This is a genomic window from Nodularia harveyana UHCC-0300 (genome assembly GCF_034931085.1).
GTDB classification, from domain to species: Bacteria; Cyanobacteriota; Cyanobacteriia; order Cyanobacteriales; family Nostocaceae; genus Nodularia; species Nodularia harveyana.
Genome location: NZ_JAYGHG010000017.1, coordinates 1 through 57,671 on the forward strand (window position 1 = coordinate 1; position 57,671 = coordinate 57,671).

Here is a 57,671-nt window from a genome sequence, read left to right on the forward strand (position 1 = left end):
GTTTAAAGTCTCCCAATGCCCTATGGCGACTATGCCCAAATTTTAACATAAAGCCGTCCTAGAAGGCGATGCACTGAGCAGTTCGACCCTTCGACAGGCTCAGGGCATCGCAGGCTCACTGTAACACCTGTCGAAGTGACGGGGCTTGTATCCCATTATTTTCGGTCAGAGGTATATTTGATTTTTGGAAATGACTAATAGTTCCTTAATGGTACAAGCCCCCAGATTTATTTGTGGGGTCAATCCAAAATCCAAAATCCAAAATCTAAAATTGTTTGACTAATGACAATTGATTACGACTTAGTAATTATTGGTGGAACTCTCGCCGGACGTTATGCAGCCCTAGTTGCAACTCAACTCAAGGCTACTGTGGCCTTAGTAGAGTCTCATATAAATTATGGATTTATTCAACACCAAGCTTTCAGCGAAATTGCCAACATCGCCCATAACCTCAGTGATATCGCTAGTTGGCGAACTCACATAACAGAAGGTCAGACCTCCGACAAATGTCAAACATCTCTGATATGGCCAGAAGCCAAGTTATACAGTGACAGCATATTCGCCAATATTCAAGAACAAAACTCCCTCGCCAACTTAGCCGCCTTGGGTGTAGATGTAATTTTCGGTAATGGTGAATTTCAATCCTCCCCCCATTTAGGCTTTGCAGTCAATCAACGGCTACTCAGGGGACGTACCTATTTATTAGCTAGTGGTTCTGTGCGAGGCGTTCCAGAAATTGCTGGATTAGAAACTACCAGCTACTTAACTTTAGCTAATATTTGGCATTCCCTCAAAGAACCACACCTACCCCAAAATTGGGTAATTATTGGCGGTATTCCTCAAAGTATTGAAGTCGTTCAAACCCTGGCGCGGTTGGGTTGTAATGTCACATTAGCTGTTAAATCTGCATCTATTCTCCCCTATGCTGACCCAGAAACAGCCCACCTGCTGCAAGCACAGTTAGAAGTTGAAGGTGTGCGTGTTATCACCCAAACACCAGTGACTCAGGTAAAATTAATTGAGGATAAAAAGTGGGTACTGGTAGGAGATAAAGCCATTGAAACCGATGAAATTTTAGTAGCAACCCACCAGAAACCAAACTTGGAGTTTCTGAATTTGGCGGCTGTCGGTGTAAAATGGCGATCGCATCGCTTGGTTGTCAATGATCAATTACAAACCACTAACCACCGCATTTACGCCTGTGGTGATGTCATTGGCGGGGATGATTTTGCTAACGTTGCTAATTATGAAGCCAGAATTGCCGTCAAAAATGCCCTGTTTTTTCCAAGATTAAAGGTCAATTATCGCTGTGTTCCTTGGGCGCTGAATTCCTATCCTAATTTGGCGGAAGTTGGTTTAACAGAAGTCCAAGCAAAGCGCCAATTTAGACCAGAGGAAATTTTAGTTTTACGACAATATTATAAAACAGTCAGAGCAGCCCAACTGCGGGACGAAACTACAGGTATATGTAAATTAATTGTGCTTCGCAATGGCGAAATTTTGGGAGCTTCTATATTGGGAGCAGAAGCATCGGAATTAATTAATTTAATTGCTTTAGCGATATCCCAAAAAATTCCAGTGCAAAAATTAGCAAATTTATCTGCTATCTATCCCAGTTTTTCCGAGATAATCGAAAATACAGCCAGAGAGTGGGGTCAGCAGAGGTTAAATAGCAATCATGCTTTACAAGATTTTCTCGAAGGCTTCTTTCATTTTCGCCGCAACTGGAATTTATAATACAGCAGTTTTCATATATAATGTATACTCTCGAACATCCCGCCCATCAATCATTACCTGTCCTGATGTTGGGTCATAAAAGTGTTAGAGACTGAAACGAAACAACCCAGTTGATTACCTTGCCTGATTCCGGTTATCTAGGAAAAGCAGGCATATTTCTTGTATAGTTAGCACGACACAATAAAACCATTTAGATATTTTAACAAAGGAATAAAGATGTCCGAACCAAACGGCGTGATGATGCAGTTCTTTCACTGGTATATCCCGCCAGACGGCAACCTCTGGAATGAATTAAAAGAAAACGCCCAAGCGCTAGTTGATGCTGGCATTACGTCTGTCTGGTTGCCTCCAGCCTACAAAGGTACAGCCGGCGGCTACGATGTCGGTTATGGGGTCTACGACATCTTTGATCTCGGCGAATTTGACCAGAAAGGCTCTGTGCGAACCAAGTACGGTACCAAAGATGAGTACGTCACTGCTGTTAAGGCTGCAAGAGCGACTGGTATGCGTGTGTATGCAGACGTGGTTTTTAATCATAAATTAGGTGCAGACGAACCCGAAGAGGTGGAAGCAACGCCCTACAGTCCAGATGATCGCCACCATGCGATCGGCGATATGCAAACCATCAAAGTGTGGACTCACTTTACCTTCCCTGGTCGCAAGGGCAAATACTCTGAGATGGAGTGGCACTGGTGGCACTTCGATGCCGTAGACTACAATGTCTACAATGAAGGCGAGAACGCGGTTTATCTGTTTAAAGATAAACAATTTGACGAACAGGTTGACCTGGAAAAGGGTGCGTTTGACTATCTCATGGGCTGCGATCTGGACATGGAGCAGCCAGAAGTACGAGCCGAGTTGAAGCACTGGGGAGAATGGTTTGTCGATACCACCGAAGTAGATGGCTTTCGTTTTGATGCTGTTAAACACGTCAAGGCTAGCTTTTTTCCGGAATGGCTAAACCACTGCCGCAAACACGCGGGTCGCGATCTCTTTGCTGTGGGTGAGTATTGGTCTTACGAAGTGGAAGCGCTGCACCATTTCATCAACGTCACGGGTGGCGATGTGTTACTGTTTGATGCGCCCTTGCACTACAACTTTAGCGCTGCCAGCACGCAGGGTAATGACTACGATATGCGGCGGATTTTTGACAACACTCTCGTACAACAGCAACCCGCTTTAGCCGTCACCCTAGTGGACAATCATGATTCTCAGCCTTTGCAGTCACTAGAGTCGGTTGTCGAAGGCTGGTTCAAACCACTGGCGTATGCGCTGATCCTACTTCGACGCGATGGGTATCCCTGCATTTTCTACGCCGATTATTATGGCGCTCACTACAAAGATAAGGGGCCCGATGGCAATGAGTATGAGATTTGGCTTGACAGTCATCAATGGCTGATTGATAAGTTTTTGCACGCGCGTCAAACCTATGCTTATGGCGATCAGTACGACTATTTTGATCATGCCAACACACTGGGCTGGACGCGCCTGGGCGATGAGAAACATCCTGGCGGTATGGCGGTGGTGCTTAGTAATGGAGGTGATGGTACAAAGTGGATGGAGGTGGGGCAACCAAATCAGACTTATGTTGACTTGACTGAACACATTAGCGAGACTATCACCACAAATGATCAGGGTTGGGCTGATTTTCGCTGCAATACCGGTTCAGTTTCGGTCTGGGTGCCACAGTCGTAGTCTCGTTGGGTATCTGCCGAGATATGCGGAGGACACCCCACGAGACTTACACGGCAAAATTGGGTTGGTGAACCACTAGAGTCGGCTGCTGGTATATGGGGTGGATCTAACGAAGTATTAAACTCAAAGGGTCGGGTGACCGATTGGTTGAGTTTAATTCGACTGCTCATTTCTCCCCCTAACCAACCACCCCATCTGATTACCTAGCTTCCCTGCTTTGGTGAAAGTGAAGCTACCCCACACACAAGCTACTTCATCCTTACTTGTATGATGAGGCAATGCTATAACAAGAATAGTTCTCTTACTTCGGGCGCTCATTATTACGATTCAAATTCTTTTCTGTGAAAGATACACTACCAATTCCTTGGAGAATACCACGACCGATTAAACCTAAACCTCGACCAACTATTTTCGTGAGTAAAAAAACGATACTACTACCTATAATAGCTAATAAAGATTTTAAACGCGGTGCGATCGCATCTCGAAATTCTAGTATTAATGTGACTAATAGGGGAATACCCGAAAGTTTTGCTAATTCTTGTCCACGGGGAGCATAAATCGCAGTTTTAGCAATCCCACGCGGTGCAAATACAAATACCTCATAGCTACTTTCAAACATAGCTTTTGGCTCGTTGATATACTTATTTAAACGGTATTTCCACGACAAATCATTACGAAAGCGTTCTATTTCCCTTGTGGAAATTAATCGGCGGTCATAATAATTCTGTTTAATTTCCTCCACATCTGCTAAAGAGTTGAGTAATGGTTGCACTACAGCATTAGCTACCTGAATTAATAAATTTTCTAAAATCATTAATGCTTGGGACTGAGCCTCAGAAGTACCGGCGGTACAGCAGCTATTATCAATTTGTAAGTCTGTCTGAAATACCAAATACGAAAATAATTGTTCAACTAAGGGAATTTTATTACAAATTTCTGTTTGGACAACTCGATAATTTTGCAGCAAGAGATTAACAACTTCTATGTTTTTCTTATCTACTTCCACTCGATAGAATTTACCAAAAAAATCTGTAATTACTGCTTGCCATAAATCATATAATATGCTGTCTTTTAAAGTTTCCAGTTGCGGGATGGTAATTTGAGGGACACGCAGTTCATCCAGTTTTTGAGCCAGTTTTTGCAGAGTTAGGTAGAGTAATTCCCGTTTTTTATCTTCACGAAATATGTCAATTTCTAAAGCGACATCTGTGACATTTTGTAAAGAGAATTGTAACTTGTTCACACATAATGAAAATAAATCAGATTGTAGCGATCGCGGACTCAGTAAAGGAGACGTTGTTGGTTCTAACTGTAACTCTAGTGGCGCAGTGGCAATACTGAAAGAAGGAATTACAGGCGGTGACTGTGTTACTGCAATGGATTCTTTTTCCTGTCTTTCCTCTGGTGAAACCAATAACCGACTGAGTAACCAACGAGCTGCTAACAATTCTCGTCGTTGTCCAGCAAAAACAGCTTGATCTATTAATCGTAATCCAGGGGTTTGTAATTGCGCTGTCACTTGGGCTAAACTCGCCTCAATATAACCAATTCCTGAGAAATACCAATTTTTTCGCACCCTCGCCAGAGGGATAGGCGGTGATGGGATGGACTGAGGGGAAATTGGATCTAAATTTTGGCTTGAGGGGAAATAGTTAGCACCATCTGCTACAGCTTCCATCGCAGCGACTAACTCAGGAATAGGAGAGCCTTTAGGACAATAGCCATTAACGCCAGCAGCTCGCACGGCTAACAGTAATCCTGGTTCTTGCACAGAACTAAGTAGCAAGACTGCTAGTTGAGGGTATTGGTTTTTTAGTTGTTGACAGAGTTGTAAACCCTGCTGCTGGCTGGAAATAGAGCGACCATTCCCCAATTCTAAAACCACTAAATTGACTTGCTGGGGGTCTTCTTGAGCCAGTTCTGCCAGTATCTGCAAAGCCGTTGTATCTGTCTCAGCTTCGGCTACTACTTGAATATCAGGAAGTGATGACAATGCCACCCGTAGTCCTAGCCGGAATATGGGGTCTTGGTCAATTAAGATTAACTTTAGGGGTCTATTGGTCATGGTATTGACAATACACAATGACTGTTGATATACAGTCTCTCATAGTTTTGATGCTAATCTGAGTCCTGCTCATTGTCACTAATCAGAGAGTAGGTTAGCCACGCTACAGGACTGACAAAAAATATCCCATTTCGACAAGTGTTACAGTGAGCTTGCCGAACTGCTCAGTGACCACTCAAACCCTGATTTCTCTGTGTACTCTGTGCCTCTGTGGTTCGTCCCCTCAAAACAAGCAAGACTTGTACTGAGCTTGTCGTAAAGCCTACGGCATAGCTACGCTTACCGCGTAGCGTGGCGTTAGCCATAGTATGGCTGTTCCACAAAAGAAAGTTAATGATTCATCAGAGTTCCAGACTTATGCTATTTCTGGGGGATTACGGTAGCCATAAAAGTTAACACTGTATTCTGTAATCCGTACTCCTGTTGTTTGTTCAACATGACGGATTAATTCTTCGGGGAGTTCTATATGAATATCAAGAAGTTGATGAGTATCAATACAGTTGACGTGACTATGGGAATCACTGATATTGCCGTATAAACGCCCGTCACAGCGTTCAATACATTCAATGATGCCCTGAGTTGATAGGGCTTCTAAATTTTGATAAACGGATGTATGACCAATATCTTTACCCTCTTGGCTGAGGCGGTCATAAATTTCTCTAGCAGAAAGATGTTCATTAGCTTTCCACAGCAGTTCTAAAATAAACCGACGCTGACGGCTAACGCGCATACCCAATAGCTGACATCGCTCTAGGGCATCTTCTAGAGAGCGAATTGGTGTTGAGGATATAGATTGATTTTGCATAGTTAAGTTGGTTAACTATAAGGGGATTTTCCCGGTTCAATGTTTATGGGTTGTTTTGATCTACCAGCATATTACTGAGTTATTTTGCTCCTACTTGTGTTGCTGCGGAATTGATTTATGATCTTAAACAAACTCATTACAACTTTAACTTAAAATTGTGGCAAATGTCCAACTATAGGTAGGTGTGATGTCTGCAAAATTGGGCGAGTACCGATAAAAATTTCCCATAGAAACCGGAAAGCTGGTACTGTGGATTCTCGATCATACTGTTAAGCATATAGAAAGTGGCGGCGGAATCAATGACAATCAAGATCACACTCGATAGTGAGTACGTTAATAATCTCGATATTTCACCTGCCATCAAGGTGATTTCGCAACTTTTAGAAGAGGATGCAGTTGCATCTCATGAACAGCAGTTAAGCTTTGATATTAACTATTCTTTAGAACCAGGAGACCCCCGCGAATTATCAGAAATTCCTGAGTTGCGGTTGTGGTTTGTCCGTTTAGATGCGAAGTATCCTTGGTTGCCATTTTTACTAGATTGGAAATCGGGCGAATTGGCTCGTTACAGTGCCATGCTTGTACCACACCAGTTTAGTGCCAAAGAAGGTATTCAATATAACCCTGAAGCTTTAGAAATATTTCTCATGCACAAGATATTTATTTTAGGTGATTGGCTCCAGGAACAAGGTATCTCCAGCCCATCGCGGTTAAAGTCTATGGCGCAAATGCTCGGTTATGAATTAGATGATGCTTTGTTTGAGATATTTGCTTAATAACCTCACCGCGAATCTCTCTTCTTGCTCAGGCTATCGTGTACATACAAGTCGGGAAATTGCTTTTTTCTGCCATAAGACCCCACCCCTAGCCCCTCCCCGCAAGCGATGAGGGGAACTGGATTTCCAGTTAAATCCTGTTTTTAGGGCGAGAAACCCTTTATGGATCAGGATGTGTGTACACCGTAGCCTGAGCAAGGAAAGAGAAGACTTTGCCATGTATATACACAATTAAGTTTCTGGGTTGTGATTATCTAAAGTACCGTTACGGGCAAAAATTTCCATAGCTTCACTTCTGGTCATATTATGTTTAGCTGCCAATTCTGCTAGCTTTTCCCAAGCTGTATCTGTCAGTCGCATAGACCTGAGATGTTTTGGTTCACGACCATAATCCATTTTAAATTTACCCGACGCAGTACGCTTGCGCCTGGGGGATTTCTGAACAGTTCCTGAGTACTGATTTGGGGTTTTGGGAGTCTGATTACTTGTGAGTAAGTTAACTAGCTGATTAATTAAGCGATCGCCCTCCATCGGTAATAACTGCTGACTATGTAGCATATTCTGAATAATGTTGAAATGAACTAATGTCCCCATAAAAATCCGCGCCGCTACTTCTGGGTCAGGTAATTGCAGTTCTGGATGGGCGGTAAAATATTGGTTGAGAAGTTCCAACGCAGGTTTGTGGATGTTACGCACAAACTCTTGCGCCAGCAATGGGAAACGTCCAGATTCACCGATAATCACTCTGACTAAATTCAAAACTTCCTGTTCATCACTCATCCGCCCCAAAATGTTGGTTGCTAAACGGTGCAAAACAATTTGAGGTTCTCCTTCTAGAAATTCTGGATCTTGGGGAATAAATACTGCACGATAATTTTCCTGGGCTAGTCGCTCAATCAGAGCAATAAATAATCTTTCTTTATCTTGAAAGTAGCTGTAGACAGTTGTTTTGGATACTCCTGCTGCTGCTGTGACTTTATCCATTGTGGTGGCTGCATAGCCATTAGCTAAAAATTCTTGCATAGCACCAGCGAAAATCGCATCAACTTTCTCTGGTGAGAGTAAACGCTCTATTTGATGATTTTCTGTCGGTTTTTTTTTCATAGCTGGGGAGTGGGGAATAGGGAATAGGGAGCAGGGAGCAGGGGAGCAGGGAGCAGGGGAGCAGGGAGTGGGGAGCAGGGAATCAAGATATACGGGGTTTTGTATGGCTACGCCACGCAAGCTATCAAAATTTAAATAGGAGTCCTATAGCTGGGGAGTAGGGAAAGGTTTGATGATTTGTTTTTTCTTACCCTCCTGGGTGGTTGCTATATATTTAGGTTTCTGGACTCTTGACATTACTAGAATGTACAGTTTAGTTTAGTGGATAGCAAATAAACTAAATAGTTTACTCATACATAAAAGAGGGGGCTTATGCTACCTGATAGCACTGCTAAAGGTTCGGCATTCGTTAAGCCTAGCTCTCGCCAACTGATTATATTGACAGTAGCGACAAGTTTGGCGATCGCTGGGACAACAGGTTATAAATTTTGGCAATCACAAGTATTAGAAACGACTCCCACCGCCGAGGTGAGTACACCTGAAATTAAAACGGTGACTGCCCTGGGGAGATTAGAACCCAAAGGCACAGTGATTAAACTTTCCGCACCGGCATCGAGTCAAGGTAGTCGGGTAGAGAAACTGTTGGTCAAGGAAGGAGATCAGGTAAAAACGGGACAGGCGATCGCCATTTTAGATAACCGCGATCGCTTAGAAGCCGCATTACAAGAAGCCGAAGCCAGCGTCAAAGTAGCACAGATAAACTTGGACAAAATCCAGGAAGGAGCAAAAGTCGGTGAAATAGAAGCACAAAAAGCCGAGATGGGGCGTATTCAAGCCCAGACTCTAGGAGACGAAAGGCAGCAAAGAGAAACAGTCACCCGATTAGAAGTACAGTGGCAAGGGGAGAAAACAGCACAAGAAGCCACAATTAAGAGACTGACAGCCGAATTGAAAAATGCCCAAGTAGAATTTCAACGCTATCAGCAATTGTACTCGGAAGGTGCAATTTCCCAGTCTCTATTTGACTCCAAACGCTTAAGTGTAGATATCATCACCCAACAGTTGAGCGAAGCCAAAGCCATTCTCAAACGCATTGATGGCACTGGTCGCCAGCAAATTACCGAAGCTCGAACAGTCCTAGCTCGTATTCAATCCACGGGCAGCCAGCAAGCCAATGTTGCATCTGCTACCTTAGACCGGATCACCGAAGTTCGTCCAGTAGATGTCGCCGGAGCCAAAGCAGAAGTTAACCGGGCGATCGCCGCCGCGAAACAGGCAAAAGCTAACTTAGATCAGGCTTACGTCAAATCGCCCCAAGATGGTGTGATCTTAGACATTAATACCCGCTCAGGTGAAATGGTATCAAATGACGGCATTATCGACATTGGGCAAACCAACCAGATGTATGCAGTTATCGAAATTTATCAAAGCGACGTAAGCAAAGTAGAACCTCAACAACGGGTGCGAATCTCCAGTAATTCTCTCCCAGGTGAATTAGTAGGAACCGTAGATTGGGTAGGCTGGAAAGTAGAACGGCAGAATATTATCAACAGTGACCCCACGGAAAATATCGACTCCAGAGTAGTAGAAGCCCATGTCAAACTAGATCAAGCATCCAGCCAAAAAGCCGCCAAATTTACCAATTTACAAGTAAAGGCGGTGATTGAACTGTGAAAAACTTAATCAAAGAACTACAACGGCGAACACCCCTGGGATGGCTACAACTCAGCCATAATACAAGTCGTCTATTTGTCGCTTTAGCAGGTATTGCCTTTGCCGATGTTCTCATCTTTATGCAGCTAGGATTTCAGAATGCGCTCTACGACAGTAACACCACCATAAATCGGGCTGTGCTGGCAGACATCATTTTAATCAGTCCTCAAAGCCGCAATATGCAAAATATGTCCACCTTTTCACGGCGGCGATTATTTCAGGCTGCTGATGTTCCAGGTGTAGAATCAGCGACAGCCATGTATATCGGGTTAGTGACTTGGAAGAATCCCCAAACACGGCGGAAAACCTCAGTCCAAGCCATTGGTATTAGTCCTGAGCAGCCTACTTTAGACTTACCAGAAGTAAATGCTCAATTAGACAAGATTAAACTCCCAGATTTCTTTCTTTTTGATCGGGGAGCCAGGGGGGAATACGAAGAAGTATTTAGCCAAATTGACGCAGGTAAAACTGTATCCACAGAAATAGAGAAACGTACCATTAACATCAATGGCACATTTAAATTAGGCGCATCCTTTGGTGCTGATGGCACATTGATTTCCAGCCAGGACAATTTTTTACGAGTATTTCCCAGAAGACAAGCCGGGAGTATCAGCCTGGGTTTGATTGATATTCAACCAGGCTATGATTCGCAGCAGGTAGCAGCAGCATTAAAATTGCATCTCCAAAATAATGAGGATGTCAAGGTGCTAACACGGGAAGAATATATCAAATTTGAGGAAAATTACTGGAAAAGTGAAAGTCCCATTGGGTTTATCTTCAGTTTGGGCGTATCAATGGGATTTATCGTCGGTGTGATTATTGTCTATCAAGTTCTTTCTACTGATGTGAATTCCCACTTGAAAGAGTATGCCACCTTTAAAGCAATGGGTTATCCTAATTCATACCTGTTAGGGGTAATTTTTGAAGAAGCCATTATTTTAGCTTTATTGGGTTTCATTCCCGGATTTGTTGTGCCTTTGGGACTTTATCGCTTGGCTCGTAATGCGACAAATTTACCAGTATACATGACTTTATTTCGGGCATTATTTGTATTATTGCTGACAATTATTATGTGTACTATTTCTGGAATTATAGCCACGAAGAGATTACAATCTGCTGACCCTGCGGATATGTTTTAGGAGTGTGGGGAGTGTGGGGAGTGTGGGGAGTGTGGGGAGTGTGGGGAGTGTGGGGAGTGTGGGGAGTGTGGGAGGTGTGGGAAGTGTGGGGAGTGTGGGGAGTGTGGGGAGTGTGGGGAGTGTGGGGAGTGTGGGGAGTGTGGGGAGAAGACGGTAATTTCCTAATGACCAATGACAAATGACAAATCCTATGGTTATCTCTATTCAAAATCTTGATCATTACTTTGGTAGTGGTCAACTGAGTAAACAGGTTTTATTTAATATCAACCTCACAATTAATGCCGGTGAGATTGTGATTATGACTGGCCCTTCTGGTTCTGGTAAAACTACACTGCTAACTTTAGTGGGAGGGTTGCGTTCTCCCCAGTCTGGTAGTGTGCGGGTGTTAGACAGAGAACTGTGTGGCGCTAGCCCCAAATATCTAACACAGGCGCGGCGAAGCAACGGTTATATCTTTCAGGCGCATAACTTACATGGGAGTTTAACTGCGCTGCAAAATGTGCGGATGGGTTTGGAAGTGCAACCGAATATTTCACCCCAGGAAATGATCCAACGATCGCAGGAAATGTTAGAGTCGGTGGGTTTGGGAGAGCGACTCCATTACTATCCCGATAATTTATCTGGTGGACAAAAACAACGGGTGGCGATCGCACGCGCGTTAGTAAGTCAGCCCAAAATCGTCTTAGCCGATGAACCCACAGCCGCACTGGATAAACAATCGGGGCGCGATGTTGTGGAAATTATGCAGAAATTAGCCAAGGAGCAAGGCTGTACAATTTTACTTGTCACCCACGACAACCGTATTTTAGATATCGCTGACCGAATTATCTATATGGAAGATGGCCATCTCGTGAGAGATGGTGTAAGTTCTGTTAGTAGTGCTTAATACTGAGTGGAAAAAAAGAATTGGCAAATTTATAACTTTTTTTCAGCACTCAGCACCAGTTTAGCCGCCCCAAATTTTCTCCAAAACCATTTGGGGTGAAATATCTGCGATTTGATCTGTAGGTGATTTAATCGCCAAGAATTTATCGCTTTTGGGCAACAACCTCCCAGGATCTCTAGAGCCAAACAGAGCAATAGTATAAGTTTGTACTGCTACACTTAACTGGAGTAATGCATCATCCGTGGATAACATCAAACTAGCTCCACCAATCATGGCGGCTAACTTGCCAATGTTATCAGGAGACGTGACCTTGATACCTGGAACCCTTTGGAAGAGCGATCGCCCTACTTGCTGATTTTCAGATTGTTGAATCAGTACCACAGGTAAATCTGGCTGCTTTTGTTGACATTCCTGAATAATTTCTTGCCAATTATTCACGGGGTAGACTTGATCCACAGCTGTTGGCGATATCTGACTAGAACCAGCATTAATCAAGATATAGCCTGTTTCGTTGACACCCAAGCGTTTTTGTTCATTCTGTGACCACTCAATGTCTGATTTCAGTATATTCACTGCCAACTCTGGGCAAGGAGTGTTAATCCCGAAGGGTTGCAGTAACTTGTGGTATTCCGCCGCTAAATACTGCTTTGATGGGTACGGCACAGAATTAGTCAGAAAACCTGATCCTTGGCCGTTGTAACCAACGCGGGTGGGGATTCCTGTTAACCACAGAACCAGACCCATTAACCAGCTTTCTCTTACAGTAATTACAGCATCGTACTCACGATCTCGAATTGTGCCGACAAAGTTACTCCAATCGGCTAGACTGTTGCGGTCTTGATAATCAAAGGTCAGTAGATCATTCACTGACTGGCTCACCCGGTAAGCAGCCTTGGACCGGGGTTCGACTACGACATCTAACTGAGCTTCAGGGTAAGAACGCTTCAGATCATCTAGAGTCGGGAAAAAAAGAATTTGGTCGCCAATTCCACCAGGGACAAGGGCTACTACTCGCATAATATTTGTTGACGCGTACTTGCTCCTTATTTTAGGTGAATAATGACTATATTCACACTCTCTATGCCTAAAGGCTGGGTATTCCAGGCACTGGCGAAAGTTCTACTCAGCTTTGGTTATACTTTTAGCAAGCTTATGGTTTCTCACCCAGCCGCTAACATTTAAATTTACCTTTATGCACCATGCGTCGATTCGGACTGCGAATATTCATCAGGCGATCGCCTTTTATGAACAATTAGGCTTTACAGTTAGCGAACGCTTCACCACAGGCTACACGCTGGCTTGCTGGATGACAGGCTTACAGGGCAGAATCGAATTAATCCAAATTCCTGAACCCAAACCCGCACCGGATGCTTTTGGCGATGAACATTACGTTGGCTATTATCATCTCTCCTTTGATTTAACTGAAATTACATCAGATTTACCTAGCTGGTTGACAAATTTACAATTACGTGTAGATGCGGCGGCAAATTTACCACCCCTGAAAATACTATTAGCACCAACCCAGCAGCAAATAGGCGATCGCATTTGGGAAGTCGCTTTTATTGCTGATACCGATGGCTTACCCCTAGAATTTATACGCTGTTTGGCTACACTGGATTAGTTATCCCCACTTGATAAACATCGCCATGACTTGGTTATTTAAAAAAGTTACAAAAAATTTATACCTGAATTTATCTGCTGTATTTTCAGCCATCCGGCAGTTAACTTTAATAGTTTTATTACTTTGCCTGGGTTTCGTGAATCATGATCAGGCGATCGCCGCCAACTTTACCGAAAATCCCCTCAAGCAACCAGCCACAGAAATTACAATCAGCTTAGGTAATTCTGCTAACGAACTCAAATTTGAACCCAATCATTTAGAATTTGAACCCGGTAAACGCTATTTACTACACCTCCACAACCCCAGCCAATTAAAGCATTATTTCACCGCCAAAGACTTCGCAGATGCTATCTGGACACAAAAAGTCCAAGCCGGCAAAGTAGAAGTCAAAGGTGCAATTCATGAACTAGAACTCAAACCCGGTGGTGAAGCCGAATGGGTCTTCTTACCCATAAAACCAGGAAGCTATAACTTACACTGTTCCATACCAGGACACACAGAAGCCGGCATGACCGGTGAAATCACCATCCACTAACCACAAAATAGCGCGTTAGCCACAGGTAAAAATAAGCTAACTTAAAGATAGATGTAGTTTTTCAATTAACAAAAATACTGCCCCCTTAGCAGTCCAGCGCCAGTAATTATTAATCACCCATGAACATTTTTAGTAACCTACTCCCTCAAAAAACTTCAGCCAAACCAGCAAAAAGAGAACGCCGAGGTATAGAAATAAAATCATCCCGTGAAATCGAAATCATGCGGGAATCGGGAAAAATAGTCGCCACCGTACTCAAAGAAATTTCTGGAATGGTACAGCCAGGAATGACCACAGCCGATTTAGACGCTTATGCAGAAAAACGCATCCGCGAAATGGATGCCACACCAAGCTTTAAGGGATATCACGGTTTCACCGGTTCCATTTGTTCCAGTATTAACAATGAAGTAGTACATGGTATCCCCAACGCGAAAAAAGTAATTCGCACTGGGGACGTATTAAAAGTAGATACAGGCGCTTATTATCAAGGTTTTCATGGTGATTCCTGCATCACAATCGCCGTAGGTGATGTTACCCCAGACGCAGCCAAACTGATTCGCGTCGCCGAAGAAGCACTTTTTAAAGGTATTGAACAAGTTAAAGCAGGTACTTATTTGCTAGACTTAGCGGGAGCCATAGAAGACCATGTAAACGCCAACGGTTTTAGTGTCGTTGAAGAATTTACCGGACATGGTGTTGGTCGAAATTTACACGAAGAACCCTCAGTATTCAACTTCCGCACCCGGCAAATGCCTAACGTCAAACTCCGTGCAGGAATGACCTTAGCCATAGAACCAATTTTGAATGCAGGTTCTAAACACACCAGAATCTTATCAGACAGATGGACAGCCGTAACCGTAGATAATTCACTATCCGCACAGTTTGAGCATACAGTCTTAGTAACAGAAACTGGTTACGAAATATTAACAGACCGCACAAAAGTATAACCATCAAACTAAAATCTCCCTCTTTAGGTTTCAATATTCAGAGGGAGGAATTCACATTATTCAGAGGGGTTTTATGACTCAAGCCATAACCAAGCCCAAAGTAGTAACCTATGCCGAATTTATAGAGTGGAAACCTGAAGGAATATTCTATGAATTACATGATGGGGTAATTTGTGAAATGCCACAACCACTAGGAGAACATGAAGAAATTACCGGATTTATAGCGCGAAAACTAACTATAGAATTTGATAGATTAAATCTTCCCTATACTATCCCTAAACAAGCATTAGTTAAACCACCTGAAAGCGAATCAGCTTATTTACCAGATGTTTTAATATTGAACCGTGCTAACTTAGGAAACGAACCATTATGGAAAAAACAATCAACTGTTACCCAAGGTGCATCAGTACCATTGGTCATTGAAGTAGTGAGTAGTAATTGGCGGGATGATTACTATAAAAAGTTAGCTGATTATGAAGAAATGGGTATACCTGAATATTGGTTAGTGGATTATCTCGCTTTGGGGGGAAGAAAATTTATTGGTAATCCGAAACAACCTACTATTTCTGTATATCAACTTATAGAAGGTGAATATCAAGTAACTCAGTTTCGGGGAAGTGACATCATTCAATCACCAGCATTCCCAGAGTTAAACTTAACCGCAAACCAAATTTTTCAACTGGGAAATAATTCCTAAACATAGCACAAGGATAACTAAAAGTTATTTTAAATTCTCTCACAGAACACAAGAATATAAATTCTTACATATTGTGGGGTGGGTATACTTTGATAAGTTTTACAGTGAGCTTCCCGAACTGCTCAGTACAAGTCTTACCCATCCTCAAAACGATTTAATCTTTAATTAATATAAGAACACCTGCATAATTACTTTGATAAATCGGAAGTAGTTCCTGAGCTTCTGGGTAAATAGATGTACTTTGAGGAATATTTTCTAATAAATAGATAGCTTCTTCCCATTTAGCTTTGGCTTGAAGTAAAGCTAAGGCTGACTGTTGGGAATTTTGGAGGAAAAAAGTAGCTTCTGTTGCCAATTTTTGAGCAGTTTGTAAGTCTTTTGTGGCTTGCTCTTCCGCCAAAACTTTTTCACTAATAGCAAGGCGGTTACGGCGATAGCGAAATAATCTCTCATTGGCTGGAGTATAAACAGATGCTCCTGGTGGAATGCTCATTAACAAGTCAATTGCTTGTAACCATTTGGTTTCTGCTTCTTCCCAGACTGTCACAGGATAGGGCGGATTTTCCACTAGTGCGGAAGCTTCTCGACCCAGTTGAAGCGCAGATTTAAAGCTAGCAACTGCTGTAGATTCCTGGCGTGAAGTCAACACAGGTGGCGAAACAGATGTGTTTCTCTGTTGACTAATTAATCCGGTGGAAATTAAGACTAATAAACTTGAAGCTACAATCAGAAGGGGGTAGAATATTTTCGATGATTTTAACTTTGATATTATCTTGCTTGGATAATTAATTACTGTTTTTCGCTGCCTTTTTTTTGATAAATGTCTCAGAGATTTTTCAGCCTTTTGTATTAAGCTGTTAAGCTGGGCATTTAAAATATAAACATTTTTTTGTAGTTCCTGAAATTCTTGGACAATATCTGTTAATTCCTGAAAATTACTATTACTAGATATAATTAACTCTTGATGATCATCTAACCATTCTAAGGTGAAGCTGGACTGACCATAAAAAGATGATAAACCTGTGAGAATTGTTAAAAATTTAGGACTAAGATTAATACTATTAGTAATAGTGATGAGTGTTTCTTTGACCTGCAAAGTCTCTCTTTGAGCATTCCTCAATTGTTGGATTTGCTGCGCTAAAATATCAGAGTTATTCAATGCTAAGTTAATTTCTAAGTTCTCGCTCAGATTTTGCACTTCAGCCGATAAGTTGCTATGGTGACTATGAGAATTTAGTTGACTGATTAATTGAGAATCGTTTAGAATATCTGCGGCTAGAAAACGCAGGAAATCTCCCCATTCTATCCAATCATCAATTTTTGATTGTAAGTCGTTAATAGAAATTTCTGTACTGGGGTTGCCGAATTTTGCTGTGATATATTTTCTGTGAGCATTTATCTCTGTTTCTCCTGGAAAAATATGATCTAGAAACAGAGTTTTGATTGTACCAATCGGGGGTAAATTATGAATTGAATAATTATTAATTATTGCTGATTTTAGTTCTTCAATAATTATTGTTTGCAGGTAACTTAGTTGTAACTGGATATTATTTATGAGGGTAACTTGTTGCGTGATTTGCTCGGAATTACCCAGATTCAACTGTAGACTCAGAACCATTTGCGGGAGTTGATTAAAAATTTCTTCTAAGTTAGTCATAAATATCCCTTGGGGACTTCTCGAAAGTTTATGTGGAACAATTAAAATCAACTATGCCGTCAGTTGATGCTGAGAGTCGGAGTCTCGCCCTGTGTATAAAGGTTCTGTGTTGTGATGGATTGAGAAATCTTAGGATATATATGATACATGATTACCGGAAAAAAGTTGAAAATAACAGTTTCCTGGTAATATTTCCACAAAATATAAAATAGCCCCTTAATTTAGCTTATGAATAAAAATGATTTAGCTTTTACCCCAGCTGTAGAACTGGCGCAGTTAATTCGGCGGGGGGAAGTGTCGCCTTTGGAGTTGGTGGAATTATATTTAGAGAGAATTGAGGAATTTAACCCCCAATTAGGAAGTTACTGGACGGTGACGGCTGAACAGGCGATCGCAGATGCTAAAGTAAAAACAGAAACCCTAGCAACTTCCGCAGAATTACCGCCATTGTTCGGTGTGCCAATTTCCATTAAAGATTTGAATGCAGTCGCAGGGATACCCTGTACTTACGGTAATCCGGCATTATTACAAAATATCCCTAACTATGATGATGGGGTCGTCACCCTGATTAAGCAAGCAGGTTTGATTATTCTCGGTAAAACCGCCACCTCTGAATTAGGTTCATTTCCTTACACCGAACCTACAGGATTTCCCCCAGCCAGAAACCCCTGGAATTTAGCATACACCCCCGGCGGTTCCAGTGGAGGCGCAGCAGCAGCACTAGCGGCGGGATTATGTGCTGTCTCCCAAGGTTCTGACGGTGGGGGTTCTGTGCGGGGTCCTGCGGCTTGCTGTGGTTTAGTGGGAATCAAACCATCCAGGGGTAGAGTCACTCATGCACCGGCGGGAAATAGCGTGGCGGGAATTGCGACAAATGGACCCATTGCGAGGACTGTGGCTGATGCAGCCGCCCTTTTAGATGTCATGTCTGGCTACGTTACTGGTGACCCTTACTGGCTACCTAATCCCGAACCCTCTTTTCTGGCTGCGACTACGGAAAAACTCGGTAATTTACGAGTTGCTTTTAGTACAAATATTCCTCCCCTGGGAGAGGCTGATGCTAATTGTCAACAAGGGGTTTTGAAAACGGTGAAATTGTTAGCGGAATTTGGTCACACAATTGAGGAGAAATGCCCGGATTTGACTGATTTAGTGGAACCATTTAAAGTTGTCTGGCAAGGTGGGGTAGCGGCTGCGAAAATCCCGATGGAGGCTTTACAGCCTGTGAATCAGTTGCTTTTATCGCGCAGCAGTTCTGTGGGTGAATATCTCCGGGCTGTTTCCCAAATGCAAATGGTAGCTAGGCGAATTGTGGCGTTTTTCGATACCGTAGATGTACTGGTATTGCCTGTTTATCTGCATTCGCCCATCCGTGTGGGAGAGTGGGCTAATTTGAGTCCGGAGGAAACATTCCAAAAAATTGTCACTTGGGTTGCACCTTGTCCTTTTGCTAATGCTACGGGTCAACCTGCGATCGCCCTACCGGTAGGTTTTGATAGTCATGGTCTACCCATAAGTGTACAACTAATTGGCAAACCTGCGGCTGAGGCGACTTTAATCTCTCTGGCGGCGCAATTGGAAGCAGCAAATCCTTGGATTCAACATCGTCCAGCGTTGGTTAAATCGGCTTAATTTCGGGGACTGGGGATTGGGTGATTTTTCAACACGCATTTTTTAACCAAAGGTGATAAAGCGACTAAATTGTTTCAATCCCCAATAGGGATTAGGTGGTTTTTCAACTTCAAAATGATGCTTTTGAGAGCCAAAATGTTGATTTCGTTGTTTCAATCCCTGATAGGGATTAGGTGGTTTTTCAACCCCTGCTGCTGCCAGTCATCGGTGTTGAGAGTTGACGTTTCAATCCCTGATAGGGATTAGGTAGTTTTTCAACCAGATAGACCTGCCTAGCCTCATCCAAAGAATTGTTTCAATCCCTGATAGGGATTAGGTAGTTTTTCAACCTCAGCGTAGTCAGCAAGTATTTTAGGATAGGCTGTTTCAATCCCTGATAGGGATTAGGTAGTTTTTCAACAGTCTGAGTTGTTGGTGGATGCAGGAAAACTCCTTGTTTCAATCCCTGATAGGGATTAGGTAGTTTTTCAACAAGGGAGATGCTGCAATATTGCTAATTCCTTTAATGTTTCAATCCCTGATAGGGATTAGGTAGTTTTTCAACATTTATCTGTACGGATTCTGCTATAATATTAGACAAGTTTCAATCCCTGATAGGGATTAGGTAGTTTTTCAACAACCTGTGCGACTTGCCCACACTTTGCCAGCCACGTTTCAATCCCTGATAGGGATTAGGTAGTTTTTCAACCGCTATCGCTACCTAAGCACCCGATTGGCAGATGGGTTTCAATCCCTGATAGGGATTAGGTAGTTTTTCAACAACTAAATTTCCTAAGCTGATGTAGGCATAGCGAGTTTCAATCCCTGATAGGGATTAGGTAGTTTTTCAACTTATACGGCTGGCTTTATCATTCCCTTCAATGTGTTTCAATCCCTGATAGGGATTAGGTAGTTTTTCAACTTGGGGTGAAGTTGACCATTCTTTCTACAGGTCGAGTTTCAATCCCTGATAGGGATTAGGTAGTTTTTCAACCTACGCAAGTACCAATTAAGTTAGCTAATTTATTCTGTTTCAATCCCTGATAGGGATTAGGTAGTTTTTCAACCCTCCTGGGTATCAGCAGGTGTATTTGGTGGCGGGTTTCAATCCCTGATAGGGATTAGGTAGTTTTTCAACGTGATCAGCCATCTGATCAGTTAAAAAATAAAATTGTTTCAATCCCTGATAGGGATTAGGTAGTTTTTCAACGTTTCTTGTCCTTTTACACCAGACATTATGTCTTGTTTCAATCCCTGATAGGGATTAGGTAGTTTTTCAACTTAGTGACTGGTTCTCGGTTTCCAGTCTACGCAGTGTTTCAATCCCTGATAGGGATTAGGTAGTTTTTCAACGAGGTTGAAATAATTTCAGAAACGGAAAAAACGGAGTTTCAATCCCTGATAGGGATTAGGTAGTTTTTCAACTCCCTTTTTTCAAAACATATACTAATTCACTAGGAGTTTCAATCCCTGATAGGGATTAGGTAGTTTTTCAACCCATCCTGAAAACCAACTGATAACCAAAATGAATGGTTTCAATCCCTGATAGGGATTAGGTAGTTTTTCAACTCTACTACTCAGCGAATCTGATCAGCATCCCTCAGGTTTCAATCCCTGATAGGGATTAGGTAGTTTTTCAACGGGGCATTCCCTCCATGTTCACACTGGGCAATATGTTTCAATCCCTGATAGGGATTAGGTAGTTTTTCAACAGAAGCGGTCATCTACATACGGCACTACCAACCTTGTTTCAATCCCTGATAGGGATTAGGTAGTTTTTCAACTGCCCAGCTTTAGAAGCCTTACTATATTTAGTTTTCAAGGTTCAATTTCGTCAACCTAAAACGATAATAGCATTTCAGCCATCGCGGTCGTCAAGGGGAAGAGTGAAATTTGGGCAAAAACCACGTAATAGCAAGGGTTACAGCGATTGCGTCAACCTACTTTGATTACATAACGCTCGAAACCCTTGTACAGCAAGGAATACAGGCGATATTTTGCCCACCTCTGATTTTACACCTACTGGTTGACGCAAAACAGCACCAGATCACAGCGTATAAGTGAAATCATTAACCAATATTCCCGGAACTAAACTCCCTCCTAATTGGCGACTTCCATAAGTTCCGACTTCCGGGATAAATTCCTGAAAATTGGTGAGTTCTATGAGGTTATCTCCCCAGAAGCGATAGAGACTTTCATCAAAACGTAAATTTTCGATGGGGGCGATGATTTCCCCGTTTTCTACCCAAAAGCAAGCATAACGAGTCATACCTGTAATTCTACCAGTGGGGCGATCGCTCCAATTCAAGTAATGCAAGTTAGATATATATAGTCCTGTATCTAAACTCTGCAAAATCTCCTCAACGCCTAAATTCCCCGGACTGATTTCTGGCGCACGTAAGGTTTCCGAACTATTCGCACCGTTGGCGATTTTGCCATATTCCTTGGCTGTGCGAGAATTAACTAGAGTATTGACTAAAACGCCTTGGGAAATTATCGGTAATTCTGGGGCGACCATTTCCCCCAATTGATTAAACCGTGGTACAAACCCCTGTTGAAAGTTTTCTTTTAAACTAAACTGGGGCGAAAGTTGTTTTTCTTGGCGGGATAACATGGCTAAAGCACTGTTTCCCTGTTGTAAATCGGCTTCACTGACAGCAGACCAAGAAAGCATCCCCAACAAATCAGCAACCGCAGCCGGTGCAAAGTAAGTTTTATACTTTCCTTTGGTTACTTGTTTGGCGGGACGGGAAAGTAATTGCAGTTGGGTTTTAGCTTGGTTAATTTGGGCGATATAAGCGGCTTCATCCCAATTACTACCAGCAAATATACCTTTAACGGCTTGTCCTTTGGTATCAAATAGAGAATAATCTAAGGTAAAGGTATCTGTGGCGAACCAGTGTTTTTGACCTTCAGAATCACCATAAGCTTTAACCACTACTCCGCCGGCATACATTCCCGTAAAATCTAGGTCACTAACTAGTTCTAATATTGTTGGTGTTACTGATTCTGCTGCTAATAATTTGCCTGTGTTGACTTCTCGACTGCTATTATTCCCGGATGGTAAAACTAAGTAGGGGTCAACTGGTAATTGTGTCAATTCTTCCCGCAGTTCCAGTAATGCTGTGTATGCTGTTTGCCAATCTATATCCCAGTTTCCGGTAAAGGGAAAGGTACGAAAACTGCTGCGCTGATTTTCCATTAAGGTGAGTGTGATGGAACCATCTGTAACTAAACCTGTTTGGCGCACTTGAGCATGGTTAAATCGGGTAAATTGGCTGTGTTCGCTGGTGAGTATGAGGGTGAATTGTTCTGTGGCGGTTTTTTTAATTAGTAGGGTTTCTATAAGTTGATTGAAGTTGGTTTCTAAGGTCGGTTTCATGGTGAGGAGTTGGGAATAACGAACCGCAGAGGCGCAGAGAACACAGAGAAATGAGTTAGAGGTTGGGTCGAGGAATGAAATTCAACCTACTGATAACTGATACTTCGACTTACTTCGACTGCGCTCAGTACAAGCCGCTCAGTACAAGTAACTGATAACTGATTTATCCTCCTCCGAATACTTCGACGTTGCTAAATACACAAACTGGTGAGGCGTGTCCTACCCAAATGGCTTGGTTGGGTTCGCCTTTTCCACACATTGCTGTTCCGTACATTTGCCAGTTGTCGGCATTTCCGATTTGGGTGAGGCTGTGCCAAAATTGGGGGGTGGTGGCTCGATAGTTGGGATTTCTCAGGGTTTTGGTAAGTTTGCCGTTTTCGATTAATTTGGCGTATTCACAACCAAATTGAAATTTATAACGCTGGTCGTCTATTGACCAAGAGCGATTTGATTCCATGTAAACGCCTCGTTCTATTCCGCCAATCATTTCTTCTAGGGTGGCGTTTCCTGGTTCGAGGTTTAAGTTAGCCATGCGGTCGATGGGGGGACGATTCCAGGAGCAAGCACGGGCGCAAGCTACTCCTGATATCCCGGCTCTGGCTTGGCTTTCTAGGCTGCCTAAACCTCTCTGTAAGACTCCCCCTTTAATGACATACTCCCGTGTCGCCACTGCCCCTGTATCGTCAAATCCGTAGCTGGCAAATTCACCGGGAACTGTGGGATCAAAGGTGATGTTCATCAGTGGTGAACCATATTCTAGGTGACCAAAGTCGCTGGTTTTAACGAAGCTACCGCCGGCGTAGTTGCGTTCATCGCCTAAGATGCGGTCGATTTCTAGGGGATGTCCGACGCTTTCGTGTATTTGCAGCATCATTTGGTCTGGTGCTAGGACTAAATCTGTGCGGGTGTCGGGACATTCATCGGCTGTGAGTAGTTCTAGGGCTTGTTCGCCAATTTGTTGCGATCGCTGCCATAATTGGTCTTGGTTTAATAGTTCCCATCCGCCTTGATAGCAGTGTGCTTGCCAACCATTGTTGTTACGTTGTTGAACTATTTTACCGTCTTGGGCGATCGCTCCATAATGAGTTCCTAATGAGAGGATTTTTTGATAAACTTCGGAGCCGTTGCTGCTGACAAACCATGTCTCTCTTTCTGTGGTGCTGGCGCTGGCTGTGGTTTGTACTATTTTGTCGTTAACTTTCAGGCTTTCACACACACGCACCAATAAATGGTTAATTTCACCTGGATTCAGTGTCTCAAATGCTTCTACAAAGGGTGAGTGATATTCGCCTACGACTTTGGGGCGTTGACTTTCACTGAAGGGATATATCCACCATTTGCTAGCTGCTAGAGCTTGTTTATAAGCGGTTTGGGCTGCTGCTTGCAGTGATGGTAATTCGAGGGAATTGGTGGCTGCATAGCCGAGACAACCATTGACTAATACTTCTAGCATCGCCCCCATTGTGGAGGTTTTGCCATTGCTTTGGGGTAAACCATCCCGGACGTAACGAGTGGAGGAATTTTCCTTAACGGCTCTAATTCCAATCCAATCGGCTGGTATATTCAAGGTTGCGATCGCGTGTGTAAGTTTAGACAACATATTTATATAAAAATTATTATCTATATATATCTGGGAAGTGTGGGGAGCAAAGAATTTTGGATTTTGGAGAAAGCGATTTTAGATTGCAGTCTAATCCAAAATCTAAAATCTAAAATCTAAAATTAATTATGACCAGAATCTGATGTTGGTTGATTATCCGAGGTTGGAGCTAATTTGTAAATAGCGGATTTTTCCTCATTTAACAATTTTGGCTGTAAATAGAGATTTTCCACCAATACGCCCACACCAGCAACCCAAGGAGGGACAATTACAGCGCCAATAATTCCTAAAACCTGTGTTCCTCCTAGTACGGCTAAAAGTTGGTATAAAGGATGCACGCGGACGGAAGAACCTACTAGCAAGGGGTCAAGTACATAGGTTTCTAGATTTTGAATAATTACAAATAAGAGTAATACCCAAAAAAAGGTTAACCCACTTTGGGGAATCGCCACAATTAAAGCCGGAATTGCGCCTAAGACTGGCCCCACAAAGGGAATTAAGTTGGTGAAGCCAGCAATTACACCGAGGGCTAAGGCAAATTCTGATAGTCCCAAAATCCGCAAACCAACGGTAATTACAACCCCTAAAATAGCGGAGACTAAAACCCGTCCTTGAATATATCCCCCCATGCGGCGAGAAATGGGGATAACTTGGTCGGCTAAACGTTCATCCCAGGGTTGGGGAAATAAACTGACCAGACCTTTGATTAAGTTTTTGCTCCCAGCTACCATATAGGCGGACATGACTAGGGCTAAAATCAGGTTGACTAAGCCGCCAATAAAGCCACGAGTAAAGCCGAAGGAACGGACTACTAACTGTTGACTGGAACGAAATAACCAATTAGTGAGAGATTGGAGGTCAAAAAATTCTTCTACTGACTCGATTTGAGTGATTCCCAGTCGTAAGGCAAAATTTTCTGTTGCAATTACTAAGTTATCTAAATAAATGGGCAATTTACTGGCTAATCGCTGAGTTTGCTCAGAAACAGATGGTCCAATGATTAACCCTGCACCAATTAAACCCGATATGAGGCTGATATATACAATAATTACGCCTAACCACCGAGGAATCCGCAATTTTACGGCGGCGTTAACTAATGGTGCGATCGCAGCTGCTAAGACTACCGCTATCATTAAAGTTAACAGTAAGTTCCGTAATTGCCACAGTAAGACGACCACACAGCAAACGGCGACAATTAGCAGGAGTTCGGATAAGGAAATGGATTTACGCTCGTTGTTTGTCATTAGTCATTAGTCATTAGTCATTGGTCATTAGTCATTGGGAAGTTACCGTCTTCTCCCCCCTGCTCCCTGCTCCCTGCCCCCCTGCCTCTTCTCCCCCCCCACACTCTTCTAACGATGCCAGCGAGTACCATCACGGCTATCAATTAATGTAATACCTTCTGCCTGTAGTTGATCACGGATGCGATCGCTTTCGGCAAAATCTTTAGCTTTTCGGGCGGCTTGTCTTTGTTGAATTAGGTGATCAATTTCACCATCACTTAAACCTTCAGTGCTGGAAATTTCCGCTTCTGGCTGGGCGACTAAACCAAAGACTTCTGCTAGCATTACCAAGGTTTGCCACTGTTTTTGTAACTCCTCTGGAGATGTTTCGGTTTTGCCTTCATGTACAATAATGTTGGCTTGGCGGCGCAGTTCTTTGGCTAATTCAAATAACACTGCTAACCCACCGGGAAAATTAAAGTCATCATTTACCGCTTCTTGGAAACGCTGAATGTGGATTTCCGAAGTTAAATTTTCCCCACTCCCTACTCCCCCGTATTCATAGCCAAACAGTAAACCTTCTTTGAGGGTATGCCAGCCGTTGGTTGCGGCGGCGATCGCATCGGCAGTAAAATCTATAGGCTTACGATATTGCGCCATCAGCACAAATAACCGCACCGCCATTGGCTCAACGCCCCGATTTAGCAAGTCCCGAATGGTGGTAAAGTTGCCCAAGGATTTAGACATTTTCTCACCATCGACTTTCACCATGCCGTTATGTAGCCAGTAAGTGGCTAGGGGTTTACCTGTGACGGCTTCTGATTGGGCGATTTCGTTTTCATGGTGGGGAAAAATTAAGTCAGCACCACCAGCATGAATATCTATTGTCTCACCCAGGCGATCGCGCACCATTGCCGAGCATTCAATATGCCATCCCGGACGACCTGGCCCCCAAGGTGATTCCCACGCAGGTTCCCCTGGTTTGGCGGCTTTCCACAGGGCAAAATCAAAGGGGTCTTTCTTTTTCTGATATTCTGGATCTGCTACCTGGACGCGATCGCTCGCTCCGGCCTGCATATCTTCTAATTTTCGCCCGGATAGCTTACCATATTCATTAAACCGGCGCACAGCATAGTAAACATCACCATCAGCCGGATAAGCAAAACCTTTATTTTCCAACTCATGAATTAATCGCTGAATCCCGTTCATGGTATGAGTTGCACGGGGATATTCGTCAGCTTCTTTAATTCCCAGCCTTCCCATATCCTCAAAATAGGCGTTGATATAACGTTCGGCGACTGCTTCCATTGAAGAATGCTCTTCGCGCGATCGCTTGAGAATTTTGTCATCAATATCGGTAAAATTTTGGATATAGCGCACCTCATAACCGATAAACTGGAGATAGCGACGGACTACATCCCAGACAATGCAAGCTCTAGCATGACCCAAATGGCAGTAATCATAAACCGTCACACCACAATAGTACATCTTCACTTTGCCTGGTTCCACGGTTGCAAAGTCTTCTTGCCGACGGGTGAGAGTATTGTAAATAGTTAGGGTCATACAGAATAATGATCAAATCTAAAAGGTAATAATAGGGTAAAACAGCCCAAATCACAGTCCGTTAAACCTATGCTAGTACGGCAAGGCAGAAATAAACCATCCTTCGCTCACAACTGAACCCCTGGCGGGATTAAAATTACATTCATCCTTTCTCAGTTTTTATTATTTAAACACAGGATTATGCAATCAGTAGTTACTTCTGAATCTCCCGGAATTGATGCACCCAAGCAAGGAATCCCAGTCACGATTATTACTGGCTTTCTGGGTAGTGGTAAAACCACTTTATTAAATCATATCCTCAGTAATCAAGAAGGTTTGAAAACTGCGGTTTTAGTAAATGAATTTGGGGAAATTGGCATTGACAATGAGTTAATTGTCTCCACTGAAGAGAACATGATAGCTCTCAGTAATGGTTGTATTTGCTGCACTATCAATAATGATTTAGTCGATGCAGTCTACCAAGTTTTAGAACGCCAAGAAAATATTGATTATTTAGTAGTAGAAACTACGGGATTAGCTGACCCTTTACCAGTGGCTTTAACCTTTTTAAGTACAGAATTAAGAGATTTAACCCGTCTGGATTCTATTATTACTGTAGTTGATGCGGCGAATTATAGCCTGGATTTATTTAATTCAGACGCGGCATATAGTCAAATTGCCTATGGTGATATAATTATCCTCAACAAAACAGACTTAGTTGATGAGGCGGCTTTGAAAGATTTGGAACGCAAGATCGATTCTATCAAACAAGATGCCAGAATTATCCGCAGTCAGCGATCGCAAGTTCCCTTACCTTTAATTCTCAGTGTGGGTTTGTTTGCATCTGACAAGTATTTTGAGGAAACTGATCAACATGATCACCATGATCACCATGATCATGACCATTCCCAATGTGAACACGAAGATCATGATCACCACCACCACGATCATTCCCACCATTTAGAAAACGATGGTTTTACCTCCATATCTTTTCAAAGTGAACAGCCTTTTTCTATCAGAAAGTTTCAATCTTTCTTAGATAACGAATTACCTACCAATATTTTCCGCGCTAAAGGGATTCTCTGGTTTGATGAAAGTCCCCAGCGTCATATTTTCCACCTTTGCGGTAAACGTTTCACTTTGGATGATGATCAATGGCGGGGTACACCGAAAACTCAGTTAGTGTTAATTGGTCAAAATTTAGATCGTGAAACTCTCATGTCTCAGTTAGAAAACTGTCTTTGTGTTCCTTCTAAAAGCTGAGATTGGAAATCAGTTAACAGTGAACAGTGAACAGTAAACAAAGACTGATAACTGATAACTGATAACTGATAACTGATAACTGATAACTGATAACTGTTACCTCGGTCTTCCCAGAGTGGTGACATATATCACCGCTTCATCGGCGGGAATCCCTAATATCTCATTTACTTGGTCGTCGAAAAAGCCACCAATACCACTGACACCTACACCCAACTTAGTTGCGGCTAGGTTCAACCTTTGTCCCAAATGTCCAGCATCGGTGTGTAAATAACGGTAAACGCGATCGCCATATTGTGCGATCGCGGATTTCAGATCAGCTGTATGAAACAGCACTGCTGCTGCATCTCTCCCTAAATCTTGCCCCAAGCAGAGAAAGTGTAACTCCCGGCGGAAGTTTTTGAAGCGAATTTGTCTTAATTCCTGAGCTTTAGGGGCGTAATAATAACAGCCCGACTCCAAACCTTTAACCCCACTGACAGCAATAAATGTTTCAATTAAATTCAGGTCAAAGTAGTCTGGAGAAATATCCAAACCTTGGTCTAAATAATTTTGCGCTTGATAAGTAAAATCAAGTAAACTTTTCAGTTCATCAAGGTTTAAATCATCACCACTATAAGCGCGGGTAGAACGTCGCTTATACATAGTAGTTTCCAAATCTGCCAGTTTTACTCCCCAGTCAATAGGTGTAGTCACTGTGGGAACTTTTAAACAGAACGGAAAATTGTATTTATCCTGCAAAATTTTATCTTGCTTCACCTTAGGTAAATTCAGCTTACCAGTGACACTGGCTGGAATTTGGGTGCGAAAATGAAAATACCTCAGCAGTTCACCATCAGGAATCGGCGGATAATCAGTTTCACTCCCAGAAGGTAAAGCTGTACATCCCAGTGGTAAATTTTGCTGGATATCTAATAAGTCTGCCAAAGCCAGAACCGCCAGCGCTCCCTCTTGTTCGGAATCAATATAAAGCAGGTCATTAACAGCCTCATCCACAAAACCGCCAATCAAGTGCGGGCGATAGTCATTCATCGCCCCAGCTAGCTCAATATTGCCCAACAGATGCCCCGTATCTAAAAATATGCGACGATAGGCTCTATCTTCATATCGCCATACTGAACGATAAAAAACCCCAGTCACAATAATTGCCAATTGGGTATTTTCCAAGGCTGGATGCCAAAAACAAGCTTCCTGCAAAGCTGACCAAACATCACTTTCCCAATAGTGCATCAGGGAATGAGTGCGACATTGATAGTTATATAGTCCCGGTGGTAATAAAGGCGTACCACGAGAAACGAGATAGACTTCCGCCGGATATAAACCCCCCGCGCTGGGTGCAGCTCGTAAATATACCGCACTTCCCATTGAAGGCATTCTCGCTGTTAGTCCATAACTGCGAAACAGTAACCGCGAAAGTCTTTGCCACCATTGAGCATCGGGGTTATCAGCAAATGTCTCTGATGTGTCTTGGATATAAGGTTTGAGATCAAAAGTTGTTCCAATTTTGTACTCTTTAAACGGGACTGGCTGTTTAGACCAATCTAAGCCCTGAGATTTAGAGGCCAGAGTCTCAGGATCGTATTTAGTCCGTTCGTGGTAGTGTTGAGCAATAGATTGGTGTATTTCTGGCATATTATTTTCAATACTCTTGGCTTTCTGATTTTGATCTTGGCATTCATTAGCCTCATTGTTTCGTGTTAATTAGTACAAACTTTAAAGTCATTGTCTGATCTCTGACAATTCTGGGAAGATCAAAAAAGATTCAATAGCAGATGCAGTCGGCATTAGTTAATTCTAGAATATCTGTTGCCAGTGGTGCATGGGTTCGCTGCCCAGGTTTCCGTTTCATATCAATTAGTGGTACAAAGACTAAAGCCCTAATTTCCCTCTCAATACTGCCTCAGCCTTGAAGCCTACCAACATAGCTGTACCATCTTTGACGAAAAGTGGACGTTTTAACAGCATGGCATCTTCAGCGAATGCGTCAATCCACTGTTCATCAGTCCAAGTTTTCTTTTCTTCACCTAAAGCCCGATAGGATTGACCAGAGGTATTACGCATAGGTGCAAAACCCAAGGACTTCACCCAGTTTTGAATCATCTCACGAGTGGGCGGCGTTTCTTTGGTATTAATAAATTCATAATCAATGCTGTTGTTTTGCAGCCACGTAAAAGCTTTTTTACAAGTGCCGCAATTGGGAATACCGTAAACTTGAAGAGACATAAAAAGTTAACCAAAAATTTCCATCACATATATAGGCATCAGATTTGATTTATGAAAAAAAATAACTATTGTAGGGTGAGTTAGAATGAAATCCGTAACGCACCAAAGCCTTAATAATGACGCATTACCCCCTACATATTTGTTTACTAATCAAATAGTAGTCCTATATAAATATTTAAAATCTAATTATAGCGCATATTTTTCGCGCGTAACTATTGCTAAGAATAAGACTAAAAAAGTCAAGATTCCCGCTAAATATAAAGGATAGCCATAGGTAATGGGATTCGATTGATGAATGAGTGTGCCGGCAATCACAGGACCAATACCATTAGAGATACTTAAATAAGATGCGTTCAAACCCATAGCAGTTCCTTGGTCTTCTGCTTTAGCATTCAGAGAAATTAATGTATTAATCATGGGTTGAACTAGAGAATTGAATAGAGAAAATAAGATAGCAACTACGACAAAATAAATGATATTCTCCCAAATTGGCATGAGAACAAAAGACAAACTACGAACAAATAAAGATAGGAATAATATATTGACTATATTAAATTTACGACTGAGAACTGAAACACCCCAAGTTTGCATAATTACACCCAAAACTCCAACGACCAGAAACATCAGCGTTAAAGACTGGCTATTTTGACCCAAAACATTAATAAAGTAGGGTTGCAACGCAAAGGTAAAGATGGTAAAAGTAGTACCAATAAAAAAGTTAATTACCAAAAGTACACCAACTTTCGGCATAGCCAAACCGCTAATTAAATTTCCTAACCCTAGATCAAATATATTTTCAGCTTTTTTAGATTTATTTTGCAGAGTTTCAGGTAAAAGAAAGATTGTCACTAAAAGTCCGACAAATGCAACTGCGCCGGAAACTAAAAAGGCCGTCCCCAAAGAAATTTGCTGTGCGAATAAACTCGTAACTGGACCTAATACAAAACCCAAACCAAATGCTGCGCCATAAAACCCAAATCCCCTAGCTCGGTTTTCAGCAGTAGTGACATCTGAAATAATTGCCTGAGCCACCGAAGCATTACCGCCAGTTATACCATCCAGAAATCGCGCGAAAAAGAGAACACCTGCTGTTGTGGCATTTCCAGCAATTAAGTTAGCAATTACAGTTCCAGCTAAACTGATAATCAATAAAGGTTTACGCCCAAAACGATCTGAAAGCTTACCAATAACAGGCGTTGCCAAAAATTGAGCTACAGAGTACATGGAAAATAATAAACTAGTCTCAAAATCACTCAAGCCAAATCGCTTGCCATAAATATAAATAATGGGAATTAAAATTGTCAAACTCAGGGAGTTAATAAACGCAATTAAGGCAGTAATCCAAAAATTTCGATTCATCAGCGATTTATAACCACCAGTTTTTACGATTTATCAACTATAGTAATAATACTCAGCGTCCGTTTTTTTGGCTACCCCAATGAAACTTCAACTGAAGAGATTTTCTCGAAAGCAAAAACAGCGTCTAATTCCACGGATTCACATTAAAATCCAAAATGGACTATTTGAGATTATGGGTATGGGTGCATGGTATTCTTACTGGCGTGATCCCTACCACCTGCTGCTGACAATCCCTTGGGCTGGCTTTGTCATCCTAATTTTTACTTTTTATCTAACTATTAATACCCTGTTTGCTCTGGCTTATTTGGCGGGGGGAGATTGTATTGCTAATGCTGAACCAGGCTCGTTTTCAGATGTTTTTTTCTTCAGCGTGCAAACCCTGGCATCCATCGGCTACGGTGCAATGTATCCTCAAACCACTTACGCCAATATCATAGTTACCATTGAAGCGATGGTGGGATTGATGGGAATTGCTGTGATGACCGGACTAGCATTTGCAAGGTTTTCTAAAGCTACTGCTCGTGTCATGTTTAGCCAATTTGTGGTGATTATACCTCATGAAGGAGTGCCGACTCTGATGTTTCGCACCGCTAACCAGCGCCGTAACATGATCCTAGAGGCACAAATGAAGGTTTATTTAATGCGTGATGAAGTGAGCGTGGAAGGTGGATTTATCCGTCGGATTTATGACCTCAAACTGCTGAGAAACCAAACGCCTAGCTTCTCATTAACCTGGTCTGTGATGCACGCAATTGATGAGTTTAGTCCTCTGTATGGAATGACTCCAGAATCATTAACTCGGACAAATGCTTTGCTGATCACTTCTGTCAGTGGTATTGATGAAACAGTTGCCCAGGTGGTTCATGCTCGTCATACTTATGGTGCTAATGAAATTTTCTGGAATCATCGCTTTGTAGATATCATGCACCATACAGCCGATGGACATCGCTACATTGACTATCAGCATTTTCATGATATCCAACCTTTAAATCAGGTATAGAGATTTTTAGATGATCTTGATGAGTTGTTAAAAATCCCTCAGCAGTTACTAGATTAGTAGTAATGCTAACCAAAATAAACAGTATGGAAACCAAACAACTAGGAAATACAGGTGTATACGTGAGTGCAATTGGCTTAGGTGGAATGCCTATGTCAATATACGATCGCCCGCCGGAATCCCAATCAATCGCTGTCATTCATCGGGCTTTGGATTTGGGGATCACATTTATTGATACTGCGGACTCTTATTGCAAGGATGAATCAGATAAACATCACAATGAGGGTCTGATTCACCAAGCACTGACAACTTACACAGGGGATATCAGCCAAGTATTTGTGGCTACCAAAGGCGGTTTAATCCGTCCTGATGGCAGTTGGGGACGTAACGGGAATCCAGAACATTTGCGCCAAACAATTCGGGAAAGCTTTGAGATTTTAGGCGGCGACAAACCCATTGATCTTTGGCAATTTCATGCTCCAGATCCCAATTACAGCATAGAAGCATCCCTTACCCCAGCGAAAGAAGCTGTAGAAGCGGGTTTAATTCGATTTGTGGGAGTTTCTAACTTTTCTGTCGCCGAAATTAAACAAGCGCGGGATGTAGTGGATGTTATTTCAGTGCAGAATCAATACAGTCCTTGGCATAGACAGCCAGAAACTGACGGTGTTTTGGAATATTGCGAACAGGAAAACATCACCTTTTTACCTTGGAGTCCCTTTGGGGGAATGCGTCGCCACGGTAACTTGCCGAATATTCAGGCGATCGCCCAAATTGCCCAAGCAAAAGGCGTATCATTATATTGCATCGTCTTAGCATGGTTGCGTTCCAAATCCCCCTGTATTTTACCCATTCCTGGTGCTAGCAAAATCTCCAGCATTGAAGACACAGTAACTGCTGTAAATGTGAAACTCTCAGACGCAGAAGTGCAAAAAATCAATCAAGCCACGTCTTGAGCAGTTATCAGTTAGCAGTTATACCATTTCTGTGTAAAGCTGCGCTGAATTTCTTTCCTTCCTTCCTTCTTTCTTCGTGTACTTCGTGGTTCGTTCCTCCTATAATTCAGCGCATCCTCATAAAGAATTGGTATTAGCAGTCAAGAGACGTTTAAATCCCCCACCTTATACCTTGATAACTGTTCACTGTTCACTGATTTAAGGTACAATCGAAAGCTGCTAATTAATGAGAATGCTGCTGACAGGAGATGCACTATGGCCCGGATGTATTATGACGAAGATGCCAACTTAGACCTTTTGGCCGGAAAAACAATTGCCATCATTGGCTATGGTTCCCAAGGTCATGCCCACGCCCTTAACCTTAAAGATAGTGGCTTGAATGTCATTGTCGGACTATATCCGGGTAGTAAGTCAGCAGCCAAAGCCGAAGCAGCTGGTTTAACAGTGAAACCTGTAGCCGATGCTGCCAAAGCTGCTGATTTCATCATGATTTTATTACCTGATGAAGTCCAAAAGACAGTTTACAAAAACGAAATTGAACCCAACTTAGAAGCTGGTAACCTTATCGCCTTCGCCCACGGCTTTAACATTCACTTTGGCCAAGTTGTACCACCTGCTGACGTTGATGTGGTAATGGTTGCACCTAAAGGACCCGGACATTTAGTCCGCCGCACCTATGAACAAGGACAAGGTGTTCCCGCACTATTTGCAGTTTATCAAAATGCTACTGGTCAGGCACGCGATCGCGCTATGGCTTACGCTAGAGGAATTGGTGGTACACGCGCCGGTATTCTCGAAACCACATTCCGCGAAGAAACCGAAACCGATTTATTTGGTGAACAAGCAGTATTATGTGGTGGTTTAAGCGCCCTCATTAAAGCAGGTTTTGAAACCTTAGTCGAAGCAGGTTATCAACCAGAACTGGCTTACTTTGAATGTCTTCACGAAGTTAAACTAATTGTTGACTTAGTTGTAGAAGGCGGACTAGCCGAAATGCGTGACAGCATCTCTAACACAGCTGAATATGGCGACTATACCCGTGGACCCCGCGTAGTCAACGCCAACACCAAAGCTGAAATGAAGAAAATTCTCAGCGAAATTCAATCTGGGCAATTTGCGCGGGAATTTGTCTTAGAAAATCAAGCCGGTAAACCAGGATTCACAGCCATGCGCCGTCAAGAAGCCGAACATCCCATTGAAGAAGTCGGTAAAGACCTCCGCGCCATGTTTAGCTGGTTAAAGAAAGTTTAATTTAAAGTTTGTAGTGAGGGCTTCAGCCCTCCTATTCAGGGAAATTCTCCAGAAAATAATTGATTTTAAACACAACATTGCGGACACTATCTTCATCTGTATATTCTGGATTTAGAGAAATTTATTTATAGGATTTCAACACAATCACAACCCGATAAAGTTGACGATATTTAAATCGCTTATCTTGAATATCGACGCGCAGAATATTTTCTAGTGGTTCCTCAACAATTTTCCGACCACGCAAACCTTTACCCTCGATAGATAACTGATTCAAACTTTTATAGAAACTGCAATTACTCACAGGCTTAGTTACTAAATTAGATTAAACAAATAAAATCGGTCTATATTCTTTCTGACAGTACACCACTGGACTTTACAATTTGCTGTGCAATTATAGATTCTCTTCTCAATCCCAATCCTTTGGGAGAATTAACAATTTGTGTTCCTGAATCAGTAATTGATCCCTACGTAACAGTGATTTGTATTGATATTGAATCTTGAGTTATTCACATATCAAAGTACTATCAAACTTTTATCCCAATTTTCAGGTAACTCTTCTTTAGCATCAGTGAGGGAATTTTTGGCTTCACAAGCCCAGTCCCCTGGAAACCTACAACATTCCCGAACACAACTGCATCAATAGGATTGGGACGATGTTCTCAAGTTAGAACGAGTTTGATAGCTGGTTCATTATTTGAGTTCTCAAACCATCTTGCGATCACGAATATTTATCATTCGGCAACTAAGTTATTAAACTCAGAGTCTCATTCATTATCTAATTGGCTTTGCTATATGAATAATTTGTCTGAGTCAAAAATGGAGAGATTGCCACAAGTCGCATTGAATCCTTTAATAATGTCCAATTTACGTTCTCTGTTTTCCTCACAATGGGAGTTTGGGGAATAGCTGCATTAATAATTTATAAATCTTTTATAGGAAATAAGGAAATTACATCATAATGGCGAAATTTAACTACAAATCATCTCGTTATTTCTTCAAGACATTTTTTCTGATTTCCCTTACTGCTTTGGGAGCAATGGTAATGGTACCATTTGCCGTTAAATCTCAGGTACTAAAGAAAACCTTTTATTCTATCTCTCCTTTTTGCAAAGTATTATCGGAAAAATTTGGTCCCTACGGTGCTGCTCCCGATTTATCAGTAGCATTAGGTAAGGCGATCGCAGAAGGAGGTAATCTGAATCAAACCTGCGATATCTTGGGTGAAAAGTGGCTACCGCTCAACGTTTTACTATCCACAGACGAATCACTGGCTGAACGTTTAATCCAAACTGGGGTAAATGTAAATGCTAAGGATGGGAAAGGAGATACTCCCCTACATTATTTAGGAAAATCTGAGAAAAATGCGCGATTACTTCTGAGTAGAGGAGCAAAGGTCAATGTCCGCAACCGAAGAGGTAATACCCCACTCCATAATGTTTTTGGTGAAAAAACGGCTGCTGTAATCAAACTTTTGATAGATGGAGGTGCTAATGTTAATGCTAGAAATCAAGAGCAAATGACACCGCTACATCTGGTTCCCAATTCCGGAAAAGCAGAGATTACCGAGCTATTGATTCGCAGTGGTGCGGATATAAATGCCCGTAGCAATCAAGACTGGACACCACTGCACTACGCAGCATCTCATCTAGAAATCGCCAAGAAACTAATCGAAGCAGGGGCGGATCTCACTATCCAAAATCGTCAAGGGGCTGTAATTCACTCTCAGGATATTAACCCCACAGTACTACAACTCCTACTAGATCGGGGAGTTGATGTTAATCTCCGCAATGCTCAGGGGCAAACTCCGCTCCACGTAAATCGCTTCCAACCCACTTTAGTTAAACTGCTTTTGGAGCGAGGAGCAAAAGTTAACATACAAGATGCTGAAGGTAAAACCCCTTTATATGATGTTAATCTGAAAGTGGGTCAGTTACTGGTTGCGGCTAATGCAGATTTAAATGTTCAAGATAATTTAGGAAGAACACCTCTGCACCAAGCAGTATTGGAGGAACAAAGTTTTTTTGGACCGGAATTGGTAACACTATTTCTTAGTAAAAATGCTAAGTTTGACCTCAAAGATAAACAAGGTAAGACTGCTTTAGACTTGGCTCGACAACTTAATAAAACCCAAATCATTAATTTGTTAGAGCAACATATCGCAACTAAAGATTCTGCTGGTAGTGGAACAACCACAACCAAAGCAACAGCAAAACTCCAGCAGTTGCTCAATTCTAAAAACTGGAGTGCTGCCGATCAAGAAACCCGCCGTCTCTTATCACCTCAAAAAGACCTCTTTGAACCGAACGCTGCAACTATACCTCTAGATTTAATTCAAGAGATTGATCAAGCTTGGTTAGTAGCTAGTGATGGACGGTTTGGACTCAGTATCCAAGCAAAGATTTGGCAAGAGGTAATAGCATCTCATCCGAACAATTCCGAAACTGCCGCCAATACCTTTCGCGATCGCGTCGGTTGGAAACTTCAAGTTCCTCGAACCGAAAACGATTTTATCAGCAGTGACTGGCTGAATGAATCTGAACTCACTTACTCACTGAATCAAGCTCCTCTCGGACACTTACCCTGGGCTGGTGTTTCAGACGCAGCTGTACTATCTGTTGCAGTTCCTCCCCCAGGAGAACATTGTGGTAGCTGTACCGTCGATGCAATGTTCCTGCGAGATGGGCGATTCTATAAATATCTGCCTCAACTTTTTGCACAGGTTCAAATGGCATTAAATACTTCTGTGCCGAAAAAATAATCAGCAGCAAGAAAATATTGATCTAGAAGCCAAACTGGGCATTCTTGCTGCCTTGCTAAAGTTTGAGTGAATTTACAGCACTTAATCGTTTTGTCTCAAACTGGGAGAATCTAATAGCTCAAAACCTTTAAAAACGTTATTTTCCAGGTTTTTTGCTTAACATTTTAGTTTCTAGTAGAAAATACAGCTTTAAACCTTGACTAATTCAGAATTTCAGAATCAGGCATTGATAATGCTTCCTAAAAGTGACACAAGAGGATTAAGTGCCAACATTCTTAGAGGAGATTACAGCTGGTGGTAGGTTCCACGTTCAAGAAAGTTCCTGGGCGGGGTGTAATTGAACGCAACTGTCGGATAAAACCATTAAATCTGGCCTCACTGATGCCGAAGCCAGCTTCTGCACAAGCTGATAAACCCCCTTCTATGGGAATAGGAGAACCATTTCCAGGAGTATAAATAATAAATTTATTGACAGTGCCAGTGCCGACCGCAAACCCTGCCACTTGGCGAATTGTTCGCAAAGCGACATTATCTAGAGGACCACCAATACTACCAACACTGATATTAACGGCACGATTTTGAGCATAAGCTGGCGCACTAACTGACAATACTGTCCCAATTATCATCGCACAAGTAAACTTATTCATTTTCTTTTCCTCCAAAAAAAATTGAACTTCAGATGTAATATTTTCGATTGGCGAAGACTAGTGTCAACTTTACCAAAAAAGTGCGTCAGATGTTCGATTCGTTTTCAACTAACACTTATTCCCCAATATGATACTCCAACTTGTTGCCATTGGTAAAATTTGTGGCTGCACTTAGATGACCTTTTGACGAAGGTCGAACTGCTCATGGACCACCTGCGCGGACTAAGGAGAAACTAAGCATTTCAAACCACGTAGGTGGGTTTTGTCTGTGTAGCCGCGACTTTTAGTCGCCATAGATAGTAACAATTGATACTTTAGAAACCTACTTTAACCACCTTGGCGGTTGTTCTACCTGTAACAAATAAAAAGAGACTACTTATGGTTTATGCTTAAGTTGCCTTGGTAGTTGTTATACGAGTTTGATATGCTGAAAATACACAGGCTAGGCAGTGGATTAACTATATTACTCTTCGCAGGCTTCCTGGGAATACAAAATCCTGCACCGGCACACTCTCAGTCAGCCAGCCAACTTTTACCATTTTTCGATAATATCAATAACCCTGTACCTGTGGGTTTCCCCAGGGGTCAAAACGTAGATATTACCCCACCACCACCACGGCTAAATTCCTTTGACCAATCTGTTCTCAACATCTGCGGTTCCATAGGACAAAGAGTCACACCCAATCAATTCAAACAATTGTTGTCTAATTATCCAGATGTATTACAGCAACTTCAGACAGTCACCGGCGGCGAAATTCTGCCAGGACGCAGAAATAAAACTGCATTCATCGCAGATTTAACGGATATTTGGTTTAAAAATCGGGGGTTTGAACATATTTTTTGCGGTGAACTCAAAAGCGCTGATAAAATTGGCGGCTTGCATTTTTATGGTAGATATTTACAGTTACAAAATCAGGGAATTGGCGGACGCTTACCGAATAATTACAGGCGTGAGCAGGTTGTTCCTGGTGTAATTTATACAATGGGAGTTGTGATTAAACAAGGGAACCGCACATTTACAGATGTGATTAAGGGCTATAGCTATCTCAGTAATGCTCAAGAATTGCTAGTAAGTGCTACCCAAATATTTAAGTTGCAAGGAAATTCTGAGGGGGCGTGCATTTTTAATGTCCGAGACCAGGAAACTGGAACCACTTTTCCCAAAGTTTTTGTCCGGCGACAAAAGGCTATAGTTACTTTTTATCCTGATGCTACTCCCCAAGGTGGAACCTGTATCAGATAAAGATGTGACTCTTTATCTCTGCGAGTCTACATACCCTATTGTCAAAGTAGAGGCAAATGTGGCTTGTTTACTGACAAGTTCTTACAAATTCATAAATATAGCAACCGCCAATTAGGTGAGGACAGAAACAGATAATAGAACCCTTGCAATTAGGGATTTTACGCCCTTCGACTTACTTCGACTTACTTCGACTTACTTCGACTTACTTCGACTGCGCTCAGTACAAGCCGCTCAGTACAAGCCGCTCAGTACAAGCCGCTCAGTACAAGGCGCTGAGGGTGACCCTATTCCCGGACACTAAGCGTAGCCGAAGTGCTATTCCCTGCTATAAGTTAAATCATGAAATTGAGCGCCTAAGCACTCACTACAAACAAAGGGTAATTCGTAGCTGATTTTTCGCCTTGCAAATTACTTCTTCTTCGGAGGGTTGGAATTACGCTGTGGTGGGACATCTTGTCGTAATTGTTGCCGCCCATTAGTAATAATACGTAACATATCCTTCAGGTCTTGTTCTATACCATCTAGGACACTATCGGCGTATTCATCAGCGCCATTTTCAATATCTTGAGCTTGGGCGATCGCATTTTGTCGCAATTCCTCTAACTCTTGTTCACAGGTACGTCGTTTATGATCAATTTCCGCCAGAGTTGCTTGCATCATCCCCTCACATTCCTGCTGAACTTGTCGGCGTAACTGTTCGGCTTCCTGTTCTACCTGGCGGATGATATCACTCTGCCCTAGAATTTGCGCTCGCTTGGCTTGAGCCGCCTCAATTACCTGCTGTCCATACTCTTCAGCCTCTAATAGAATCTCCTGCTTTTGTTGCAGAATCAGGGCTGATTCCTGAAAAATGGTTGGTAACGAAATCCGAATAAAATCCAGATGTTCCAATAACCGATCTTCATCTACCAAAGTCCTTCCAGTCAAAGGAACGCGAAAACCATAGAGAATTAATGTCTCTAAACGATTGAGTTCTTCTAGAATATCTACGTTTCCGGTTCCGTTGGCATACTCTTCAGAGGGGGGAGCGGTTCCGTTGTGATTGGGTTGGCTATTGGAGAGGTGTGATTGTAGCATTTGTATATCTCTAGGGCAATTTGTTGGGGAACAAGATGATCAACAGATCCACCAAATCTGGCAATCTCTTTTACCACACTACTACTTAAAAAACTATACTCGTTGGATGTGGCAAGAAAAACTGTTTCTATTTGAGTGGAAATAGTTTTGTTGGTATGAGCCATTTGCAGCTCTACTTCAAAGTCAGAAATTGCCCGTAAACCCCGCAATAAAACCTGTGCTTGTTTGTTTTGGGCATAGTTGACTGTCAAACCGTCAAAACCGTCTACTTCTACATTAGACAGGTGTTGAGTAGTTAGACGAATCTGCTCTAATCTTTGCTGTACAGTAAACAGTGGTATCTTATTCGGATTCCGTAATACAGCCACAATTACCCGGTCAAACAACCGACTACCACGCTGAATAATGTCAAGGTGACCTAAAGTGATCGGGTCAAAGCTGCCAGGATAAATAGCAATCACAAAATATTCAATGCACCAAAGCTACTTCAGTAAGTATAAAGCATGAAGTATCAAGTTTAATTTTCCAATCCCCAGAGGCTGCAAAAACTGCTTTAATTGCTGTAACGCCTAACAAAGTAGTTAAATAGGTAGTTTTGCATGGTATTGGATCTTTCCACTTTGCTTTTAGCCTTTCAATTCACGTCTCCCGGCCCAATTATCGTGGAAATAGGGCCAATAAGTATTCGCTGGTATGGCTTGTTAATTGCTACATCTGTGTTAATTGGTGTCAGCCTTTCCCAGTATCTGGCAAAGCGCCGTAATGTTAACCCAGAATTGATCAGTGATTTATCAATTTGGCTGGTCATTGGGGCGATTCCGGCAGCGCGGTTGTATTATGTTTTATTTCAATGGTCAGAGTATTCCCAGCAACCAGAACGAATTATTGCGATTTGGCAAGGAGGTATTGCTATTCATGGTGCGATTATTGGTGGAACTTTAGCAGCATTAATCTTTGCCAAGGTTAATCAGATATCTTTTTGGCAATTGGCTGATTTAGTGGCTCCTTCGGTGATTTTAGGGCAAGCAATTGGACGTTGGGGCAATTTCTTTAACTCTGAGGCTTTTGGCCGTCCCACTGATTTACCTTGGAGGTTGTATATTCCCACGATAAACCGCCCTCCAGGTTTAGCTAATTTTGAATATTTCCATCCCACATTTTTGTATGAATCGCTGTGGAATTTAATTGTCTTCGCGTTGCTGATGACTTTATTTTTTCGCGGTTTATCTGGTCAGCCCCGTTTGCGCTTAGGGACGATATTTTTAGCTTATTTGGTTGCTTATAGCTGCGGACGTGTGTGGATTGAAGGTTTTCGCATTGATAGCTTAATGCTGGGGCCGCTCCGCATTGCCCAATTTGTGAGTTTAAGCGGTATTCTTGTAGGATTGGCTGGGTTAGGTTGGCTGTATTTAATGAAACGTCCTTTACCTGATGTAGTTGCGCCACCAAATAGGGATGAGGGAATGAGGGGATGAAGCCAAAAAAATGCCCCAGAGTATTCTCTAGGGCTTAACCAGGGTGCATCTACCATTCATATCTACGAGAAAAAAAGGCTTAATCCGGAAGATTCGGAAAAAAAGCCGAGAAAAATTTGTTTGAGATTTTACATTTATGGATTCGCTTGTTTACATTGTGGGTGCTGGCCCTGGAGATCCGGATTTATTAACAGTAAAAGCCCAGAAACTGCTCGCTAGTGCAGATGTTATTTTATTTGCTGATTCTTTGATTCCAGAGGAAATTTTGCATTTATGCCGAGAAGATGCGGAAATTATTCGGACGGCAAATCAGACTTTAGAGGAAATTATAGCGCTGATGTTGGCACGGGTGCGATCGCATAAATCTGTGGTGCGTCTCCATTCTGGTGATCCCAGTCTTTACAGCGCTGTCCATGAGCAAATGCAACTGTTAGCCGCAGCTGATATTCCTTTTGAGGTTATCCCTGGGATTAGTGCTTTTCAAGCCGCAGCCGCTAAACTGAAAATAGAATTAACTGTCCCCGGTTTGGTACAGACTATTATCCTCACCCGCATCAGTGGACGGACACAAGTTCCCCCCAAGGAAGAATTAGCTACCTTGGCGGCACATCAGGCTAGTCTTTGTCTCTATCTCAGTGCGCGTCACATAGAAAACGCCCAAGCTAAACTTTTAGAACATTATCCAGATGATACGCCCATAGCGATTTGCTTCCGCATTGGCTGGCCTGATGAAAAAATCTTGGTTGTGCCTCTGAGTCAAATGGCTAAGTCTACCCATGAAGAGGATTTAATTCGTACCACACTTTATGTTATTAGTCCAGCACTTACGGCAACTACAGGGCGATCGCGTTTATATCATCCAGAACACAGTCATATATTTCGATCATCTCATAATTAGGGACTAGGTTCGATAAACTGAATAAGTCAAGAAAACCGAAAATCTGCACTTAATACTATGCCTTTAATTAAAGTTCAAACTTCTGTATCTGCACCCGCAAAAGCTGATGTTGAGACTCTGCTAAAGAGCTTATCTAGCAAGTTAGCAAAACATTTGGGTAAACCTGAATCCTATGTGATGACAAGTTTAGAAGCCGATGTTTCTATGACTTTTGCTGGGACTACAGACCCGGTTTGCTATATTGAAATTAAGAGTATTGGCACAATGACACCAAACGAAACTACAGCGATGAGTCAAAATTTTTGCCAACAAATTAACCAATTTTTAGGCGTACCAGAAAATCGAATTTATATCGAATTTGCTGATGCTAAGGGGGCAATGTGGGGTTGGAATGGTGCAACTTTTGGTTAATTAATTTGACGCAGATTAGCAAGTAGCGATCGCAGAAAAAGAGAGTTGGAGATTGAGTCAGGTGTTATCCGGGATTGCAACGAATTTCTAACATAAAACCGTCGGGATCATAAAAGTATACACCTCTACCTGTAGGGCGGGTAACTGGTCCGTGGGCGATCGCCACTTGATTTTCTGTGAGGACTTTCAAGGCTGTTTCAAACAATCGCGGATCAATGTCAAAGGCGAGATGATATGCTCTGGTAAATTTATTTTCTGCATTGGGATCTGGTGGTGATAACTCCGGTTCCCAAAATAAATCTAAAATTGTGCCATCGGGGGTAACAAAGTTGGCGACTTTCCCTGTAGCCACAAGTTCTGTTAAAGTGGCTGGTACTTGTTCCCCTGTGAGTTCATGCAAACCTAAAATATCACCGTAAAAGTATTTAGAGGCTTGCATATCTTTGACATTGAGAGCAATATGATGGACAGAACGGAGATTTCCGGCTACTAGTCTGGTTTTGGGGGTTGTGCTAGGTTCCATAGAAACTACTCCTATTTGTTTAGTTGAGATAAATCTTGGCGAGATATAGAATTAATGCGGAGTTGCTGAATTGAGATATGAATTAGTGTCACGCAAAGGCGCAAAGGCGCAAAGGAACTAAGAAAAATCAAGGTGATTTTGGCATTTCATACTTTGATTCAGCAACGCCATTAATGCCAACCTGTTTCTGCTTGTTCCAGGACGTAAGCTGCAACTTCTTGGATTTGTTCTGGAGTTAGGCGGTCTTTGTAGGCGGACATATTATTTTTACCATTGGTAACTATACCTGTAATGGCTTCTATGGTATTCATCCCATATCTTTCTAGAGCCGACTTTTTTAAGTTTTTACCTCTGCGGATAATGTTACCGCCATTGATATGACACCCCGCACATTGAGCGCTAAAAATTTCTGCGCCATGATTTGTCTCTGCGGCGATCGCCGGGGTCGTAAAATTATTTATGAATAGAAACATTGTCACTAATAACAATATTAGTCGTCTTTGCACTCAATTACTCCTGATTATGTTTTGCCACAATCATTTTACCGCAGCCCTAACCCCGTCTGGGAAGAGGAGAACTGGACTTATACCAAATTAAGATGAAGTTGCATAGAATAATTGAACGCAGATGGACGCAAATAAACGCAGATGAAGACGGTTTGCGGTTCGTTTCTGCTAAATGTGTAAAATCAATCGAGCTATTTGCAGGTAAATCAAGATTCCGGCTACATCCACCAGAGTAGCGCCTAAAGGAGCGGACATTAAGGCGGGGTCAAATCCCAGCAACTGGAAGAAAAATGGCAGCATTGCACCGCAGAAACTGGCTAAAACTGAAATAGTAAATAAGCTCACGCCAATTACTAATGCAATCATGGGATTATTTTGTAACAGCAGCGCTTCCCCTGTGACTAGTATTCCTAAAATTGCCCCTAGAATTATACCGGAAGCCATTTCTCGGTAAAGCACTTGCGGAATTAGCGTTTTTACGTGAGTTGTTTGGGAGAGTGCGCGGACGACGACTGTAGCTGTTTGGGTGCTGACGTTTCCGCCGTAAGCAATGAGTAGGGGAATAAAGCTAGCCAGTACAACTACTTGTTGCAGAATATGTTCTTGACTTTTAATTACAGCTGTAGTGCTACTACTAGCCAGCAGCAGAATAAATAGCCAACCTAAGCGGCGTTTGACAATTGCTAGGGGGTTATCATCGCCATCGTCATTGTTTTCTGGCTGGGTATCCTGTGCAGTTTGAGGGATATAGAGTAAGTTAAATAGTTGTTTACGCTCGTGAGGGGATAATTCGTGAGTAAAATTTAAATTGTTTTGGTTCTGAAAGTCTTCTATCAGTTGCTGTTGGAGATGAGTGTTGAGAGTTTGATAAACTGCGATCGCCTGATTTCTTGGTAGCTTATAAAAGGCTTCAGCTTGCCAACCACAAGGAAGTTCCGTAATTTCAGTGGCAATTTCAGTGGGTTGTCGCTGACTGAATATGTCTTTAGTCTCCTGGATGGTGATTTCTGGTTGCAATGATAACGGCGGAGGTTCTTCGCCAGTTGCAAACGCTTCACAGGAATCTATCAATGAGTCATACATAAGTATGGGATGATTACTCGTTTTATTTTTCACTCATCCCAATGATAACGATTATGAACAATACATTTGCTAGTAATTAAATATTTCTTACTATAGTAATCGGCTTTGATTTCTGAATTTACTCGTAGAGGTAGGGAACAGGGAACAGGGATAGGACTTACGCATAATCTACATTTTCTTGGCGTTCTTGGCGGCTTGGCGGTTCGATAAATCAAGATTTTTGGAATTGTTGCGTAAGTCCTGAAGGAATCAAGATATACGGAGTTTTGTATCGCTACGCGACGCAAGCTATCAAAAATCAAATAGGAGTTCTATATAGACATAAATATTAGTAAATTAATATATAGATTTCATGCGATTTCGGTAACAAATTGGAGTTCTTGGCGCAACCTCTGGAGTAAATCTAAAGTTTGTTGGTGGGAAATGGTTTTTCCTTGGTTTTTAAAGTAATCAGATGCTTGTTTGAGGTCTGCGATCGCCTGTTGATGATACCCTAAACGATATTCAGCGATCGCCCGATTCAAATAAGCTGGCGCATGACTAGGATTAAGTTTAATTACTTGGGAAAAATTATTAATTGCACTGAGATGATCGTTATTTCTCCCATCAGCACAACCACGATTAAAATAAGCGCGATCATCCTGGGGATTTTGGCGAATAGCCCGATTAAAGTCCAGGATCGCGGCTGGGAAGTTTTGTAAAATTAGATGAGCTAAACCTCTGTCATTGTATACATCGGCCAGCCAGGAACTTGTATTGGGGGGAATTTGAGTTAAGGCTAAATTGTAATTAGCGATCGCCTCGGTGTAATTTCCCGCACCTGCATAGGCTAAACCACGATTATAGTAAGCTCGAAAATCAACGGGATGAAGTGCGATCGCATAGTTATAATCAGCAATGGCGGCGGGATCATCCCCTTGTCTGTAGTATGCTATGCCTCTATTCAAATAGGCTTCAAAGTTCTGTGGTGCTAAATTTATGGCTTGATTACAATGTGTAATTGCTTGGTGGTAATCTTGTAATTCCAGATCAGCCAAACAGCGATCGCCTAAAGCCAAATTTTCCCCTTGCTTAAAATTCTCGATATCCTGTTGATCATTCCCACTCTGCACATTATTTCTACCAAAACTTAACAACTCACTTCCTGCCACTTGGGTATTGACAATAGGTAACGAGTATGCATTATTGCCAGCAAAATTCAGTACCATAGCCAGCAATAAACACAGAAATAATCGCCACAAATCAATCATAAGCATCCTAGTTGAGAGTTTCGGCAGCAGTAACCATCAGGGGTAAAATAACTATTTAACTCGGTGCGTCAGGAATCAATCCCGAACGCACCAAAAAACTTAATAACTACCAGCCTTTCTCAGCTTGTTCCAATACATAAGCAGCCACATCTGCCGCTTGTTCTGGTTTTAAGCGACCTTGAAACATAGGCATAGCATTTTTACCATTTGTCACCTGAGTAACAATTGCCTCCTGTGAGTACATACCGTACTTTTCTAAGTCGCTCTTACTTAAACTTTTATTAGCTTGAACCAGATTTTTACCACCGACATGACAACTAGCACAATTAGCACCAAATATTTTGGCTCCATTGGCTGTATCTGATGCTAAAGCTGGGCTACTAAAGGCAAAGGTGAAGATGGTTATGCCTAAAAGTAGCAGGGAAATAATTTTTCTCATTGCGTGTTCTCTCTGCAAAACGGCTGACTTGGTACAATACCAATGATTATTGTCAGTCGAATTAATTGCCCAAGTCAAACGACAAGCTGTCAAACTTCATTATTCTTAAGTTTTATTTGCTAATTGCTGCATCCCGTCTTCTGTCACTCGGCAAATGCGCCAATCATCTAAAATAGTCGCCCCCATACTGCGATAAAATGCCTGTGCGGATTCATTCCAATCCAATACACTCCACTCCAAGCGTCCACAATTGCGTTCTACAGCTATTTGGGCTAATTTAGACAAAAGAGCTTTGCCAATCCCTTGACGGCGATATTCTGGTAAAACAAACAAATCTTCCAAATAAATACCAGGCTTAGTTAAAAAGGTAGAATAATTAGAAAAAAACAGGGCAAACCCCACAGCTTGCCCTGCATACTCTGCTAATATGGCTTCAACATACTTTGGTGAGCCAAATAAATGCTCGTGAAGATCCAAAGCATTCCCTGTGACGGCGTGAGATAATTTTTCGTATTCAGCTAGTCCTTTAATTAAATCAAATAGTGCTTCGCTATCAGCTGGTTCAGCAAAACGCAAAATCAAATCGCTACGAGAAATCATTAGTCCGTCATCCATAATCCACAGTCCATAGTTTATAGTCAATCGTGTCAAATTTCTGACTAAAAATTAATAACTACAGATATAATTCAGAACTTAGAGAACATCAAAAAAATCATTAAGGTCGTGGACAGCTTAAAGTAGTGCATTATGTTTCAGTTGTGGAACAGGCATCTGACTTGTTCTGGGGGGACTAGGCTCAGTACAAGTCTAGTCGAAGTATGCCCACTCCACAATATTGAGTCATCCACCTTGACCCAAAACAATTACGAATTACGAATTACGAATTACGAATTACGAATTACGAATTACGAACTACGAATTAAATTAACCATCCCTTTAAGCGCTTGGCGATATGAGGACGGCGTAACTTTCGCATAGCCTTACTTTGAATTTGTCGGACTCGTTCACGGGACAAATTGAACATATTTCCGACTTCTTCTAAAGTACAGGGTTCGCTGGTGGTCAAACCGTAGCGCAAAGAAATCACATCTTTTTCCCGTGGAGTGAGGACATCTCCCAAAACATCCCAAATTTCCTGACGCATCATGTTTTCATTCATTTTTGCTTCAGGAGATAAGTTATCCTCATCTTCTAGCAAATCCATGAGTTCTGTGTCTTCCTCTTTACCTACACGGTGGTTGAGAGAAAGAGCTTGTCGCCGCAGCTGTTGTAATTGGCGCAGTTGTTGGACGCTAATTTCCAAAGCTTCGGCCATTTCGGCTTCGTTGGGATTGCGACAGAGTTTTTGTTTGAGTTCTCGTTGGGCTTTTTTCAGCTTGTTAAGTTTTTCAACAATGTGGATGGGTAAACGGATAGTACGCGCATCATTGGCGATCGCCCGCGTAATTGCTTGTCTAATCCACCAGTAAGCGTAAGTAGAAAACTTATAACCTTTATCGGGATCAAATTTTTCTGTAGCCCGGTTTAAACCCATTGCGCCTTCTTGAATTAAATCCAGAAAAGGTACGCCTCGATTCAGGTATCTTTTAGCAATTGATACTACCAATCTCAGGTTAGAGCGAATCATTTTGCGTTTCGCTACTCGACCTTGATATAGACGACTTTCTAATTGCTTTTCTGTGATTTCTAGGTGTTCGGCTACTTGTAATTTACTCGCTGGCTGTCCCAGTTCTAACTCCAAAGCAGCTTGTATTTCCCTAAATTCCTCCAGAAACCGGACTCGCCGCGCTAACTCTACCTCTTCTTCGGGTTTTAACAACGGATAACGCGCCATTTCCTTGAAAAACGCGCCTACAGCATCATCATGCTCAGTTTTATTGTATCCTGAAGGCCGTGCTGCCGCCATTTGATCCCCATCACGTTCATCTGATTCTAGATTTTCCATGATTGGGGGTTCCGACTCTATCACTGGTTCTAATATTTCCAGTGAATCTTCTTCTGGCTCGATAGTAGTTTCCAGTATTTCCATTGTTCCCAATTCAGCAATGTTCATAGTTTCCTTTAGGGATTTTTGCTTTGTTTGGTACATAATTTAGTGACAGCCGCTTCCTTGAAGCTTGGTAGTTTTCCCTAAGAAACAAATGCACCCCTTTGTCAGAAAAATACATCTTTTTGCTAATTGCTTATTCATTAGTGAAAATCATGCCCTCGCTGTCATTTTTTTGGCTCCTGCTAGATAGAACCTCTAACAAATACTGGTTTCTGCACCCAAAAACTATCTTCTCAGGTTCCAACAGAGATATTCCTTATTTTTTTCTTAATACCCAAACTTGTCAAATGCCCTCAACCTTTATCCAGCTTAACAAATATAAAAAACTCAAGTAAATACCCCTCTAGCTTAAATCTTTTACAAGATACATAAGTTTTTAAGCTTGATCGGTGAGAAATTATTACAGAAATCATAGTCTGGGTTTGGGTTTAAGGCTTAGTTTATAAAGCTTTCTAAAGGACATGGGTTGACTAGTCTATCTTTCTGAAATAATTTATTTGTATAAAAGCATCTCATATACACAAAGGATTGAATATCTATCAAGGGGCTGAAAAAAATTATGTCCTATTTAGTAATTAGTCAGACTATTTTAGGCATCTCAGGAAAGATAACTAGATTTTTTATGTCGGACTTTAAATATTTATGCCATGTCTTGTTAAAACAAAATTGTCTGGTAAATTACATAAGAGGAAACTTATCAAGTATTATCTGAAATAAAAGTATTATCAATTACATTTTACCTCTAAAAAATAAAAATCTTTTATGAAGCTGATTTAACTCTAAATAGCTAAGTGAAAGTGAACAACATATTTCTCCAAATAATAGTGAAAAGATGTATAAAAATAGCATGAAATTACTGGATTCAATAGTGGCTGAAGCAGGAGAAACATACCAGTCGGAAAGTGTGCAGCACTGGATTGAAGTGCTAGTTGACTGCCCAGGAACCACGGGATTATTTACCTATCGCTTACCAAAGCAGTTAAAAATCAAACCTGGTGATATTTTAAGTGTACCCTTTGGGACTCAAAAAGTCGGTGCGATCGCCATTCGTTTATTGACAGAACTAAATGTTGATTTACCACCAGAAAAAATCAAGGAAGTTGAAGATATAGTCAGCCCAGGTTTCTTTCCCACCACTTATTGGGAATTATTAAATCGAGTGGCTGTATATTACTATACGCCTTTAATTCAGGTGATCCGGGTGGCATTACCGCCGGGGTTATTAGGGCGCTCTCAACGTCGTATCCGCTTGATTTCAGATGAAGAAATTCCCTCATCTTTAACTTTTCTCACTCCTCCAGCCCAACAAGTATTTAACCTTTTACAAAGTCAAACAGCAGGAGATTATAGCTTCATATACTTACAACAAAAAGTCAAAACAGCCTACAAAGGTGTACGGGAATTGTTACGATTTGGGTTAGTAGAAAGTTACTTAGAACCACCGCGACTAAATCGCCCCAAGTTACAAAAAGCTGTCACCTTAATTGGTTCCGTTGATAGTGATTTAACAACTCGTCAACGAGAAATTTTAGAAGTATTGCGGCGACGGGGCGGAGAATTATGGCAGACTGAATTACTGCAAATTTGTCATGCTAGTTCTTCCACCCTGAAGACGATCGCACAAAAAGGTTACATTGTCATTGAAGACAAAGAAGTATTGCGAACAGAACAGGGTGTAGCATTAATTGCAGATTCACCGAAAACTTTAAATCCTCACCAAGCAAACGCCTTAACAACCATAGAAGCTTTGAAAGGATTTGCTCAAGTCTTGTTACATGGGATTACAGGTTCAGGCAAAACAGAGGTATATTTACAGGCGATCGCACCCCTAATTAACCAAGGAAAATCCGCCCTAGTTCTAGTTCCGGAAATTGGACTCACCCCCCAGCTAACAGACCGTTTCCGCGCTCGTTTCGGTGGTAAAGTCAGCGTTTATCACAGCGCCCTTTCTGACGGTGAACGGTATGATACTTGGCGACAAATGCTCACCGGGGAACCCCAAATTGTCATTGGAACTCGTAGCGCCATTTTCGCACCCTTACCCAATTTAGGTTTAATCATCTTAGACGAAGAACACGACAGCAGTTTTAAACAAGATTCCCCCATCCCCACCTACAACGCCCGCACAGTCGCCCAATGGCGAGCCGAATTAGAAAATTGTCCGTTAATTCTCGGTTCCGCCACCCCTTCCTTAGAAAGTTGGGTAAATCTCACAAACGCTTCAATATCCACGGATACAGCAGACCTAACCTCTCTTCCCTACAAGGGAATGGGAGAAAATGAAACTAACTCCCCTTTCCTAACAGGAGAGGGGTTGGGGGAGAGGTTAACCCACACCTACTACCTTTCCCTCCCCGAACGCATCAACTCCCGTCCGTTACCACCGGTGGAGTTAGTAGATATGCGTTTGGAGTTACAGCAGGGAAATCGTTCTATATTTAGTAGGTCACTACAAGCAGCGTTACATCAGCTACAAGAGAAGCAACAACAGGGAATTTTATTTATTCATCGCCGGGGACACAGTACTTTTGTGTCTTGTCGTAGTTGCGGCTATGTGATGGAATGTCCCCATTGTGATGTGTCGCTATCCTATCACCAGACTGAAGAAGGAGCGCCGCAATTATTACGCTGTCATTATTGTAATTATGTGCGATCGCATCCCCCACAATGTCCTGAATGCGGTTCACCTTATTTAAAATTCTTTGGTAGCGGGACTCAGCGCGTCGCTCAAGAATTAGCAAAACAGTTTCCCCAATTGAGTTATATTCGGTTTGATAGTGATACCACCCGTAATAAAGGCTCACATCGTCACCTGCTGACTGAATTTGCTAATGGTGCAGCCCATTTATTAATAGGAACACAAATGATTACCAAAGGTTTAGACTTACCCCAGGTGACACTTGTGGGTGTAGTTTCTGCTGATGGTTTACTACATTTATCAGATTATCGCGCCAGTGAACGAGCTTTTCAAACTTTAACTCAAGTAGCGGGACGTGCGGGGAGAGGGGATGATCCCGGTCGGGTAATTATGCAGACTTATACCCCAGAGCATCCAGTCATTGGGGCGGTACAACAACATGATTATCAGTCTTTTTCCGAAACTGAATTAGAAGAACGCCAAGCGCTCAATTATCCCCCCTATGGACGGTTAATTTTATTGCGCTTGAGTAGTTTAGATCCCATTCAAGTCCAAAACACAGCGCAAATTATCGCCACGGCTTTAAGTTCTAGCGAGGGATTTGATATTCTCGGCCCAGCCCCAGCTAGTATAGTGCGGGTAGCTAACCGTTATCGTTGGCAAATATTGCTCAAGTTTGATCCCCAGACTTTACCAAATTTACCTGATTGGGATTATGTGCGATCGCTTTGTCCTGATTCTGTCAGTTTAACTCTAGATGTAGACCCATTAAATATCATGTAAATTTTAGTAGAGACATTTCATAAAACGTCTCTACAGGAGTGGTAACTGTAATGTGTTTAAATCCTAAATGGAATCTTCCCCAGTCCATATTTCATTGATATTAACCATCCACGGTATACCTTCATTCACTGGAGAACTAACACTAATTTTCCCTTGGTTAGTAAATCCTTTCAACTTATCGGCTAAATAAGGAACAGTTGTCATAATATGCTGATAACTGGGAATATCATGACAGACCAAAATTAACATGAGAATGCCGCTATTTACCTTGAAATACCAGTGACAACTGGATAACAAAATACGTACATTACGCTTACACCCTAAGAAAAAGCTTTTTTTAGTAGCTTCTTCTAATTGCGTTAGCCAAATCCCACTCATTTGCATTGTTTTATTAGATGGCAAATCATCGGGAGATAAATATGGTTGATACATAGTAACTCTGGCATTATTCAAAAGAGTTAAAACCTCAAGGAAGCTGAATGGTTGTCAGATAATTACCTAAGCATAAAATTCAACTTCTCAGTTACGCCAGACCACATGACGTTTTAATTTAACGTCCGTTCACCCCTTCATAAACTTTATATAATCGACAATATCTTATTGCTAATTTTCCTCATATTTATTTAGCAATTAATCCATATAAGTTAACATTAGTCATTAGTCAATCAATTTTAGATTTTAGATTTTAGATTTTGGATTAGACTACAATCTAAAATCGCTTTCTCCAAAATCCAAAATTCTTTACTCCCCACACTTAGCACACTTACCAAACTCCACCTCAAATACAGCTTCACAGGGAAATGATGATCAAATTTATGAAAAGGCTCAAAAGATTGTTACCCAAGAAGCTTACGCCTCAAGGTCAATATGTCATATAATTTTTAGCTAACTTTGATTTGATTTGAGGACTTTGGATAATATTTAGTGTCAATATATACAAAATTCATAATTAATGTCATAAATATATCTTATTTTATTAGATAGTTACCATTAGCAAATTTGCGGTTTTTATTGTATAACCAAGTCATATTAACCAGTAATATGAGCATAAAATTTACGTATTTTTGACTGAAAGTTGAGAAAGAATATGAAAAATAGTAATAAGATCCAAAAAAAATTGATTGAGGTTATAGATAGGAGAAATTACGCAACTGCTCGTGATCTAATCTTCGAGTAATTTGTTTAATATGTGTAAATTTTATCATTCAACTAGAATTGAATACTAAATAGATGGGACAAGGTTTTTTGCAAATCAGCTTCACGCTGTGTATTGCGATCGCAATCGTGCCAATTTTGGGAAGATACATGGCGCGTGTGTTCTTGGGAGAAAGAACAATACTTGACTTCTTAATGAACCCCATAGAACGGAGTTTTTTCGTTTTAGCAGGTGTTCGGACTAAAGATGATTTGACAGCTTGGCAATATATTCGGGCAGTATTGTACAGTAACCTGATTATGGGTATTTTAGTATACTTGCTCATCTTTTATCAGAGATTACTACCCTGGAATCCCAATAGCTTTGATGCGCCTAGCTGGGATATATTACTGCACACAGTTGTTTCATTTATCACGAATACTGGGCAGCAACACTACTCCGGGGAAACAACCTTGAGTTATTTTAGCCAAGTAGCAGCTGTGGGCTTTTTGATGTTCACCTCAGCCGCCACCGGTTTAGCGGTAGGAATTGCGTTTATTCGAGGCTTGACAGGCAAAAAACTGGGTAACTTTTACGTCGATCTGACCCGTGCTATCACCAGAATATTATTACCTATTTCAATCATAGGGGCGATCGCCTTAGTGATCTGTGGTGTCCCCCAAACATTAGATGGAACCCTAGTAGTGCAAACCTTAGAGGGCAGAACACAATATATTCCTAGAGGGCCAGTTGCCTCCTTTGAGATGATTAAAATGTTGGGTGATAACGGCGGCGGTTTTTTTGGCGTTAACTCAGCCCACCCCTATGAAAACCCCAATGGTGCGGCTAATTTAATCGAAATCATCGCCATGATTGCCATTCCCACATCCTTAATTTACACCTACGGCATATTTGCTAAAAATATCAAACAGGCTTGGCTGTTATTCTGGATGGTATTTGTCGTCTTTGTCATTCTGATTTCCGTAACAGTGAGCGCAGAACAACAAGGTAATCTGCTGATTAACGGCACATTGGGATTAGAACAAGCGAATTTAGAGGGTAAAGAAATTCGACTCGGTGCAGTACAAACAGCACTTTGGGCAGTCATAACTACTGCTACCGCTTGCGGTGCTGTGAACGGGATGCATGATTCCTTGATGCCAGAAGGACTATTTTCGACTTTATTTAACTTATTTCTGCGGATGATTTGGGGAGGACAGGGAATTGGCACAGCTTACCTATTTATTTATCTGATTTTGACCGTATTTTTGGCGGGGTTAATCGTCGGAGGTACACCAGAATTTTTAGGACGTAAAATTGAACGCCGAGAAATCATCCTGGCGAGTTTGGTGCTGCTGATTTATCCCATTGTGGTTTTAATTCCCAGTGCCATTACATTGGCTTATCCTCTCTCCCTATCTGGAATTACCAACCCTGGTTTTCACGGCATTTCCCAAGTAGTTTATGAGTATGCCTCAGCTGGTGCAAACAATGGCTCTGGTTTAAAGGGATTAAATAACACCACGCTATGGTGGAATTTAAGTACTTGTTTCAGTATGTTTGCTGGGCGCTACATTCCGATGATGGCCATTTTACTCTTATCTGAGGGTATGTCTCGTAAACCCTTAATCCAAGCTACCCCCAGCAGCTTCAAAACAGATTCGCTATTATTTACCACTGCTACAGCTGGATTAGTGGTAATTCTGGGAATGTTGGCTTTCTTTCCCGTCTTGATTTTAGGCCCCATTGCCGAAGGTTTTAAACTAGCCGCCGGTAGTTAAGTGTGGGGAGTGTGGGAGGTGTGGGGAGTATTTTAGATTGCAGTATAATCCAAAATCCAAAATCTAAAATCTAAAATTGAATGACCAATGACCAATGACTAAATAAAATGAACGTTGCACCTACCTCTGAAGCTAAATCATCAAATTTTAGTGCTGGCGATCGCCGCCTAGCCCTGAAAAAAGCGAAAATGAACACTACAAGACTGTATCTCAGAGCCATCAGAGATGCTTTTATTAAGCTGCATCCCCAGTATGCAATTAAAAATCCAGTCATGTTTTTGGTTTGGCTAGGGACACTTATCACCCTAGTATTCACCATTGCTCCCAACTTATTAGGGTCAGCCCCAGAGAATCACCCCCAACTTTTTAACGGCTTATTAACAGGAATTTTATTTCTCACAGTTTGGCTGGCTAATTTTGCCGAAGCATTAGCCGAAGGAAGGGGTAAAGCCCAAGCCGATGCCTTACGAGCCAACAAATCAAAAACAATTGTCAAAAAACTGGCAGCCGATGGCACAATTTCCGAAGTTTCTTCCACCACCCTCAAACAAGGTGACACCATCTACTTAGTCGCCGGGGATATCATTCCTGCTGATGGCAAAGTGATCATGGGTGTAGCCTCGGTGGATGAATCAGCTATTACCGGGGAAACAGTCCCCATTCTTAAAGAATCAGGGCCGAATGTTGCCGGTTCGGTGATCGGTAGTACGCGGATTCTTTCCGATGAACTGATTATCCGCCTCACAGCTGACCCAGATCAAGGGTTTATTGATCAAATGATTATTTTATTAGAGGGGAAAAAACGCCGCAAAACACCCAATGAAATTACTTTGACACTCTTACTCACAGTTTTGAGCTTAGTCTGTCTCTTGGTTGTGGTTACTTTAGCCGTATTTGCTTACTATGTCCAAATTCCCCTCAGCCCGCCAATTTTGATCGCCCTATTAGTAGCGCTGATTCCCACTACCATCGGCGGATTATTAAGTACCATTGGCATTGCTGGAATGGATAGAGTTGCCCAGCTTAATATTATTGCCAGTTCTGGAGCAGCAATAGAAACCTGTGGCGATGTCAATACCCTGATTCTCGACAAAACAGGCACAATCACTTTGGGAAATCGCTTGGCTGAAGAGTTTATCCCCCTGAATGGCTACTCATTACAGGAAATGGCTAAGATTGCTTTGACTGCCAGTGTTTTTGATGATACACCTGAAGGTAAATCAATTATCCGCATGGCACAAAACTATGGCGGAGGATTTGATTTTGATTCCAACCAAGCCGTGGGGGTGGAATTTTCCGAGACTACCCGGATGAGTGGTACAAACCTGCCTGGGGGACGTGAAGCCCGTAAGGGAGCAGTAGGTGCAATTAGAGAATTTATCCGTCTCCGCAATGGACAGGAACCCCCAGAACTAAATGCTGCTTATGAAAGGATTTGCCAGCAAGGAGGTACACCTCTAGCAGTTTGTCTAGATAACGAAATTTATGGTCTGATTTATCTGAAAGATATTATTAAACCCGGTATCCGTGAGCGTTTTCAGCAGTTACGCCAGATGGGAATCAATTCTATTATGCTGACTGGCGACAACCAAATTACCGCATCTGTGATTGCTAAAGAAGCCGGGGTGAATAATTTTATTGCTGAAGCTACACCAGAGGATAAAGTCAGCGTTATTCAGAGACAACAAGCCGGAGGACAAGTGGTGGTCATGACAGGAGACGGCACTAATGATGCTCCTGCACTTGCAAAAGCAAATGTTGGCGTTGTCATGAATACAGGTACTCCAGCCGCTAAAGAAGCCGCTAACATCATTGATTTGGATTCTGATCCCACGAAGCTGATCGATATCATGAGTATTGGTAAACAATTACTAATTACTCGTGGGGTTTTAACTATATTTTCCCTGGCTAATAGTATTGCCACATACTTTGCAATTATCCCTTTGATCTTGGTTGATGCTAATCTACAAAGTTTGAATATCATCAATTTGTCTAGCACTAATTCGGCTGTATTATCGACACTTATTTATAATGCTTTGATTATTCCGGCTTTTATTCCTTTGGTTTTGAAAGGTGTACAGTTAAAGTCTTTGACAGCTAATGAACTGTTACAACGCCATCTGGTAATTTATGGTTTGGGTGGGCTACTTATACCCTTTATCGCTATTAAATTAATAGATGTGCTAATTGCTATTACAGGGATAGTTTAGAAATTCGCAGTTATAGCAACCGCCAAAGATTTTATGACAGAAC

At 41.9% G+C, this 57,671-nt stretch carries 49 protein-coding genes and 1 CRISPR repeat array; of the genes, 24 read left to right on the forward strand and 25 right to left on the reverse strand.

Annotation, left to right across the window (positions count from 1 at the left end):
• Positions 1–282 precede the first annotated feature (282 nt).
• Positions 283–1,737 (forward strand): dihydrolipoyl dehydrogenase family protein, encoded by a 1,455-nt coding sequence (locus VB620_RS11580; RefSeq protein ID WP_323196304.1) that lies wholly within the window; start codon positions 283–285, stop codon positions 1,735–1,737.
• A gap of 216 nt (positions 1,738–1,953) precedes the next feature.
• Entirely contained in the window at positions 1,954–3,432 is a 1,479-nt protein-coding gene (locus VB620_RS11585) for an alpha-amylase (RefSeq protein ID WP_323196305.1), read from the forward strand.
• Positions 3,433–3,733: 301 nt separating this feature from the next.
• On the opposite strand, the gene VB620_RS11590 is transcribed toward VB620_RS11585, so the two are convergent.
• The 3 genes from VB620_RS11590 to VB620_RS11600 form a co-directional block, all read right to left on the reverse strand.
• Positions 3,734–5,497, reverse strand: a complete 1,764-nt coding sequence (locus VB620_RS11590; RefSeq protein ID WP_323196306.1) for a DUF3685 domain-containing protein — start codon at positions 5,495–5,497, stop codon at positions 3,734–3,736.
• Between the two features lie 164 nt (positions 5,498–5,661).
• Positions 5,662–5,802: a hypothetical protein gene (locus tag VB620_RS11595; protein WP_323196307.1), complete on the reverse strand. Its 141-nt coding sequence runs from the start codon at positions 5,800–5,802 to the stop codon at positions 5,662–5,664.
• Between the two features lie 50 nt (positions 5,803–5,852).
• Positions 5,853–6,302 (reverse strand): Fur family transcriptional regulator, encoded by a 450-nt coding sequence (locus VB620_RS11600; RefSeq protein ID WP_323196308.1) that lies wholly within the window; start codon positions 6,300–6,302, stop codon positions 5,853–5,855.
• Positions 6,303–6,601: 299 nt separating this feature from the next.
• Here VB620_RS11600 and VB620_RS11605 point away from each other — a divergent pair, with 299 nt between their 5' ends.
• Positions 6,602–7,078 carry a CRR6 family NdhI maturation factor gene (locus tag VB620_RS11605; protein ID WP_323196309.1) on the forward strand — a complete coding sequence of 159 codons (477 nt, stop codon included), beginning with the start codon at positions 6,602–6,604 and terminating at the stop codon, positions 7,076–7,078.
• Between the two features lie 231 nt (positions 7,079–7,309).
• Here VB620_RS11605 and VB620_RS11610 read toward each other — a convergent pair whose 3' ends face one another.
• On the reverse strand, positions 7,310–8,182 hold the full coding sequence (locus VB620_RS11610; protein ID WP_323196310.1) for a TetR/AcrR family transcriptional regulator: 873 nt from the start codon (positions 8,180–8,182) through the stop codon (positions 7,310–7,312).
• Positions 8,183–8,494: 312 nt separating this feature from the next.
• Here VB620_RS11610 and VB620_RS11615 point away from each other — a divergent pair, with 312 nt between their 5' ends.
• Genes VB620_RS11615 through VB620_RS11630 form a run of 4 tightly spaced genes read left to right on the forward strand, consistent with a single transcriptional unit; the run spans position 8,495 to position 11,860 of the window.
• Positions 8,495–9,796, forward strand: a complete 1,302-nt coding sequence (locus VB620_RS11615; RefSeq protein ID WP_323196311.1) for a biotin/lipoyl-binding protein — start codon at positions 8,495–8,497, stop codon at positions 9,794–9,796.
• Positions 9,793–10,974, forward strand: coding sequence for an ABC transporter permease DevC (gene devC, locus VB620_RS11620; RefSeq protein WP_323196312.1), 1,182 nt, complete (start codon positions 9,793–9,795; stop codon positions 10,972–10,974). The genes VB620_RS11615 and devC overlap by 4 nt, the downstream gene beginning before the upstream one ends.
• A gap of 4 nt (positions 10,975–10,978) precedes the next feature.
• On the forward strand, positions 10,979–11,131 hold the full coding sequence (locus VB620_RS11625; RefSeq protein ID WP_323196313.1) for a hypothetical protein: 153 nt from the start codon (positions 10,979–10,981) through the stop codon (positions 11,129–11,131).
• Between the two features lie 33 nt (positions 11,132–11,164).
• Entirely contained in the window at positions 11,165–11,860 is a 696-nt protein-coding gene (locus VB620_RS11630; protein WP_323196314.1) for a DevA family ABC transporter ATP-binding protein, read from the forward strand.
• A 60-nt stretch (positions 11,861–11,920) separates the two neighbouring features.
• Here VB620_RS11630 and VB620_RS11635 read toward each other — a convergent pair whose 3' ends face one another.
• Entirely contained in the window at positions 11,921–12,877 is a 957-nt protein-coding gene (locus tag VB620_RS11635; RefSeq protein ID WP_323196315.1) for a glycosyltransferase family 9 protein, read from the reverse strand.
• Positions 12,878–13,052: 175 nt separating this feature from the next.
• Between VB620_RS11635 and VB620_RS11640 the strand changes: the two genes are divergently transcribed.
• The 4 genes from VB620_RS11640 (at position 13,053) to VB620_RS11655 (ending at position 15,660) form a co-directional block, all read left to right on the forward strand.
• Positions 13,053–13,481, forward strand: coding sequence for a VOC family protein (locus tag VB620_RS11640; protein WP_323196368.1), 429 nt, complete (start codon positions 13,053–13,055; stop codon positions 13,479–13,481).
• Between the two features lie 25 nt (positions 13,482–13,506).
• A complete protein-coding gene (locus VB620_RS11645; RefSeq protein WP_323196316.1) occupies positions 13,507–14,016 on the forward strand; it encodes a plastocyanin/azurin family copper-binding protein in 510 nt (169 codons plus the stop codon).
• 119 nt (positions 14,017–14,135) lie between these two features.
• Positions 14,136–14,963: a type I methionyl aminopeptidase gene (map, locus tag VB620_RS11650; protein WP_323196317.1), complete on the forward strand. Its 828-nt coding sequence runs from the start codon at positions 14,136–14,138 to the stop codon at positions 14,961–14,963.
• A 73-nt stretch (positions 14,964–15,036) separates the two neighbouring features.
• Positions 15,037–15,660: a Uma2 family endonuclease gene (locus VB620_RS11655; RefSeq protein WP_323196318.1), complete on the forward strand. Its 624-nt coding sequence runs from the start codon at positions 15,037–15,039 to the stop codon at positions 15,658–15,660.
• Between the two features lie 154 nt (positions 15,661–15,814).
• Here the strand turns inward: VB620_RS11655 and VB620_RS11660 are convergent, their stop codons facing one another.
• Complete coding sequence (locus VB620_RS11660; protein WP_323196319.1) at positions 15,815–17,317, reverse strand: hypothetical protein; 1,503 nt, start codon at positions 17,315–17,317, stop codon at positions 15,815–15,817.
• Between the two features lie 228 nt (positions 17,318–17,545).
• Between VB620_RS11660 and VB620_RS11665 the strand changes: the two genes are divergently transcribed.
• Complete coding sequence (locus VB620_RS11665; protein ID WP_323196320.1) at positions 17,546–18,949, forward strand: amidase; 1,404 nt, start codon at positions 17,546–17,548, stop codon at positions 18,947–18,949.
• A 71-nt stretch (positions 18,950–19,020) separates the two neighbouring features.
• A CRISPR array of direct repeats spans positions 19,021–20,712; the repeat unit is 37 nt; unit sequence GTTTCAATCCCTGATAGGGATTAGGTAGTTTTTCAAC.
• Positions 20,713–20,975: 263 nt separating this feature from the next.
• Here VB620_RS11665 and VB620_RS11670 read toward each other — a convergent pair.
• The 4 genes from VB620_RS11670 to cysS form a co-directional block, all read right to left on the reverse strand.
• Positions 20,976–22,310, reverse strand: coding sequence for a TldD/PmbA family protein (locus VB620_RS11670; protein WP_323196321.1), 1,335 nt, complete (start codon positions 22,308–22,310; stop codon positions 20,976–20,978).
• Between the two features lie 163 nt (positions 22,311–22,473).
• Entirely contained in the window at positions 22,474–23,910 is a 1,437-nt protein-coding gene (locus VB620_RS11675) for a TldD/PmbA family protein (protein WP_323196322.1), read from the reverse strand.
• A gap of 122 nt (positions 23,911–24,032) precedes the next feature.
• Positions 24,033–25,154 (reverse strand): AI-2E family transporter, encoded by a 1,122-nt coding sequence (locus VB620_RS11680; RefSeq protein ID WP_323196323.1) that lies wholly within the window; start codon positions 25,152–25,154, stop codon positions 24,033–24,035.
• Between the two features lie 108 nt (positions 25,155–25,262).
• The gene (gene cysS / locus VB620_RS11685; RefSeq protein WP_323196324.1) at positions 25,263–26,696 is read right to left on the reverse strand and encodes a cysteine--tRNA ligase; all 1,434 of its coding nucleotides are present in this window, start codon (positions 26,694–26,696) and stop codon (positions 25,263–25,265) included.
• A 180-nt stretch (positions 26,697–26,876) separates the two neighbouring features.
• On the opposite strand from cysS, the gene VB620_RS11690 reads away from it, so the two are divergent.
• Positions 26,877–27,938, forward strand: coding sequence for a CobW family GTP-binding protein (locus VB620_RS11690; protein ID WP_323196325.1), 1,062 nt, complete (start codon positions 26,877–26,879; stop codon positions 27,936–27,938).
• 96 nt (positions 27,939–28,034) lie between these two features.
• On the opposite strand, the gene VB620_RS11695 is transcribed toward VB620_RS11690, so the two are convergent.
• The 3 genes from VB620_RS11695 to VB620_RS11705 form a co-directional block, all read right to left on the reverse strand.
• Complete coding sequence (locus VB620_RS11695; protein WP_323196326.1) at positions 28,035–29,567, reverse strand: SagB/ThcOx family dehydrogenase; 1,533 nt, start codon at positions 29,565–29,567, stop codon at positions 28,035–28,037.
• A 237-nt stretch (positions 29,568–29,804) separates the two neighbouring features.
• Positions 29,805–30,158 carry a Spx/MgsR family RNA polymerase-binding regulatory protein gene (locus tag VB620_RS11700; protein ID WP_323196327.1) on the reverse strand — a complete coding sequence of 118 codons (354 nt, stop codon included), beginning with the start codon at positions 30,156–30,158 and terminating at the stop codon, positions 29,805–29,807.
• Positions 30,159–30,344: 186 nt separating this feature from the next.
• Positions 30,345–31,517 carry an MFS transporter gene (locus tag VB620_RS11705; protein WP_323196328.1) on the reverse strand — a complete coding sequence of 391 codons (1,173 nt, stop codon included), beginning with the start codon at positions 31,515–31,517 and terminating at the stop codon, positions 30,345–30,347.
• A 79-nt stretch (positions 31,518–31,596) separates the two neighbouring features.
• Between VB620_RS11705 and VB620_RS11710 the strand changes: the two genes are divergently transcribed.
• The 3 genes from VB620_RS11710 (at position 31,597) to ilvC (ending at position 34,721) form a co-directional block, all read left to right on the forward strand.
• Positions 31,597–32,517, forward strand: a complete 921-nt coding sequence (locus VB620_RS11710) for an ion channel (protein WP_323196329.1) — start codon at positions 31,597–31,599, stop codon at positions 32,515–32,517.
• Between the two features lie 83 nt (positions 32,518–32,600).
• Positions 32,601–33,470, forward strand: coding sequence for an aldo/keto reductase (locus tag VB620_RS11715; RefSeq protein ID WP_323196330.1), 870 nt, complete (start codon positions 32,601–32,603; stop codon positions 33,468–33,470).
• A 255-nt stretch (positions 33,471–33,725) separates the two neighbouring features.
• Positions 33,726–34,721 carry a ketol-acid reductoisomerase gene (gene ilvC, locus VB620_RS11720; protein ID WP_323196331.1) on the forward strand — a complete coding sequence of 332 codons (996 nt, stop codon included), beginning with the start codon at positions 33,726–33,728 and terminating at the stop codon, positions 34,719–34,721.
• Positions 34,722–34,842: 121 nt separating this feature from the next.
• Here the strand turns inward: ilvC and VB620_RS11725 are convergent, their stop codons facing one another.
• On the reverse strand, positions 34,843–34,995 hold the full coding sequence (locus tag VB620_RS11725) for a hypothetical protein (protein WP_323196332.1): 153 nt from the start codon (positions 34,993–34,995) through the stop codon (positions 34,843–34,845).
• A 684-nt stretch (positions 34,996–35,679) separates the two neighbouring features.
• On the opposite strand from VB620_RS11725, the gene VB620_RS11730 reads away from it, so the two are divergent.
• Positions 35,680–37,479, forward strand: a complete 1,800-nt coding sequence (locus tag VB620_RS11730) for an ankyrin repeat domain-containing protein (protein ID WP_323196333.1) — start codon at positions 35,680–35,682, stop codon at positions 37,477–37,479.
• A 275-nt stretch (positions 37,480–37,754) separates the two neighbouring features.
• Here the strand turns inward: VB620_RS11730 and VB620_RS11735 are convergent, their stop codons facing one another.
• Positions 37,755–38,126 (reverse strand): hypothetical protein, encoded by a 372-nt coding sequence (locus VB620_RS11735; RefSeq protein WP_323196334.1) that lies wholly within the window; start codon positions 38,124–38,126, stop codon positions 37,755–37,757.
• Between the two features lie 424 nt (positions 38,127–38,550).
• Between VB620_RS11735 and VB620_RS11740 the strand changes: the two genes are divergently transcribed.
• Complete coding sequence (locus VB620_RS11740) at positions 38,551–39,369, forward strand: EndoU domain-containing protein (protein WP_323196335.1); 819 nt, start codon at positions 38,551–38,553, stop codon at positions 39,367–39,369.
• 408 nt (positions 39,370–39,777) lie between these two features.
• Here the strand turns inward: VB620_RS11740 and VB620_RS11745 are convergent, their stop codons facing one another.
• Both VB620_RS11745 and coaD read right to left on the reverse strand, forming a co-directional pair.
• Positions 39,778–40,446: a DivIVA domain-containing protein gene (locus VB620_RS11745; protein WP_323196336.1), complete on the reverse strand. Its 669-nt coding sequence runs from the start codon at positions 40,444–40,446 to the stop codon at positions 39,778–39,780.
• Positions 40,356–40,907: a pantetheine-phosphate adenylyltransferase gene (coaD, locus tag VB620_RS11750; RefSeq protein WP_323196337.1), complete on the reverse strand. Its 552-nt coding sequence runs from the start codon at positions 40,905–40,907 to the stop codon at positions 40,356–40,358. Before coaD ends, VB620_RS11745 begins: the two co-directional genes overlap by 91 nt.
• A 138-nt stretch (positions 40,908–41,045) precedes the next feature.
• Between coaD and lgt the strand changes: the two genes are divergently transcribed.
• The 3 genes from lgt to VB620_RS11765 all read left to right on the forward strand — a co-directional run bounded on the left by lgt (position 41,046) and on the right by VB620_RS11765 (position 43,230).
• Positions 41,046–41,921: a prolipoprotein diacylglyceryl transferase gene (lgt, locus tag VB620_RS11755; protein ID WP_323196338.1), complete on the forward strand. Its 876-nt coding sequence runs from the start codon at positions 41,046–41,048 to the stop codon at positions 41,919–41,921.
• A 136-nt stretch (positions 41,922–42,057) separates the two neighbouring features.
• The gene (cobM, locus tag VB620_RS11760) at positions 42,058–42,819 is read left to right on the forward strand and encodes a precorrin-4 C(11)-methyltransferase (RefSeq protein ID WP_323196339.1); all 762 of its coding nucleotides are present in this window, start codon (positions 42,058–42,060) and stop codon (positions 42,817–42,819) included.
• A gap of 57 nt (positions 42,820–42,876) precedes the next feature.
• Positions 42,877–43,230, forward strand: a complete 354-nt coding sequence (locus VB620_RS11765; protein WP_323196340.1) for a phenylpyruvate tautomerase MIF-related protein — start codon at positions 42,877–42,879, stop codon at positions 43,228–43,230.
• 64 nt (positions 43,231–43,294) lie between these two features.
• On the opposite strand, the gene VB620_RS11770 is transcribed toward VB620_RS11765, so the two are convergent.
• The 7 genes from VB620_RS11770 to VB620_RS11800 form a co-directional block, all read right to left on the reverse strand.
• A complete protein-coding gene (locus VB620_RS11770) occupies positions 43,295–43,753 on the reverse strand; it encodes a VOC family protein (protein WP_323196341.1) in 459 nt (152 codons plus the stop codon).
• Positions 43,754–43,923: 170 nt separating this feature from the next.
• Complete coding sequence (gene petJ / locus VB620_RS11775) at positions 43,924–44,259, reverse strand: cytochrome c6 PetJ (RefSeq protein ID WP_323196342.1); 336 nt, start codon at positions 44,257–44,259, stop codon at positions 43,924–43,926.
• Positions 44,260–44,427: 168 nt separating this feature from the next.
• Positions 44,428–45,342 (reverse strand): magnesium transporter, encoded by a 915-nt coding sequence (locus VB620_RS11780; protein ID WP_323196343.1) that lies wholly within the window; start codon positions 45,340–45,342, stop codon positions 44,428–44,430.
• Positions 45,343–45,692: 350 nt separating this feature from the next.
• Positions 45,693–46,592 carry a tetratricopeptide repeat protein gene (locus VB620_RS11785; RefSeq protein WP_323196344.1) on the reverse strand — a complete coding sequence of 300 codons (900 nt, stop codon included), beginning with the start codon at positions 46,590–46,592 and terminating at the stop codon, positions 45,693–45,695.
• Positions 46,593–46,698: 106 nt separating this feature from the next.
• The gene (petJ, locus tag VB620_RS11790) at positions 46,699–47,031 is read right to left on the reverse strand and encodes a cytochrome c6 PetJ (protein WP_323196345.1); all 333 of its coding nucleotides are present in this window, start codon (positions 47,029–47,031) and stop codon (positions 46,699–46,701) included.
• 105 nt (positions 47,032–47,136) lie between these two features.
• A complete protein-coding gene (locus VB620_RS11795; RefSeq protein WP_323196369.1) occupies positions 47,137–47,631 on the reverse strand; it encodes a GNAT family N-acetyltransferase in 495 nt (164 codons plus the stop codon).
• 319 nt (positions 47,632–47,950) lie between these two features.
• Positions 47,951–49,120 carry an RpoD/SigA family RNA polymerase sigma factor gene (locus VB620_RS11800; RefSeq protein ID WP_323196346.1) on the reverse strand — a complete coding sequence of 390 codons (1,170 nt, stop codon included), beginning with the start codon at positions 49,118–49,120 and terminating at the stop codon, positions 47,951–47,953.
• 793 nt (positions 49,121–49,913) lie between these two features.
• On the opposite strand from VB620_RS11800, the gene priA reads away from it, so the two are divergent.
• Positions 49,914–52,502, forward strand: coding sequence for a primosomal protein N' (gene priA, locus VB620_RS11805; RefSeq protein ID WP_323196347.1), 2,589 nt, complete (start codon positions 49,914–49,916; stop codon positions 52,500–52,502).
• Between the two features lie 63 nt (positions 52,503–52,565).
• Here the strand turns inward: priA and VB620_RS11810 are convergent, their stop codons facing one another.
• A complete protein-coding gene (locus VB620_RS11810; RefSeq protein ID WP_323196348.1) occupies positions 52,566–52,934 on the reverse strand; it encodes a hypothetical protein in 369 nt (122 codons plus the stop codon).
• Positions 52,935–53,732: 798 nt separating this feature from the next.
• Between VB620_RS11810 and kdpA the strand changes: the two genes are divergently transcribed.
• Together kdpA and kdpB are read left to right on the forward strand one after the other, a co-directional pair.
• Positions 53,733–55,418, forward strand: a complete 1,686-nt coding sequence (gene kdpA / locus VB620_RS11815) for a potassium-transporting ATPase subunit KdpA (RefSeq protein WP_323196349.1) — start codon at positions 53,733–53,735, stop codon at positions 55,416–55,418.
• 107 nt (positions 55,419–55,525) lie between these two features.
• On the forward strand, positions 55,526–57,628 hold the full coding sequence (gene kdpB / locus VB620_RS11820) for a potassium-transporting ATPase subunit KdpB (protein WP_323196350.1): 2,103 nt from the start codon (positions 55,526–55,528) through the stop codon (positions 57,626–57,628).
• The last annotated feature ends 43 nt before the right edge of the window (positions 57,629–57,671 follow it).

Coding starts and splice junctions, on each gene's coding strand:
- VB620_RS11580 (WP_323196304.1), top strand. CDS start 283: ATGACAATTGATTACGACTTAGTAATTATTGGTGGAACTCTCGCCGGA.
- VB620_RS11585 (WP_323196305.1), top strand. CDS start 1,954: ATGTCCGAACCAAACGGCGTGATGATGCAGTTCTTTCACTGGTATATC.
- VB620_RS11590 (WP_323196306.1), bottom strand. CDS start 5,497: ATGACCAATAGACCCCTAAAGTTAATCTTAATTGACCAAGACCCCATA.
- VB620_RS11595 (WP_323196307.1), bottom strand. CDS start 5,802: ATGGCTAACGCCACGCTACGCGGTAAGCGTAGCTATGCCGTAGGCTTT.
- VB620_RS11600 (WP_323196308.1), bottom strand. CDS start 6,302: ATGCAAAATCAATCTATATCCTCAACACCAATTCGCTCTCTAGAAGAT.
- VB620_RS11605 (WP_323196309.1), top strand. CDS start 6,602: ATGACAATCAAGATCACACTCGATAGTGAGTACGTTAATAATCTCGAT.
- VB620_RS11610 (WP_323196310.1), bottom strand. CDS start 8,182: ATGAAAAAAAAACCGACAGAAAATCATCAAATAGAGCGTTTACTCTCA.
- VB620_RS11615 (WP_323196311.1), top strand. CDS start 8,495: ATGCTACCTGATAGCACTGCTAAAGGTTCGGCATTCGTTAAGCCTAGC.
- VB620_RS11630 (WP_323196314.1), top strand. CDS start 11,165: ATGGTTATCTCTATTCAAAATCTTGATCATTACTTTGGTAGTGGTCAA.
- VB620_RS11635 (WP_323196315.1), bottom strand. CDS start 12,877: ATGCGAGTAGTAGCCCTTGTCCCTGGTGGAATTGGCGACCAAATTCTT.
- VB620_RS11640 (WP_323196368.1), top strand. CDS start 13,053: ATGCACCATGCGTCGATTCGGACTGCGAATATTCATCAGGCGATCGCC.
- VB620_RS11645 (WP_323196316.1), top strand. CDS start 13,507: ATGACTTGGTTATTTAAAAAAGTTACAAAAAATTTATACCTGAATTTA.
- map (WP_323196317.1), top strand. CDS start 14,136: ATGAACATTTTTAGTAACCTACTCCCTCAAAAAACTTCAGCCAAACCA.
- VB620_RS11655 (WP_323196318.1), top strand. CDS start 15,037: ATGACTCAAGCCATAACCAAGCCCAAAGTAGTAACCTATGCCGAATTT.
- VB620_RS11660 (WP_323196319.1), bottom strand. CDS start 17,317: ATGACTAACTTAGAAGAAATTTTTAATCAACTCCCGCAAATGGTTCTG.
- VB620_RS11665 (WP_323196320.1), top strand. CDS start 17,546: ATGAATAAAAATGATTTAGCTTTTACCCCAGCTGTAGAACTGGCGCAG.
- VB620_RS11670 (WP_323196321.1), bottom strand. CDS start 22,310: ATGAAACCGACCTTAGAAACCAACTTCAATCAACTTATAGAAACCCTA.
- VB620_RS11675 (WP_323196322.1), bottom strand. CDS start 23,910: ATGTTGTCTAAACTTACACACGCGATCGCAACCTTGAATATACCAGCC.
- VB620_RS11680 (WP_323196323.1), bottom strand. CDS start 25,154: ATGACAAACAACGAGCGTAAATCCATTTCCTTATCCGAACTCCTGCTA.
- cysS (WP_323196324.1), bottom strand. CDS start 26,696: ATGACCCTAACTATTTACAATACTCTCACCCGTCGGCAAGAAGACTTT.
- VB620_RS11690 (WP_323196325.1), top strand. CDS start 26,877: ATGCAATCAGTAGTTACTTCTGAATCTCCCGGAATTGATGCACCCAAG.
- VB620_RS11695 (WP_323196326.1), bottom strand. CDS start 29,567: ATGCCAGAAATACACCAATCTATTGCTCAACACTACCACGAACGGACT.
- VB620_RS11700 (WP_323196327.1), bottom strand. CDS start 30,158: ATGTCTCTTCAAGTTTACGGTATTCCCAATTGCGGCACTTGTAAAAAA.
- VB620_RS11705 (WP_323196328.1), bottom strand. CDS start 31,517: ATGAATCGAAATTTTTGGATTACTGCCTTAATTGCGTTTATTAACTCC.
- VB620_RS11710 (WP_323196329.1), top strand. CDS start 31,597: ATGAAACTTCAACTGAAGAGATTTTCTCGAAAGCAAAAACAGCGTCTA.
- VB620_RS11715 (WP_323196330.1), top strand. CDS start 32,601: ATGGAAACCAAACAACTAGGAAATACAGGTGTATACGTGAGTGCAATT.
- ilvC (WP_323196331.1), top strand. CDS start 33,726: ATGGCCCGGATGTATTATGACGAAGATGCCAACTTAGACCTTTTGGCC.
- VB620_RS11730 (WP_323196333.1), top strand. CDS start 35,680: ATGGCGAAATTTAACTACAAATCATCTCGTTATTTCTTCAAGACATTT.
- VB620_RS11735 (WP_323196334.1), bottom strand. CDS start 38,126: ATGAATAAGTTTACTTGTGCGATGATAATTGGGACAGTATTGTCAGTT.
- VB620_RS11740 (WP_323196335.1), top strand. CDS start 38,551: ATGCTGAAAATACACAGGCTAGGCAGTGGATTAACTATATTACTCTTC.
- VB620_RS11745 (WP_323196336.1), bottom strand. CDS start 40,446: ATGCTACAATCACACCTCTCCAATAGCCAACCCAATCACAACGGAACC.
- lgt (WP_323196338.1), top strand. CDS start 41,046: ATGGTATTGGATCTTTCCACTTTGCTTTTAGCCTTTCAATTCACGTCT.
- cobM (WP_323196339.1), top strand. CDS start 42,058: ATGGATTCGCTTGTTTACATTGTGGGTGCTGGCCCTGGAGATCCGGAT.
- VB620_RS11765 (WP_323196340.1), top strand. CDS start 42,877: ATGCCTTTAATTAAAGTTCAAACTTCTGTATCTGCACCCGCAAAAGCT.
- VB620_RS11770 (WP_323196341.1), bottom strand. CDS start 43,753: ATGGAACCTAGCACAACCCCCAAAACCAGACTAGTAGCCGGAAATCTC.
- VB620_RS11780 (WP_323196343.1), bottom strand. CDS start 45,342: ATGTATGACTCATTGATAGATTCCTGTGAAGCGTTTGCAACTGGCGAA.
- VB620_RS11785 (WP_323196344.1), bottom strand. CDS start 46,592: ATGATTGATTTGTGGCGATTATTTCTGTGTTTATTGCTGGCTATGGTA.
- petJ (WP_323196345.1), bottom strand. CDS start 47,031: ATGAGAAAAATTATTTCCCTGCTACTTTTAGGCATAACCATCTTCACC.
- VB620_RS11795 (WP_323196369.1), bottom strand. CDS start 47,631: ATGATTTCTCGTAGCGATTTGATTTTGCGTTTTGCTGAACCAGCTGAT.
- VB620_RS11800 (WP_323196346.1), bottom strand. CDS start 49,120: ATGTACCAAACAAAGCAAAAATCCCTAAAGGAAACTATGAACATTGCT.
- priA (WP_323196347.1), top strand. CDS start 49,914: ATGTATAAAAATAGCATGAAATTACTGGATTCAATAGTGGCTGAAGCA.
- VB620_RS11810 (WP_323196348.1), bottom strand. CDS start 52,934: ATGTATCAACCATATTTATCTCCCGATGATTTGCCATCTAATAAAACA.
- kdpA (WP_323196349.1), top strand. CDS start 53,733: ATGGGACAAGGTTTTTTGCAAATCAGCTTCACGCTGTGTATTGCGATC.
- kdpB (WP_323196350.1), top strand. CDS start 55,526: ATGAACGTTGCACCTACCTCTGAAGCTAAATCATCAAATTTTAGTGCT.